The sequence below is a fragment of the Pseudomonas vlassakiae genome (assembly GCF_014269035.2).
Lineage (GTDB): Bacteria > Pseudomonadota > Gammaproteobacteria > Pseudomonadales > Pseudomonadaceae > Aquipseudomonas > Aquipseudomonas vlassakiae.
In genome coordinates, this window is record NZ_JABWRP020000030.1 from 1 (window position 1) to 49232 (window position 49232).

Annotated in this window: 46 protein-coding genes and 2 tRNA genes; 27 read left to right on the top strand and 21 right to left on the bottom strand. The window is 63.3% G+C overall.

The genetic code is table 11. The features are described 5' to 3' along the window. The first annotated feature begins 190 nt into the window (after positions 1–190). The 14 genes from HU738_RS24665 to HU738_RS24730 all read left to right on the top strand — a co-directional run bounded on the left by HU738_RS24665 (position 191) and on the right by HU738_RS24730 (position 14449). Complete coding sequence (locus HU738_RS24665; protein WP_186604737.1) at positions 191–628, top strand: NfeD family protein; 438 nt, start codon at positions 191–193, stop codon at positions 626–628. Positions 629–655: 27 nt separating this feature from the next. Next, on the top strand, positions 656–1510 hold the full coding sequence (locus HU738_RS24670; RefSeq protein WP_176509664.1) for an SPFH domain-containing protein: 855 nt from the start codon (positions 656–658) through the stop codon (positions 1508–1510). A gap of 117 nt (positions 1511–1627) precedes the next feature. Beyond that, the gene (locus HU738_RS24675) at positions 1628–2017 is read left to right on the top strand and encodes a DUF2946 domain-containing protein (protein WP_176509665.1); all 390 of its coding nucleotides are present in this window, start codon (positions 1628–1630) and stop codon (positions 2015–2017) included. Between the two features lie 45 nt (positions 2018–2062). After that, the gene (locus HU738_RS24680) at positions 2063–2548 is read left to right on the top strand and encodes a copper chaperone PCu(A)C (protein ID WP_186604735.1); all 486 of its coding nucleotides are present in this window, start codon (positions 2063–2065) and stop codon (positions 2546–2548) included. A gap of 25 nt (positions 2549–2573) precedes the next feature. Then, the gene (locus tag HU738_RS24685; protein WP_186604733.1) at positions 2574–3008 is read left to right on the top strand and encodes a DUF2946 domain-containing protein; all 435 of its coding nucleotides are present in this window, start codon (positions 2574–2576) and stop codon (positions 3006–3008) included. A gap of 65 nt (positions 3009–3073) precedes the next feature. Further along, the gene (locus HU738_RS24690) at positions 3074–5131 is read left to right on the top strand and encodes a TonB-dependent copper receptor (RefSeq protein WP_186604731.1); all 2058 of its coding nucleotides are present in this window, start codon (positions 3074–3076) and stop codon (positions 5129–5131) included. 58 nt (positions 5132–5189) lie between these two features. Continuing rightward, positions 5190–6557, top strand: a complete 1368-nt coding sequence (locus HU738_RS24695; protein ID WP_186604729.1) for a PepSY-associated TM helix domain-containing protein — start codon at positions 5190–5192, stop codon at positions 6555–6557. Between the two features lie 233 nt (positions 6558–6790). Further along, positions 6791–8197 (top strand): D-serine/D-alanine/glycine transporter, encoded by a 1407-nt coding sequence (gene cycA, locus HU738_RS24700; RefSeq protein ID WP_186604727.1) that lies wholly within the window; start codon positions 6791–6793, stop codon positions 8195–8197. A gap of 188 nt (positions 8198–8385) precedes the next feature. Further along, positions 8386–9651, top strand: a complete 1266-nt coding sequence (urtA, locus tag HU738_RS24705) for an urea ABC transporter substrate-binding protein (RefSeq protein WP_079229882.1) — start codon at positions 8386–8388, stop codon at positions 9649–9651. Between the two features lie 79 nt (positions 9652–9730). Next, positions 9731–11251 carry an urea ABC transporter permease subunit UrtB gene (urtB, locus tag HU738_RS24710; protein ID WP_437182041.1) on the top strand — a complete coding sequence of 507 codons (1521 nt, stop codon included), beginning with the start codon at positions 9731–9733 and terminating at the stop codon, positions 11249–11251. Continuing rightward, complete coding sequence (gene urtC, locus HU738_RS24715; protein ID WP_186604723.1) at positions 11251–12330, top strand: urea ABC transporter permease subunit UrtC; 1080 nt, start codon at positions 11251–11253, stop codon at positions 12328–12330. Before urtB ends, urtC begins: the two co-directional genes overlap by 1 nt. Continuing rightward, the gene (gene urtD, locus HU738_RS24720) at positions 12327–13184 is read left to right on the top strand and encodes an urea ABC transporter ATP-binding protein UrtD (protein WP_178075560.1); all 858 of its coding nucleotides are present in this window, start codon (positions 12327–12329) and stop codon (positions 13182–13184) included. Before urtC ends, urtD begins: the two co-directional genes overlap by 4 nt. A gap of 19 nt (positions 13185–13203) precedes the next feature. Next, entirely contained in the window at positions 13204–13902 is a 699-nt protein-coding gene (gene urtE, locus HU738_RS24725; protein WP_186604721.1) for an urea ABC transporter ATP-binding subunit UrtE, read from the top strand. A gap of 31 nt (positions 13903–13933) precedes the next feature. Further along, entirely contained in the window at positions 13934–14449 is a 516-nt protein-coding gene (locus tag HU738_RS24730; protein ID WP_186604719.1) for a GNAT family N-acetyltransferase, read from the top strand. 124 nt (positions 14450–14573) lie between these two features. Here HU738_RS24730 and HU738_RS24735 read toward each other — a convergent pair whose 3' ends face one another. Further along, positions 14574–14879 (bottom strand): chaperone modulator CbpM, encoded by a 306-nt coding sequence (locus HU738_RS24735; RefSeq protein WP_186604717.1) that lies wholly within the window; start codon positions 14877–14879, stop codon positions 14574–14576. A gap of 2 nt (positions 14880–14881) precedes the next feature. Further along, the gene (gene cbpA / locus HU738_RS24740; protein ID WP_176510251.1) at positions 14882–15850 is read right to left on the bottom strand and encodes a curved DNA-binding protein; all 969 of its coding nucleotides are present in this window, start codon (positions 15848–15850) and stop codon (positions 14882–14884) included. Positions 15851–16012: 162 nt separating this feature from the next. Between cbpA and HU738_RS24745 the strand changes: the two genes are divergently transcribed. Then, entirely contained in the window at positions 16013–17284 is a 1272-nt protein-coding gene (locus HU738_RS24745; protein WP_186604715.1) for an Hsp70 family protein, read from the top strand. Positions 17285–17422: 138 nt separating this feature from the next. On the opposite strand, the gene HU738_RS24750 is transcribed toward HU738_RS24745, so the two are convergent. From HU738_RS24750 to HU738_RS24760, 3 genes are all read right to left on the bottom strand, one after another. Then, entirely contained in the window at positions 17423–18430 is a 1008-nt protein-coding gene (locus tag HU738_RS24750) for an AI-2E family transporter (protein WP_186604713.1), read from the bottom strand. A gap of 70 nt (positions 18431–18500) precedes the next feature. Beyond that, entirely contained in the window at positions 18501–18788 is a 288-nt protein-coding gene (locus HU738_RS24755; protein ID WP_176510248.1) for a PsiF family protein, read from the bottom strand. Positions 18789–18927: 139 nt separating this feature from the next. Next, positions 18928–19818: an esterase/lipase family protein gene (locus tag HU738_RS24760; protein ID WP_186604711.1), complete on the bottom strand. Its 891-nt coding sequence runs from the start codon at positions 19816–19818 to the stop codon at positions 18928–18930. 123 nt (positions 19819–19941) lie between these two features. On the opposite strand from HU738_RS24760, the gene osmE reads away from it, so the two are divergent. Then, complete coding sequence (gene osmE, locus HU738_RS24765) at positions 19942–20283, top strand: osmotically-inducible lipoprotein OsmE (RefSeq protein ID WP_054887835.1); 342 nt, start codon at positions 19942–19944, stop codon at positions 20281–20283. Positions 20284–20331: 48 nt separating this feature from the next. Then, a complete protein-coding gene (locus tag HU738_RS24770) occupies positions 20332–20862 on the top strand; it encodes a ferritin-like domain-containing protein (RefSeq protein ID WP_060510601.1) in 531 nt (176 codons plus the stop codon). Between the two features lie 28 nt (positions 20863–20890). Here HU738_RS24770 and HU738_RS24775 read toward each other — a convergent pair whose 3' ends face one another. Continuing rightward, entirely contained in the window at positions 20891–22957 is a 2067-nt protein-coding gene (locus tag HU738_RS24775) for an AsmA family protein (RefSeq protein ID WP_186604709.1), read from the bottom strand. Positions 22958–23297: 340 nt separating this feature from the next. Here HU738_RS24775 and HU738_RS24780 point away from each other — a divergent pair, with 340 nt between their 5' ends. The 3 genes from HU738_RS24780 to HU738_RS24790 all read left to right on the top strand — a co-directional run bounded on the left by HU738_RS24780 (position 23298) and on the right by HU738_RS24790 (position 25649). After that, the gene (locus HU738_RS24780; RefSeq protein ID WP_217871510.1) at positions 23298–23750 is read left to right on the top strand and encodes a phage infection protein; all 453 of its coding nucleotides are present in this window, start codon (positions 23298–23300) and stop codon (positions 23748–23750) included. Positions 23751–23872: 122 nt separating this feature from the next. After that, positions 23873–24508, top strand: coding sequence for an HTH-type transcriptional repressor FabR (gene fabR, locus HU738_RS24785; RefSeq protein ID WP_176510373.1), 636 nt, complete (start codon positions 23873–23875; stop codon positions 24506–24508). 43 nt (positions 24509–24551) lie between these two features. Beyond that, the gene (locus HU738_RS24790) at positions 24552–25649 is read left to right on the top strand and encodes an AGE family epimerase/isomerase (RefSeq protein WP_186604705.1); all 1098 of its coding nucleotides are present in this window, start codon (positions 24552–24554) and stop codon (positions 25647–25649) included. Positions 25650–25798: 149 nt separating this feature from the next. On the opposite strand, the gene HU738_RS24795 is transcribed toward HU738_RS24790, so the two are convergent. From HU738_RS24795 to HU738_RS24820, 6 genes are all read right to left on the bottom strand, one after another. Beyond that, positions 25799–26566 carry an SDR family oxidoreductase gene (locus HU738_RS24795; protein WP_186604703.1) on the bottom strand — a complete coding sequence of 256 codons (768 nt, stop codon included), beginning with the start codon at positions 26564–26566 and terminating at the stop codon, positions 25799–25801. A 595-nt stretch (positions 26567–27161) separates the two neighbouring features. After that, positions 27162–27878, bottom strand: coding sequence for an ABC transporter ATP-binding protein (locus HU738_RS24800; RefSeq protein ID WP_186604701.1), 717 nt, complete (start codon positions 27876–27878; stop codon positions 27162–27164). After that, the gene (locus tag HU738_RS24805) at positions 27875–28750 is read right to left on the bottom strand and encodes an ATP-binding cassette domain-containing protein (protein ID WP_176510017.1); all 876 of its coding nucleotides are present in this window, start codon (positions 28748–28750) and stop codon (positions 27875–27877) included. The genes HU738_RS24800 and HU738_RS24805 overlap by 4 nt, the downstream gene beginning before the upstream one ends. After that, positions 28747–30048, bottom strand: coding sequence for a high-affinity branched-chain amino acid ABC transporter permease LivM (livM, locus tag HU738_RS24810; protein ID WP_176510016.1), 1302 nt, complete (start codon positions 30046–30048; stop codon positions 28747–28749). The genes HU738_RS24805 and livM overlap by 4 nt, the downstream gene beginning before the upstream one ends. A gap of 2 nt (positions 30049–30050) precedes the next feature. Then, the gene (locus tag HU738_RS24815; protein WP_054887845.1) at positions 30051–30965 is read right to left on the bottom strand and encodes an ABC transporter permease subunit; all 915 of its coding nucleotides are present in this window, start codon (positions 30963–30965) and stop codon (positions 30051–30053) included. Between the two features lie 154 nt (positions 30966–31119). After that, positions 31120–32256, bottom strand: coding sequence for a branched-chain amino acid ABC transporter substrate-binding protein (locus HU738_RS24820; protein ID WP_176510015.1), 1137 nt, complete (start codon positions 32254–32256; stop codon positions 31120–31122). A 469-nt stretch (positions 32257–32725) separates the two neighbouring features. Here HU738_RS24820 and pncB point away from each other — a divergent pair, with 469 nt between their 5' ends. Beyond that, positions 32726–33931 carry a nicotinate phosphoribosyltransferase gene (gene pncB, locus HU738_RS24825; RefSeq protein WP_176510014.1) on the top strand — a complete coding sequence of 402 codons (1206 nt, stop codon included), beginning with the start codon at positions 32726–32728 and terminating at the stop codon, positions 33929–33931. A gap of 3 nt (positions 33932–33934) precedes the next feature. Continuing rightward, the gene (gene nadE / locus HU738_RS24830) at positions 33935–34762 is read left to right on the top strand and encodes an NAD(+) synthase (protein ID WP_176510013.1); all 828 of its coding nucleotides are present in this window, start codon (positions 33935–33937) and stop codon (positions 34760–34762) included. Between the two features lie 43 nt (positions 34763–34805). Here the strand turns inward: nadE and azu are convergent, their stop codons facing one another. Continuing rightward, positions 34806–35252, bottom strand: coding sequence for an azurin (azu, locus tag HU738_RS24835; protein WP_186604700.1), 447 nt, complete (start codon positions 35250–35252; stop codon positions 34806–34808). Between the two features lie 348 nt (positions 35253–35600). On the opposite strand from azu, the gene HU738_RS24840 reads away from it, so the two are divergent. Then, the gene (locus HU738_RS24840; RefSeq protein WP_186604697.1) at positions 35601–36188 is read left to right on the top strand and encodes a cytokinin riboside 5'-monophosphate phosphoribohydrolase; all 588 of its coding nucleotides are present in this window, start codon (positions 35601–35603) and stop codon (positions 36186–36188) included. Positions 36189–36266: 78 nt separating this feature from the next. Here the strand turns inward: HU738_RS24840 and HU738_RS24845 are convergent, their stop codons facing one another. From HU738_RS24845 to rnr, 8 genes are all read right to left on the bottom strand, one after another. Then, positions 36267–38570, bottom strand: coding sequence for a YgiQ family radical SAM protein (locus tag HU738_RS24845; RefSeq protein WP_186604695.1), 2304 nt, complete (start codon positions 38568–38570; stop codon positions 36267–36269). Positions 38571–38671: 101 nt separating this feature from the next. Beyond that, entirely contained in the window at positions 38672–40069 is a 1398-nt protein-coding gene (gene dnaB, locus HU738_RS24850; protein ID WP_054887913.1) for a replicative DNA helicase, read from the bottom strand. 111 nt (positions 40070–40180) lie between these two features. Then, the gene (rplI, locus tag HU738_RS24855; RefSeq protein ID WP_054887852.1) at positions 40181–40627 is read right to left on the bottom strand and encodes a 50S ribosomal protein L9; all 447 of its coding nucleotides are present in this window, start codon (positions 40625–40627) and stop codon (positions 40181–40183) included. Positions 40628–40647: 20 nt separating this feature from the next. Continuing rightward, positions 40648–41511 (bottom strand): hypothetical protein, encoded by an 864-nt coding sequence (locus HU738_RS24860; RefSeq protein WP_054887853.1) that lies wholly within the window; start codon positions 41509–41511, stop codon positions 40648–40650. 33 nt (positions 41512–41544) lie between these two features. Then, positions 41545–41775, bottom strand: coding sequence for a 30S ribosomal protein S18 (gene rpsR / locus HU738_RS24865; RefSeq protein ID WP_003249563.1), 231 nt, complete (start codon positions 41773–41775; stop codon positions 41545–41547). 28 nt (positions 41776–41803) lie between these two features. Continuing rightward, entirely contained in the window at positions 41804–42229 is a 426-nt protein-coding gene (rpsF, locus tag HU738_RS24870; protein ID WP_013974420.1) for a 30S ribosomal protein S6, read from the bottom strand. 306 nt (positions 42230–42535) lie between these two features. Continuing rightward, positions 42536–43282: a 23S rRNA (guanosine(2251)-2'-O)-methyltransferase RlmB gene (rlmB, locus tag HU738_RS24875; RefSeq protein WP_027920757.1), complete on the bottom strand. Its 747-nt coding sequence runs from the start codon at positions 43280–43282 to the stop codon at positions 42536–42538. Continuing rightward, positions 43279–45855, bottom strand: a complete 2577-nt coding sequence (gene rnr, locus HU738_RS24880) for a ribonuclease R (protein ID WP_186604693.1) — start codon at positions 45853–45855, stop codon at positions 43279–43281. The genes rlmB and rnr overlap by 4 nt, the downstream gene beginning before the upstream one ends. A gap of 271 nt (positions 45856–46126) precedes the next feature. Between rnr and HU738_RS24885 the strand changes: the two genes are divergently transcribed. The 4 genes from HU738_RS24885 to HU738_RS24900 all read left to right on the top strand — a co-directional run bounded on the left by HU738_RS24885 (position 46127) and on the right by HU738_RS24900 (position 49210). Then, positions 46127–46213: transfer RNA gene (locus tag HU738_RS24885), tRNA-Leu, on the top strand. A gap of 88 nt (positions 46214–46301) precedes the next feature. Further along, positions 46302–46388, top strand: a tRNA-Leu gene (locus tag HU738_RS24890). Between the two features lie 243 nt (positions 46389–46631). Further along, complete coding sequence (locus HU738_RS24895; protein WP_186604691.1) at positions 46632–47645, top strand: extracellular solute-binding protein; 1014 nt, start codon at positions 46632–46634, stop codon at positions 47643–47645. Then, positions 47645–49210 (top strand): ABC transporter permease, encoded by a 1566-nt coding sequence (locus HU738_RS24900; protein ID WP_186604688.1) that lies wholly within the window; start codon positions 47645–47647, stop codon positions 49208–49210. The genes HU738_RS24895 and HU738_RS24900 overlap by 1 nt, the downstream gene beginning before the upstream one ends. Positions 49211–49232: the final 22 nt, after the last annotated feature.

The window sequence follows — 49232 nt, forward strand, 5'->3', positions numbered from 1 at the left end:
GCGCCGCGCGGGCGGCGCATCGCGGATAAATGCGCTCCTACCCGCCTTACCTCCCCAACCGCCACACCTTTACTCTTGCAAACCCAGCAAAAACCAGAATTTTCCCACCTCTCTATTCGAAGTCGTCTGAATAGCGTTCTGCCGCCCCTCGCCCTAAACTTGCCCCTCCCCTCCGGAAGGCGTCACCCATATGGAAATGCAATGGTGGATCTGGCTGGTCTTCGGTATCGGCCTGATCCTGCTCGAACTGGTCCTGCCCACGTTCTTCATCATCTGGTTCGGCATCGGTGCCGTGCTGGTCTCTCTCATCGCCCTGGCCGCCCCCGCCCTGCAACTGGATATGCAGGTGCTGCTGTGGGTGCTGTTCTCCTCGGTGACCACGTTCCTCTGGTTCAAGCTGTTCAAGCGCAAGCAACCGGACGTGCGCTGGACCGCCGACAGCGTGATCGGTGAGGTCGGGCTGCTGACCAGCAACGTCTCGCCCTTCCAGAAAGGCCGCGTGCGTTTCCAGAAGCCGCTGCTCGGCAACGAGGAATGGTCCTGCGTCGCCGACAGCGACATCCCGGCAGGCGAGCGTGTGCGGCTCGTCGCCATCGAAGGCAACACCGCCCGGGTCGTCCGGGCCTGAATTAGCATCTAAAAGGAAGTTTGCACCATGACCAGCCTCATCGTTGTCGGCGCCATCGCCCTGTTCGTCCTGATCACCGTGTTCAAGGGGGTGCGTATCGTGCCCCAGGGCGAGGAGTGGATCGTCGAGCGCCTGGGCCGCTACCACAGCACCCTCAAACCTGGCCTGAACATCGTCATCCCGTACATGGACGTAGTCGCTTACCGACTGCCGACCAAGGACATCATCCTCGACGTGCAGGAGCAGGAAATCATCACCAGGGACAACGCGGTGATCGTCGCCAACGCGCTGTGCTTCGCCAAGGTGGTCGACCCGCAGAAGGCCTCCTATGGCGTGCAGAACTTCTCGTTCGCCGTCACCAGCCTGACCATGACCTCGCTGCGCGCCATCGTCGGTGCCATGGACCTGGACGAAGCGCTGTCCAGCCGCGAACAGATCAAGGCGCGGCTACGTGAAGCGATGTCCGAGCAGACCGAAGACTGGGGCGTGACCGTGCGCTCGGTGGAGATCCAGGACATCAAGCCATCGCAGAACATGCAACTGGCCATGGAGCGCCAGGCGGCCGCCGAGCGTGAACGTAAAGCCGACGTGACCCGCGCCGAAGGGGCCAAGCAGGCGGCGATCCTCGAAGCCGAGGCGCGCCTGCAGGCCGCCAGGCTGGACGCCGAAGCACAGGTCAGCCTGGCCGAGGCTTCGGCGCAGGCGATCAGCCTGGTCAAGCAAGCGGTGGGCAACGAGACCGTGCCGGCCATGTACCTGCTGGGTGAGCGTTATGTCGGGGCCATGGAGAACCTGGCCAGCAGCGACAATGCCAAGGTCGTGGTATTGCCTGCGGATCTGCAGGAGACCGTACGTGGCCTGATGGGCCGCAACAAGGCTTGAACATTCCGGGGCTGCTTCGCAGCCCCAACCCCCGCCTGCGTCACTTCACCGCACCCTGCCATTTTTACCTATACTCCGCCGTACAATAGCGCCCACGATTCCTGACCGGATCTCTCCATGCCCCCACGTCGGCACATTGCCTGGATAGCCTGCCTTGCAGTGCTGTTCAACCTGCTGGCCATGCCGCTGTCTTCTGCTGCGCCCAAAAGCCCGGCCGAGCAGCTGCTGTGGGGGGCTTTCTGTTCCAGCATGGCCGGCAAGGCCAAGGCCGATGTCCAGGCCCTGGCCAAGATCGACCTCGGTACGCAAAGCGACCAGCACACCACCATGCAGCACTGCTGGTGCTGTTCGGGCGCTGCACCGCTGCTGGCCCTGCCGGGTTATCCGCCGCAGCTGCACAACCCGCCGACGCTGTTGGCCGGGCGCCAGCCACCACCCGCCAGTTACCAACCGACGCCGCGCCAGCTCTGGCCTGCGCTCAATCCCCGCGCCTCTCCGCTGGTCTGAGTTCTTCATGCTGTCAGCCTGAACCTCACTGATCGGAGACACACCATGCTCAAGCAAGCTCTTGTACTGGCTGCCCTGTTGCTGCCCGGCGCCTACGCCAACGCCCATGAATACAGCGTGGGCGACCTGCACATCGCTCACCCGTGGTCGCTGCAACTGCCGCCCAACGCTCCCAACGTCGCCGCCTATTTCGTCGTGCACAACAACGGCAAGGCCGATGACCGTCTGCTCAGTGTCGACAGCCCGATCAGCGATGACGCGCAACTGCATGAGCACGCCATGAGCGCCAGCGGCGCGATGAAGATGCAGCAGGTACAAAGCGTGGCAGTGCCCGCCGGCAAAGACCTGGTGTTCGCCCCCAGCGCATACCACGTGATGCTGATGCAGCCCAAGGACCGCAGCCTGCTTACCGACGGCAAGCGCTTCCCGCTGACCCTGCACTTCGAGAAAGCAGGTGACGTCACCGTGGAAGTGGCCGTACAGAAACAGGCACCGGCAGACCAGCCCCAGGCTCACGAACACGCGCACTGACCCTCGCTGACCGGCGCTCGCCAGCATGAGCCTGCCGCGCAACAGCTTCAGCAGTACCACCCGCCCTGAACGCAGGCGCGTCGGTGGCGGCTGGCTGAGCCTGTTCGCCATGTGGATGATCTTTATCGGCCCGCTGATTTCCCAGTCGATGCCGATGGACCACCACGCCGGCATGAGCATGCCGATGGACATGTCGATGTCCATGCCGGCCGAGCCTGCCGCAGGCGATAGCCATCACGGCCACGGCAACGACGGCCAGCTGCATGTGATGTGGGAGAAGTGCGGTTACTGCAGCCTGCTGTTCAACTGCCCCGCCCTGCCGCAAACCCTCAGCCCGCTCAGTGTCGCCAGCGCAGTTCCCCCCACCCTCCTCCCCGCGCCCACGCGCCAGGGCCATGCCCGGCAGGCCGTGTTCCCCGGTGCGCGCAGCCGCGCGCCGCCTCTTTCGATCAGCGTCTGACCCCCCGTTATCGCCCGGAGCCAGGAGGCTTCGCGCACACTCATGACTGATCGACTGGAATCATTATGTACGGCTGCACCCCTGTTTTAACGCCCTCCCTGCGAGGCACATTCGCCGCGCTGTGCGGCTCGCTGCTCGCGCCTGTGGCGCTGGCTGCCGCCCCTGGCCATGAAGGCCACGACGCCGAGCTGAGCCCGACGGTGATCACCGCGCTGGCACCCAGTTCGCCGCTGACCGTGGTCACCAACCCCAAGGACCCACGCCAACCCGTGCCGGCCAGCGATGGTGCCGACTACCTGAAGACCATTCCAGGTTTCTCGGCTATCCGCGCTGGCGGCACCAATGGCGACCCGGTGCTGCGCGGCATGTTCGGCTCGCGCCTGAACATCCTCACCAACGGCGGCGTGATGCTCGGCGCCTGCCCCAACCGCATGGACGCCCCGACCTCCTACATCGCCCCGGAAACCTACGACCGCCTGACCGTGATCAAAGGCCCGCAAAGCGTGATCTGGGGGCCAGGCGGCTCGGCGGGCACCATCCTCTTCGAACGCGAGCCGGAGCAGTTCGGCCCCCTCGGCAGCCGGGTCAACGCCAGCCTGCTGGCCGGCTCCAACGGCCGCTTCGACAAGGTGCTCGATGCGGCGGCCGGCAACCGCCAAGGCTATGCGCGCTTCGTCGGCAACCAGTCGCACTCGGACGACTACCACGATGGCAACGGCGACAGCGTGCCGTCGCGCTGGGAGAAATGGAACGGCGATGTGGCCCTGGGCTGGACCCCCGACCAGGACACATTGCTCGAACTCACTGCGGGCAAGGGTGACGGCGAGGCACGCTATGCCGGCCGCGGCATGGACGGCGCGCAGTTCAAGCGCGAAAGCCTGGGCCTGCGCTTTGAAAAGTCCAACCTCGGCGAGGTGCTCGACAAGGTCGAGGCGCAGGTCTACTACAACTACGCCGACCATGTGATGGACAACTACAGCCTGCGCACGCCCTCGGGCACCGGCATGATGGCCGGCCCCATGGCCGCCGCCGTCGACCGCCGCACCCTGGGTGCACGGGTCAAGGCCACTTGGCGCTGGGCGGACCTGCAACTGGTCAGCGGCATTGACGCGCAGACCAACGAGCACCGCGCACGCAGCGCCATGGGTATCGACACCTACAAGGACAAGCCCTGGGAGAAGGACGCCGATTTCCACAACTACGGCGCGTTCGGCGAACTGACCTGGTACGCCACCGCTGAAGATCGCCTGATCACCGGCGCCCGCCTGGACCGCGCCTCGGCCCGCGACTTCCGCGATGACAGCGTCACCAACGGCGACACCCGCGCCGACACGCTGCCCAGCGGTTTCATCCGCTACGAGCACGACCTGGCAGCGCTGCCGGCCACCACCTACATCGGCCTCGGCCACGCCCAGCGCTTCCCGGACTACTGGGAGCTGTTCTCCCCGGACCGTGGCCCTGCCGGCTCGGTGAACGCCTTCGACAGCATCAAGCCCGAGAAGACCACCCAGCTCGACTTTGGCATCCAGTACCGCGACGAGCGCCTGGACGCCTGGGCCTCGGGCTACGTCGGGCAGATTCGTGACTACATCCTGTTCGACTACCGCACCGGGATGATGGGCATGAGCAGCTCCCAGGCGCAGAACATCGACGCCCGCATCATGGGCGGCGAACTGGGCGCGGCCTACAAGCTCACCGAGCGCTGGAAGGCCGATGCCACCCTGGCCTACGCCTGGGGCAAGAACAGCAGCGACGGCAAGGCACTGCCGCAGATGCCGCCGCTGGAAAGCCGCCTGGGCCTGACCTACAGCCGCGACAGCTGGAGCGCCGGGGCCCTGTGGCGCCTGGTAGCAGCGCAGAACCGCATCGCCGAAAACCAGGGCAACGTGGTCGGCAAGGACTTCGACAAGAGCGCCGGCTTCGGCGTGTTCTCGCTTAACGGCGCCTACAAGGTGAACCGCAACCTCAAGCTCAGCGCAGGGGTCGACAACCTGTTCGACAAGACCTACGCCGAGCACCTGAACCTGGCCGGGAATGCCGGGTTCGGCTACCCGGCCAATGATCCACAGCCGGTGAACGAGCCAGGCAGGACCTTCTGGACCAAGGTCGATTTCAGCTTCTGACAACAACAACGGGCGCGGCTTCGGGCGCGCCCTTCAGCTGGTCAAACAGGAGGTTCCCATGAGCGGAACGCGCGTTTCCTTCTACAACCTGGCTTGGCGCTGGCACTTCTATGCCGGGCTGTTCGTCGCCCCTTTCATGATCCTGCTGGCGCTCACCGGGATCATCTACCTGTTCAAGCCGCAGCTCGACCCGCTGCTGTACCGTGACCTGATGGTGGTCGAAGCCGGTCACCACCGGCAGGGTGCCGACACGCTGCTGGCCGAAGTGCGGCAAGCCTACCCGAACGGCCATGTCGGCCAGTACCTGCCGCCGATCAATGCCGAGCGCAGCGCGCAGTTCGTCGTGCATGACGCTGGCCGCGAGCTGAACGTGTTCGTCGATCCGTACAGCGGCAAGATCCTCGGCGAGCAGGACGGCAAGCAGAACCTGCAGGCGATTGCCCGCGCGCTGCACGGCGAACTGATGGTCGGCACGGTCGGTGACCGTCTGGTGGAACTGGCCGCCGGCTGGGGCATCGTGCTGGTGGTATCTGGCCTGTACCTGTGGTGGCCACGCGGGCGCAACGGTGCCGGTGTACTGTGGCCACGCTTCGCGGCGAAAGGCCGAGTGTTCTGGCGCGACCTGCACGCAGTGACCGGGTTCTGGGGTTCTGCCCTGCTGTTGCTGATGCTGGTCAGCGGCATGACCTGGACCGGCCTGTGGGGCAAGCAGTACGCCAATCTGTGGAACCGCTTTCCGGCGGCCATGTGGAATGATGTGCCCAAGTCCGACCAACAAGCCCGTGAACTGAACAGCGCCCACCGCCAGACCGTGCCATGGGCGATGGAGAACACGCCGATGCCGCAATCCGGCGCCCATGCCGAGCATGCCGGGCACCCCATGATGGACAGTGCGCCGGCTGCGCCACAGGTGAGCCTGCAGCAGGTGCAAGACATCGCCACGGCGCGCCAGGTCGAGCCAGGCTACAGCATCACCGCACCGACCACTGCCGAAGGCGTTTATACCATCGCCGTGTTCGCCGATGACCCGCGCAACGACGCCACCCTGCATGTCGACCAATACACCGGCAAGGTGCTGGCCGATGTGCGCTGGCACGATTACAGCCCGGTGGCCCGGGCTACCGAGCTGGGCGTGATGCTGCATGAGGGCAAGATGTTCGGGGCGCTGAACCAGATCGTCATCCTGCTGGTGTGCCTGATGATCCTGCTGGGTTCGGTGAGCGGCCTGGTGATGTGGTGGAAGCGTCGGCCCGAGGGTGGCCTGGGTGTGCCGCCGCTGCGCCATGACCTGCCGCGCTGGAAGCCGGCGGTGGGGGTGATGCTGGTGCTGGGCCTGATGTTCCCGTTGGTGGGGGTGTCGATGGTGGTGATGTGGGTGGTGGATAGCCTGGTGGTGCGGCGCCGCCGCGTGCTGGCCAGCGCCTGAGTTTTCGCCTGCAGCGGCCTCTTCGCGGCTAAAGCCGTTCCTGCACGATCTGAACAGGTCTTGAATGCTGTGCAGTATCTGCAGGAGCGGCTTCAGCCGCGAAGAGGCCGGCACAGGTGAATGCTGCACCGCAAAAGTCGAGTCGATCTGTCGCGCCCCGATCTGGCACGAGCGTGTTAGCCTAGCCGGCTACCTCTGACAAGAAGACTGACCTTTCAAGGGAATGCCGCTTGATGACGCACACTTCTCCCAACGCGCCGGATGAGCCACATCTGCAGCGCAACCTGACCAACCGCCATATCCAGCTGATCGCCATTGGCGGGGCCATCGGCACAGGCCTGTTCATGGGCTCGGGCAAGACCATCAGCCTGGCCGGGCCGTCGATCATCTTCGTCTACATGATCATCGGCTTCATGCTGTTCTTCGTCATGCGCGCCATGGGCGAACTGCTGCTGTCGAACCTCAACTACAAGTCGTTCATCGACTTCTCCGCCGACCTGCTCGGCCCCTGGGCGGGCTACTTCACCGGCTGGACCTACTGGTTCTGCTGGGTAGTCACCGGCATCGCCGACGTGGTCGCGATCGCCGCCTACACGCAATTCTGGTTCCCTGACCTGCCCCAGTGGATACCGGCGCTGACCTGCGTGGCACTGCTGCTGTCGCTGAACCTGGTCACGGTGAAGATGTTCGGCGAGCTGGAGTTCTGGTTCGCCCTGGTCAAGATCGTCGCCATCCTCGGCCTGGTGGCCACCGGCCTGTACCTGGTGATCACCGGCTTCACTTCGCCGAGCGGGCGCACCGCGCAACTGGCCAACCTGTGGAACGACGGCGGCATGTTCCCCAATGGCCTGATGGGCTTCTTCGCCGGTTTCCAGATTGCCGTGTTCGCGTTTGTCGGCATCGAACTGGTGGGCACCACCGCAGCAGAAGCGAAGAACCCCGAGCGCACCTTGCCGCGGGCGATCAACTCGATCCCGGTGCGGATCATCGTGTTCTACGTACTGGCGCTGATCGCGATCATGGCAGTGACCCCATGGCGCGACGTGGTGCCGGGCAAGAGCCCGTTCGTGGAACTGTTCGTGCTGGCCGGCCTGCCGGCGGCGGCGAGCATCATCAACTTCGTGGTACTCACCTCGGCGGCCTCTTCGGCCAACAGCGGTGTATTCTCCACCAGCCGCATGCTCTACGGCCTGTCCCAGGAAGGCGATGCACCCAAGGCGTTCGAGAAACTGTCGAGCCGCTCGGTGCCGGCCAACGGCCTGTACTTCTCCTGCGTCTGCCTGCTGCTGGGTGCGGTACTGATCTACCTGGTGCCGAACGTGATCGAAGCCTTCACCCTGGTCACCACCGTGTCGGCGGTGCTGTTCATGTTCGTCTGGACGCTGATCCTGCTGTCGTACCTGAAATACCGCACGCACCGCGGTGCACTGCACCAGGCCTCGAAGTACAAGATGCCGGGCGGGCGGTTCATGTGCTACGTGTGCCTGGCGTTCTTCGCCTTCATCCTGGTGCTGCTGAGCCTGGAAGCCGATACCCGCTCGGCGCTGGTGGTGACGCCGATCTGGTTCCTGCTGCTGGCAGTGACCTATCAGGGCGTGCGTAGCCGTCGTCATCCGCGCTCGGCCGTGCGTAACGGCTGATGGTAAGGGGGCCGCTGTGCGGCCCCAATCCTGTGCACGCAAATCCACCAGGCACCACGCTGGACCTTGCAAACGCCCCAACACCTCGCACAACCCCTCTATTGCGCACCTTCCGCCGTTAGGCATACCCCTTGCAACGCCCTCCCCGCTTGGCCAACACCATAAAAAACTCAGCGGAGAGAGAGCACATGAAGCGTCGCAGTCTGATCAAGGCCTTTACCCTCAGCGCATCTATTGCCGCCATGGGCCTGAGCTGGAGCATCCAGGCCGCCGAGACCATCAAGGTCGGCATCCTGCATTCGCTGTCCGGGACCATGGCGATTTCCGAGACCTCGCTCAAGGACATGGCGCTGATGACCATCGACGAGATCAACGCCAAGGGCGGCGTGAATGGCAAGCTGCTCGAACCGGTGGTGGTCGACCCAGCCTCCAACTGGCCGCTGTTCGCTGAAAAGAGCCGCCAGCTGCTGACCCAGGACAAGGTCGCGGTGGTGTTCGGCTGCTGGACCTCGGTGTCGCGCAAGTCGGTGCTGCCGGTGTTCGAGGAGCTCAACGGCCTGCTGTTCTACCCGGTGCAGTATGAAGGTGAAGAAATGTCGCCCAACGTGTTCTACACCGGCGCCGCGCCCAACCAGCAGGCTATCCCGGCAGTGGAATACCTGATGAGCGAGGATGGCGGCAGCGCCAAGCGCTTCTTCCTGCTGGGCACCGACTACGTCTACCCGCGCACCACCAACAAGATCCTGCGCGCCTTCCTGCACAGCAAGGGCGTGGCCGACAAGGACATCGAAGAGGTCTACACCCCGTTCGGCCATGCCGATTACCAGACCATCGTCGCCAACATCAAGAAATTCTCCGCTGGCGGCAAGACCGCGGTCATCTCGACCGTCAACGGCGACTCCAACGTGCCGTTCTACAAGGAACTGGCCAACCAAGGCCTGAAGGCCACCGACGTGCCGGTGGTGGCCTTCTCGGTAGGCGAAGAAGAGCTGCGCGGCATCGACACCAAGCCGCTGGTAGGCCACCTGGCGGCATGGAACTACTTCGAGTCGGTGGATAACCCGGTCAACCAGAAGTTCGTCGCCGACTGGAAGGCCTATGCCAAGGCCAAGGGCCTGCCCGGCGCCGACAAGGCCGTGACCAACGACCCGATGGAAGCCACCTACGTGGGCATCCACATGTGGGCACAGGCCGCCGAGAAGGCCAAGTCCACCGATGTCGACAAGGTGCGCGAGGCGCTGGCCGGGCAGACCTTCAAGGCGCCGTCGGGCTTTACCCTGACCATGGACAAGACCAACCACCACCTGCACAAGCCGGTAATGATCGGCGAGATCCAGGATGACGGGCAGTTCAGCGTGGTCTGGGAGACCGAGCAGCCGCTGCGGGCGCAGCCTTGGAGCCCGTTCATTCCAGGGAACGACAAGCGGCCGGACTATGCGGTGAAAGGTAACTGAGTGCATTGGGGCTGCTTTGCAGCCCTTTCGCGGATGAATCCGCTCCTACGGGGTTCTTGTAGGAACGGATTCATCCGCGATGAATCCACCGCCGATTTCCAGGATTGCCCGCATGCTCAGACTGCTGCTCACCCTGCTCCTGCTGATCCCCCTGGCCACCCAGGCCGGCGAGGGCGAATTCTTCCTCACCGCCAAGCCCGCCGAGCAGGCCCGACTGCTCGAAAGCTGGGCGGCACAACCCGATGCCGCGCGCCTGCCGCTGCTGGACAACCTGCGCCAGGGCCGCATCGCCGCCGATGACACCCGCAAGGTGCGCCTGAACAACCGCCTGCGCAGCCTGATCGACAATGCCCTGGCCAGCCATCAGTTGCTCAGCGATGACAGCGCCACGCGCCTGGCCGCTGCCCAGCAACTGCAAAAGAGCGCGCAGCCAGCGCAGATGGCCTTCCTCGACCGGCGCTTCGCCAGTGAGCCGGACGCCGCCGTGCACGCTGCCCTCGGCCTGGCCCTGGCCAACCTGCAACTGGGCGCCAGCGAGCCAGCCGTGCGCCTGGCTGCGGTGCGCCTGCTCGGCGAAACCGGCGACCCGCTGGCCCGCACCCGCCTCGAAGCCTTGCTGCAGCCCGGCGCGGAAAGCGATCCGGGCGTACGCACTGCTGCTGAAACCAGCCTCGCCCAGGTCAAGCGCAAGCTGCTGGTCGGCGAGCTGCTCGGCCAGGCCTTCAGTGGCCTGTCGCTGGGCTCGATCCTGCTGCTGGCCGCACTGGGCCTGGCGATCACCTTCGGCCTGCTCGGGGTGATCAACATGGCCCATGGCGAGATGCTCATGCTCGGCGCCTACAGCACCTACATGGTCCAGGTGCTGCTGCAGCGTTACGCCCCCGGCGCCATCGAGTTCTACCCGCTGATCGCCCTGCCGGTGGCCTTTGCGGTCAGCGCCGGGGTCGGCATGGCCCTGGAGCGCACGGTGATCCGCCATCTCTACGGGCGCCCGCTGGAAACCCTGCTGGCGACCTGGGGCATCAGCCTGATCCTGATCCAGGCCATCCGCCTGCTGTTCGGCGCGCAGAACGTCGAAGTCAGCAACCCGGCCTGGCTGTCCGGCGGCATCCAGCTGCTGCCCAACCTGGTGCTGCCCTACAACCGCCTGGTGATCATTGGCTTCGCCCTCGCCGTGGTCCTGCTCACCTGGCTGCTGCTCAATCGCACACGCCTGGGCCTGAACGTGCGCGCCGTGACCCAGAACCGCAACATGGCAGCCTGCTGCGGCGTCTCCACCGGGCGCGTCGACATGCTTGCCTTCGGCCTCGGCTCGGGCATCGCCGGCCTGGGTGGCGTGGCCCTGAGCCAGGTCGGCAACGTCGGCCCGGACCTGGGCCAGAGCTACATCATCGACTCGTTCCTGGTGGTGGTGCTCGGCGGCGTCGGGCAACTGGCCGGCAGCCTCTGGGCAGCGTTCGGCTTAGGAATCGCCAACAAACTGCTGGAGCCGCAGATCGGTGCGGTGCTCGGCAAGATCCTCATCCTTGCGTTGATCATTCTGTTCATCCAGAAGCGCCCGCAAGGCCTGTTCGCCCTCAAGGGACGGGTAATCGACTGATGAACCAGCCACTGCTTGTCACCGCTACGCAAAAAGCCGGGCCACGGCTGTCGCTGGCCATCGGCGCGGTCGTCGTTCTGTTGCTGGTGGCCCTGCCGCTGCTGTCGCTGCTGCCGGCGGGCCACGCGCTGCAGGTCTCGGCCTACACCCTCACCCTGGTAGGCAAGATCCTGTGCTACGCCATCGTCGCCCTGGCCCTGGACCTGGTCTGGGGCTATGCCGGGCTGCTGTCGTTGGGCCACGGCCTGTTCTTCGCCCTCGGCGGCTACGCCATGGGCATGTACCTGATGCGCCAGGCGGCCGGCGACGGCCTGCCGGGGTTCATGACCTTCCTGTCGTGGACCGAACTGCCGTGGTACTGGGCCGGCACCCAGCACTTCGCCTGGGCCCTGTGCCTGGTGGTACTGGCGCCCGGTCTGCTGGCGCTGGTGTTTGGCTGGTTCGCCTTCCGCTCACGGATCAAGGGCGTGTACTTCTCGATCATGACCCAGGCGCTGACCTTCGCCGGTATGCTGCTGTTCTTCCGTAACGAAACAGGCTTCGGCGGCAACAACGGCTTCACCAGCTTCCGCACCATCCTCGGCTTCGACATCGCCGCGCAGGGCACCCGCGCGGTGCTGTTCCTGCTCACCGTCGGCCTGCTCCTGGCCAGCCTGTACCTGTGCTGGCGCCTGACCCAGAGCAAGTTCGGCCGCCTGCTCACCGCCGTGCGCGATGCCGAAAACCGCTTGATGTTCTGTGGCTACGACCCGCGCGGCTTCAAGCTGCTGGTATGGGTGCTCAGCGCCGTGCTGTGCGGCCTGGCCGGCGCACTGTATGTGCCACAGGTGGGCATCATCAACCCCAGCGAGATGTCGCCGACCAACTCCATCGAAGCCGCCGTGTGGGTCGCGCTGGGCGGGCGTGGCACGCTGATCGGCCCACTGCTCGGTGCCGGCCTGGTCAATGGCATGAAGAGCTGGTTCACCGTGGCGTTTCCCGAGTTCTGGCTGTTCTTCCTCGGTGCGCTGTTCATTCTCGTCACCCTGTACCTGCCCAAGGGCGTGGTCGGCCTGTTGAAGAAAAGGAGCCAGCCATGAGAGGCGTGCCCCCGGTCCACCCGGAATTCATGCTGGAACCTGTGTTCGACACCCTCGGCAGCGGCCGCGAGGCGATCGGCCTGGGCCAGAGCCGTAAGGCCGGCCTCGACACCCGCCACGGCACGGTACTGAGCCTGGAGGACATCAGCGTCAGCTTCGACGGCTTCAAGGCCCTCAATGCGCTGAACCTGTACATCGGCGTGGGCGAGTTGCGCTGCATCATCGGCCCCAACGGCGCCGGCAAGACCACGATGATGGACGTGATTACCGGCAAGACCCGCCCTGACACCGGCAGCGCCTTCTTCGGCGACACCCTCGACCTGACCCGCATGAGCGAATACCAGATCGCCCAGGCCGGCATCGGCCGCAAGTTTCAGAAGCCCACGGTGTTCGAAGCACTGACCGTGTTCGAGAACCTGGAGCTGGCGTTGAAGACCGACAAGTCGGTATGGGCCAGCCTGGCCGCGCGCCTGAGCGGCGATCAGCGCCAGCGCATCGAGGACGTGCTGACCACCTTGCGCCTGCTGCCCTTGGCCCAGCGCCAGGCGGGCCTGCTGTCGCACGGGCAGAAGCAGTTCCTCGAGATCGGCATGCTGCTGGTGCAGGAACCACAACTGCTGCTGCTCGACGAGCCGGTGGCGGGCATGACCGATGCCGAAACCGAATTCACCGCCGAGCTGTTCAAGGGCCTGGCCGGCAAGCACTCGCTGATGGTGGTGGAGCATGACATGGGCTTCGTCGGCAGCATTGCCGACCATGTCACCGTGCTGCACCAAGGCAGCGTGCTGGCGGAAGGGTCGCTGGAGCAGGTGCAGGCGGATGAGCGGGTGGTCGAGGTTTACCTGGGTCGCTGATCAATACCAAGGACAAGACATGCTGAAAATCGACACCCTGCATCAGTACTACGGCGGCAGCCACATCCTCCGCGGCCTGTCCTTCGAAGCCAAGGTCGGCGAAGTCACCTGCCTGTTGGGCCGCAATGGTGTGGGCAAGACCACCTTGCTGCGCTGCCTGATGGGCCTGGTGCCGGCCCGTGAAGGCAGCATCGAGTGGGAAGGCAAAACGATCACCACACTCAAGCCTCAGCAGCGGGTGCATGCCGGGATCGCCTACGTGCCCCAAGGCCGCGAGATCTTCCCGCGACTGACTGTCGAGGAAAACCTGCTGATGGGCCTGTCACGCTTCCCGGCCCGCGAGGCTCGGGAAGCACCTGCTTTCATCTACGAACTGTTCCCGGTGCTGGAGCAGATGAAGCAACGCCGCGGCGGCGACCTGTCCGGTGGCCAGCAGCAACAATTGGCCATTGGCCGGGCCCTGGCCAGCCGCCCGCGGTTGCTCATTCTCGACGAACCGACCGAAGGCATTCAGCCCTCGGTGATCAAGGAAATCGGCGCGGTGATCCGCCGTCTGGCCGAACGCGGCGACATGGCGATCCTGCTGGTCGAGCAGTTCTACGACTTCGCCGAAGAACTGGCCGACCAGTACCTGGTCATGGCCCGGGGCGAGATCATCCAGCGTGGCCGCGGTGAAAACATGCAAGCCGAAGGTGTGCGGGGGCTGGTAACCATTTAATCTGCATCCAACGACCCTGCGAGACGCTGTCATGAGTTACGAAATCCGCGATGCCCTGGCCACCGACGTGCCGGGCATCCTCGACATCTACAACGACGCCGTGCGTAACACCACGGCGATCTGGAACGAGAACCCGGTGGACCTGGCCAACCGCCAGGCCTGGTTCGAAGCACGGGCGCAGCAGGGTTACCCGATCCTGGTGGCCGTGGATGACACCGGCGTACTGGGTTATGCGTCGTTTGGCGACTGGCGGCCGTTCGAAGGTTTTCGCCTGACCGTGGAACACTCGGTGTATGTGCGCAGCGACCAGCGTGGCAAGGGCCTGGGCCCGGTGCTGATGGCGGCGCTGATCGAGCGCGCCCGTGGCTGCGGCAAGCATGTGATGGTCGCGGCCATCGAAAGCGGCAATGCCGCCTCGGTACGCCTGCATGAGCGGCTGGGCTTCGTGGTGAGCGGGCAGATGCCGCAGGTGGGGGTGAAGTTCGGCCGCTGGCTGGACTTGACCTTCATGCAGCTGGTGCTGAACCCGGGGGCGGAACCCCGCTGAGAGGGGTGTGGGCTGTGCTGGCCCCTTCGCGGGTAAACCCGCTCCTGCGGAATCGCACAAAGCCTGAGGGTTGTGCATTACCTGTGGGAGCGGGCATGCCGCGAAGAGGCCGGGCCTGCAAACCTTACATCTGGATGAATCTGCCCAGCCGCTGGCGCAGCATGCTGTTCTCGCTGCGCAGTTGCTGCACCTCCTGCAGCAGATCCAGCGCCAGCGCCACCCCTTCCCACTCCAGTTCCAGCTCCTTGTGCAGCTTCGCCGCGCGCTTGGCCAAAAGCGGCGCCTGATCGTCGAACAACCAGTCCTCCGGCGTACGCCCGGAAGGTTCGACAATGCCGTGCTCGACGATCTCGATCACGCAGTCAGCCGTGATATCGGCTTCCTGACACAGGGTACGCATGTCCAGTTGAACGATCAGGGTGCTGCTCATGATCATTTACTCCATTGTGTCCTCGGGTCGAACGCCGCTTTCTCGGAAAGCTGGGTCCACAGTTCACGGGTGGCAGCGTCGGATGCCGGCGGCATCACCACCTTCAGTTGCGCATAGAGGTTGCCGCGCTCGCCGTGCTTGTTCGCCAGGCCCATGCCCGGCACCCGCAGGCGCTGGCCGCTCTGGCTGTCGGGGCGGATGGTCAGGTTGATCTTGCCGGTCAGGGTCGGCACCGCCACCTTGGTGCCCAGGGCAGCCTCCCACGGCGCCAGCGGCACGGTGATGATCAGGTCATGGCCTTCGACATCGAACAGCGGATGCGGCGCCATGCGCACGGTCAGGAACAGGTCGCCGTTGGCACCACCGCCAACACCCGGGGCGCCCTGGCCCTTGAGGCGGATGCGCTCGCCGTCGGTGACCCCGGCGGGGATCTTCACGTTCAGGGTCTTGGTGGTGAACCCGGTGCGCTGGCCGGCCGCGTTGGTCTGCGGCACCTGGAAACTGATCTGCTTGGATTCCTTGCTGAGGGTTTCTTCCAGGAAGATAGCCAGTTCAAGTTCCACGTCCTGCCCCCGCCTGCCGGCACTGCGTTGTTGTTGCCGGCCGCCGCCACCGAACGGGTTACCGCCGCGAGCACCGAAGATCGAGCTGAAGAAGTCGGAGAAGTCGCCGCCTTCGAAGCCGCCGCCAGCGCCACCTGCGCCGCCACGGCTCTGCCAGCCCGGGGGCGCCTGGAACGGCCGGCCATGCTGGCCGCCGTACTTGCGGATTTCGTCGAACTCGGCGCGCTTCTGCGCGTCACCCAGCACCTCGTAGGCCTCGTTGGCCTCCTTGAATTTCTCCTCGGCGTCGCGTTCCTTGCTGACGTCAGGGTGATACTTGCGCGCCAGCTTGCGGTACGCGGCCTTGATCGCCTTCTCGTCCGCCGTGGGCTCTACGCCGAGTATCTTGTAGTAGTCTTTGAAGTCCATCTATGGATCACCAATGTGAATTTTCGTATTGCATCTGAAGATAGGGCTCAAGCATAGCCTTTCAAGTGCGCTTGGAGTTGCCTCAAGGCAGACGATCGGTCTTGATTCTGTAGCCAACTCGCATACACTGCGCGGCCGTTTTGCCTCCGGAAGCCTTTTCCCATGTCTGACGTATCGCCGGCCCGCGCCCTGGGCATCGACTTCGGCACCTCCAACTCCACGGTCGGCTGGCACCGCGAGGGCGCTTCGTCGCTGATCGCCCTGGAAGACGGCAAGATCACCCTGCCCTCTGTGGTGTTCTTCAACATCGAGGAGCGTCGCCCGGTGTACGGTCGCCTGGCGCTGCAGGAGTACCTGGAAGGCTACGAAGGCCGCCTCATGCGCTCGCTCAAGAGCTTGCTGGGCTCCAAGCTGATCAAGCACGACACCAGCGTGCTGGGCAGCGCCCTGCCGTTCAAGGACCTGCTCGGCATGTTCATCGGCGAGCTGAAAAAGCGTGCCGAGGCTGCCGCCGGTCGCGAATTCGAGCAGGTGGTACTGGGTCGCCCGGTATTCTTCGTCGATGAAGACCCGGCCGCCGACCAGGAGGCCGAGGACACCCTTGCCGAGGTGGCGCGCAAGATCGGCTTCAAGGACGTGTCGTTCCAGTATGAGCCGATTGCCGCAGCGTTCGACTACGAGTCGGGCATCAGCGCTGAAGAACTGGTGCTCATTGTCGATATCGGCGGTGGTACGTCGGACTTTACCCTGATCCGCCTGTCACCCGAGCGCCATCGGGTGGCCGAGCGCCAGAGCGACATCCTCGCCACTGGCGGTGTGCACATTGGCGGTACCGACTTCGACAAGCAGCTGAGCCTGCAGGGCGTGATGCCGCTGTTCGGCTACGGCAGCCGGATGAAGAGCGGCGCGCTGATGCCGACCAGCTACCACCTGAACCTGGCGACCTGGCATACCATCAACGCCTTGTACTCGCAGAAGTCGCAGCTGGCACTGGGCAGCATGCGCTATGACATCGAGGACACCCTGGGCATCGATCGCCTGTTCAAGCTGATCGAGGAGCGCGCCGGGCACTGGCTGGCGATGGAAGTGGAAGCCAGCAAGATCGAGCTGACCGAGCAGGACAGCCGCCGCGTCGACCTCAGCCGTATCGAGCGCGAGCTCGGTGTGGACCTGACCCGGGTGCTGTTCGAGGAGGCCATCGAAGGGCTGCTGGAACGCGTGCGCGGCAGTGTGACCGAGTTGCTGGCCAAGGCTGGTGTGAGCGCGGGCCAGGTGGATACGGTGTTCTTCACCGGTGGTTCGAGCGGTATTCCGGCATTGCGCAACAGTGTGTCGGCGATGCTGCCGAATGCGCAGCATGTGGAAGGCAACATCTTTGGCAGCATCGGTAGCGGGTTGGCCATTGAGGCCCGCAAGCGCTACGGCGCTGCCTGAGCCATTTTGGGGCTGCTTTGCAGCCCTTTCGCGACACAAGGCCGCTCCCACAGGATTACCTATAGCCCAGCAGCCATGGTGATCATGTGGGAGCGGCCTTGTGTCGCGAAAGGGCCGCAAAGCGGCCCCAGCGATCTGTCAGACCAGCTCGGCCCGCCGCAGCTCACTCTTCAGATAGGCGTAATAGACCGGCCCTGCCACCACCCCCGGCAAGCCGAACGCCGCCTCGAACACCAGCATCGCCAGCAACAGCTCCCAGGCCTTGGCACTGATCTGCCCGCCGACGATCTTAGCATTGAGGAAGTACTCGACCTTGTGGATCACGATCAGGTAGCCCAGCGCCGCCGCCGCCACCCAGATCGACAACGACATGCCGACGATGGTGATCAGGGTGTTGGACATCAGATTGCCAATGACTGGCAGTAGCCCGAGCAGGAAGGTCAGCACGATCAGTGTCTTGGTCAGCGGCAGGTGCACGCCGAACGACGGCATCACCACGGCGAGGAAGATGCCGGTGAACGCGGTGTTGAGCATCGAGATCTTGATCTGCGCGAAGACAATGTTGCGAAACGCCTGAACCAGCAGGTTCAGCCGCTCGAACAAGGCCGCCGCCAGGGGCTTGCGCCGGGAAATGTCGGGGATGCGCTGCAGGGCGATGATGGCGCCGAGGATCATGCCGATCAGCAGCGTCACGAACATGTGCGCCATGCCCTTGCCCACCAGCTGCAGGTCGCTCAGGTGGCTCTTGATCCAGTCACCGATGGCCACCTTGAACTCCGCCGCACTGGCCGGCAGGTAGGCTTCGATGAACGGAGGCAGCTGGCTGCGGGCGCGTTCGACCAAGGTCATGAACTTGTCGAGCGAGGCCCCGGGGTTCTCGGCTTCGTGCAGCAGGAAGCTGAAGGCACCGGCAATCAGCAGGGTCAGGACGCTGACCACCAGCACCCCCAACAGCGCCACCGCCAGCCAGCGCGCACGCTGCCCGGCGATCAGCGGTTGCAGGCGCGGGGTGAGCATGTTCACCAGCTCGAACACCAACAGGCCGGCCAGCAGGCTGGGCAGCAACTTCAGGGGTAGAGCTAGCAGCAGGCCGGCCATGACGATGATCAGGCTGGCCAGGGTAATCTGGCGGGGGGTGAAAGTCATACAGCCTCGACGGCAGACGGCGGGATTGCCCGCAGTCTGCCAGCCTTCAGCACACAGGCATAGGCGCAGGTCACTTCTTCTTCAGGCAGTCGCTCATGAACGCCTTGCGTTCGTCACCCTTGAGCGCCTTGGTGCTGGCGTCGGCGTTGCAGGTTTTCATCTTTTCCTGCTGCGACTGCGGCACATCCTTCTTCAGGCAGGTGCTCATGAACGCTTTGCGCTCATCGCCCTTGAGCGCCTTGGCCGTGGCGTCGGCGTTGCAGGTTTTCATCTTTTCCTGTTGCGCCGTGTTGGCGGCAAATCCTTGCGCACTGAACAACACAGCCAACACCAGCAAGGGCATGTGCAGCATTTTCATGGAGTGGTCTCCTTGACTCCGCGCCCGATGCACGGACATGTGCCTGAGTGTAGACAAGGTTTCTGACATTTTGCCTGGGCACCGATGGGCCTTCATGATGACCTTGGCCGGGCGCCATCCGGGCCACGCCAGTACGCGGCTAGAGCCCGGCTGCCTTGAGCCGCGCCGCATGTTCGGTGAACAGCCGCAGCGGCTCGGCCCCCTTGCCCACCGCGCCTAGCGACTGGTTGACGATGTCCAGGTGATCGAGCGGAAAGTCATCGCCGATCACCTGCCCCAGGTGCGAGCTGAAGCGCCCGACCATGCCGTCGCAATGGCCCTTTTCCCTGACGAAACTGCGCGCAAACAGCCGGCAGAAATAGCTGCTGCCGTCGAAGCGGTTGCGCCCCTGGTCGGTCAGCCCCGGTTGCAAGGTGCCGGACCAGGAGTAGTAGCGCACGCCATTCACTTCGTACGCGCCTTCCCCACCCCAGGTTTCCGGCAGCCCCTGTGGATAAGCCTGGTTGAACAGCGCCACGCCGGCACTGGTCAGGGCCTGATGCGAAGCATGCACGTCGACCGGCAGCGGGTCGCGCCGCCAGCCGGTTTCCAGCCATACCAGCAACACCGCCAGGCCATGCAGGACGGCCTTGAGCACGCGCCCCTGGGGTGAATCCCCAGGCGCCGAGCGCTCAAGGTGATCGGCCAGTTCCGAGCCATGGTTGGGCCCCGCCACCGAGGTGACCGAGGCGACCCGATCCGGCCGTTTGGCCGCCGCATAGCGTGCGTCAAGCGCCCCCTGGCTGTGGCCGATGAGGTTGACCTTGGCAGCACCGGTGCGCTGGCAGATGCCTTCGATGATCGCCAGCAACTGCTCACCGCGCACCTCATTGCAATGCACCGGCGAGACCTGCACCGGAAACACCTGGGCGCCGCCCTTGCGTAATGCCGGCACGATGCCGAACCAGTACGGATAGAGCAGCACCCGGACAAATCCGAGCATGCCCGGCACCAGCACCAACGGGTATCGCGTGGCCAACGCCTGCTGCATGGCTTGAACTCCTTTCCATGGACGACCAGCCAACACTAGCGCCGCTTCGATGACCACCGCAATCGAACTCCTGGCGCTTCGCAGGGTTCCAAGCCAAACAGACCCTTTGCAAGGAGCGGGACCATGTACAAGCAGACCCTGGCAATCCTTCTGGCAAGCGCGGCGCTGGCCGGCTGCAGCAACCGCCCGGAAAACCCGGTGGACTACGTCACCTTCCGCGACGAACCGCTGGTCAAGCAGGTGGAAAACGGCATGACCATGCAGAAGGTCATCGCCATTGGCGGCAGCCCGTCGAACGTGATCGACCTGCCGCACGGCGGGACCTGCAACGACTACATCCTCAACCGCGACGGCCACCAGCAGCCTTACTACGTGCGCTTCGACGCCACCGGCCATGTCGATGCCAAGGGCTTCAAGACTTGCAAGCAACGAGAAGAGGACAGCAAAGCCGCCCATGGCGCTTGAGCGTCCCGCCAACCGTGACCACCCGACCTGATCTGTTTGGAGATAACCATGAGCAACGTTGAACTGACCGATGTGCAAACCCTGCGCGAACGTGCCCGTCAGCATGTCGAGCAAGGCGCGGTGACCGAGGGCTACCACGCCGACCGCCAGGAAATCCTGCGCCTGCTCAACGAGTCGCTGGCCACCGAGCTGGTCTGCGTGCTGCGCTACAAGCGCCATTACTTCATGGCCAGCGGGATCAAGGCCAGCGTGGCGGCCAGCGAGTTCCTGGAGCATGCCAACCAGGAAGCCGAACATGCCGACAAACTGGCCGAACGCATCGTGCAGCTGGGCGGCGAGCCGGACTTCAACCCGGACAACCTCAGCAAGAACTCCCACGCCCAGTACGTGGCAGGCAATTCGTTGAAGGAGATGGTGCTGGAGGACTTGGTCGCAGAGCGGATTGCCATCGACAGCTATCGCGAGATCATTCAGTACATTGGCGATAAAGACCCCACTACCCGGCGGATCTTCGAAGACATCCTGGCCCAGGAAGAAGAGCACGCGGACGACATGTCCGACCTGCTTCAGGGGTTGTAATTACTGGGGGCCGCCATGCGGCCCCTTGCTATTTCTGCTTTTTCACCGCAGCCGGCGCCTTGCCGGCTTTCATCTGCTGCAGCAGCGGCGTGCACTGGTTGGGCTCGTCACCACTGCTGGGCGCTACCAGCGCCAGCAACCCGGCAGCCGGCCCGGCCACCACCCCCAACGCCACCATTCCTGCCCCGCGCAGCGCCAGCGGCACCGCCTGCACACCGGCATTCGGCTTGACGAACGGCCCGCGCACGTACAGCGGCGAGCGCAGCGAGAACAAGCGCAGCCCCTTGGACTCCGGGGTGACCTTCAAGTCGAGCTGCTCACTGGCAAAGTTGGCCGTGCCGTTGATGTAGATGATCGCGTTCTCGGTGTCGAAGATGAACAACCGCGTGGTCGCCAGCCCGTCCTTGATCCCGACATCGGCCGCCGCGCAGTTGATCTTCACGTCCTCGTCACCAAACAGTTTGCCGACCACGTAGTTGCCGACATTCAGCCCGGCGATCTCCATCAGGCTGCGGCTGATGGCGCCATCGTTGATCAACATGCGCAGGTTGCCATTGGCCGTGCCCAGCAATGCCGCCACCGAGTTGCCACGCCCACTGATGTCGGCATCGCCGTTCAACTCGCCGAAGCTGGTCTGCATCGGCGCAAAGGTGGGGAACAGCTCTTTGAGCTTGAAGCCACGCGCTGTCAGTTGGGCACGCCCCTGCAGCGGCACGTTGCGGCCGTCCAGGCGAATGTTGGAAGCCAGGCTGCCACCGGCTACGCCAAAGCGCAGCGGCTCCAGGCGCAGCAGGCCATCGTCGAGGATCACGTGGGCGGACAGGTCGTTGAATGGCAGCTTTTCGCTGTGCACGATGCGCTTGCCGGCAAAGGTGACGTCGGCGTCCATGGCCCGCCAGCGCTCGGTGCGGAACTCTTCAACCGGCAGCACCTTGTCGGCCGGCTGTTTGCTGGCACCGCCGCGAGCTTTCTGCTCGGTGTTGGAGTCGGCACCGATCAGCGGCGCCAGGTCGTTGAACAGCAACTGGTTGGACACCAGGTTGCCGGAGAGCCTGGGACGTGGCTGGCTGGCGACGAAGGCCAGGTCGCCATGGATGTCGCTGTCGCCGATCTTGCCGTTGAAGCCCTGGTAATTGAAGGTCGCGCCTTCGGCGGCATGCAGGTTGGCGCTGAGCCGGCCGTCGGTTGAATAGGCTGGGGTGTCGGGCAGCGTCACGCCGGTCAACGGGTAGAGGTTGCCCAGGCTGGCACCGGACAGGCGCAGGCGCAGGTCCAGCGCGCCGAGGTTGCGCGGGTCGGTCAGGGTACCGGCGAGCACGACATGGGTATCGGCAATGTGCACATCGGCCTGCAGCGGGAAAGGCTGGCTGGCGTCCTGCAGCGCCAGCAGGCCGCCGATCTTGCCGGTACCGGACACCGGTTGGCCTTTGTAGCGGCCTTGGGCCTTGAGCCCGAAAGCATAATCCTGCGCGCCGCCGGCCTTTTCGGCGCTGGCCTTGCCGACGATTTCACTGAACGGGATCGGTTTGCCCAGCGGGTCGATCTGCACCTTCATGCTGGTCTTCAGCGTCTGGTCATCGAAGCTGACATTGCCCTGGTCAAAGCCGATGGCACCGATGTCCAGCTGCCAGCTGGACGGTTCCTCGTTCTCGTCCCTGGGCCCGAAGTCGAACGTCCAGTTGGCGCGGCCATCCGCCAGGCGCGTAAGGCTGGCGGTGGGTTTGGTCAGGTCGATGCGCGGGATGCTGATGCGCTGGAATACCAGTGGCAACGGCGCCAGGCGGAACTCCACGCGCTCCAGGCCGACCATCTGCGGCTCCTTGAGCCAGTCAGGGTTGCCCAGGGTCAGGTCTTCGGCGATGAAGTGTGGCCACGGCACCCAGGCGCGCCAGCCGCCTTCTTCCGGCTCGGTACGCCAGTGCACGGCGAGGTTGCCATTGATCGCGAACGGCCTGTGCAAGGCCTCGGATACCTTGTCGTTGAGTAGCGGCTTGACGCGGTTCCAGTCGAAGGTGGCGATGATCACCACCAGGATCGCCAGCAGGGTGAACAAGGTGGCTAGGGTCCAGACGAAAATTCTGGCGGGACGCGTCATTGCGTGATTCTCCTGACGGCATGGCACAAAGCAGGCGTAACGGTGGCACTCAGTATCTGGGACTGATGAAAACCCGCTGGGTTTTATCGCAAACGGCCATCATAGCGAGTTTTGTCGGGTTTCTTGCTCGGCTCTTGCGCTCATCCCAGGCATTCCGGCGCCTCGATCCATTACCGGCAAATTGCCGCAACACACCCTCAAACACCTGAGATAGAGACCTCCGCCGAAGCTATCAATAGCGTCGATTGTTACCATTACCCGTATGAACTTCTCTCTGGCGTCACCGGGCGTAGCATTGGCCTCGTACCCACTTTCCAGCCCCCGAGAGGAGCACCGAATCATGAAACGCACCCTGCTGACCCTGACCCTGTCGATCCTTGCGGCCAACGCCTTCGCTGTGCCAGCTGCCGACCAGCACCTGACCGCCGAATCGCGTTCCAGCGCTGCTGAAATCGCCCAACCGCTTAAAACCGTCGCCGAAGGTGGCTCGGATCGTCTGATCGAACGCTCTGGCCGTGTAGCCGAAGGTGGCTCCGATCGCCTGATCGAACGCTCTGGCCGTGTAGCCGAAGGTGGCTCCGATCGCCTGATCGAACGCTCTGGCCGTGTAGCCGAAGGTGGCTCTGACCGCCTGATCGAACGCTCTGGCCGTGTAGCCGAAGGTGGCTCTGACCGTCTGATCGAACGCTCTGGCCGTGTAGCCGAAGGTGGCTCTGATCGTCTGATCGAACGCTCGGGCCGTGTGGCCGAAGGTGGCTCGGACCGTCTGGTTGAACTCAGCCATGTGAGCTGATCGCCATGGCCGAAAAGAACAATCTCTGTCACACCGCTTGCTCCCCTCCCAGCCCGGTCCATTGACCGGGCTTCGTTTTTTTATCTAGAGTGCCCAGCCTCACCGTCACAGAAGCCCGCCCCATGCTGCCGCGCGCCGAACAGAAGCTACAGACCCGCCAGGCCCTGCTGGACGCCGCCTGCCAGCTCATGGAGAGCGGCCGTGGCTTTGGCAGCGTGAGCCTGCGCGAAGTGGCCAAGGCGGCAGGCATCGTGCCTACCGGTTTCTATCGGCATTTTTCCGACATGGACGCCCTGGGCCTGGCGCTGGTCGCCGAGGTCGACGCCACATTCCGCCAGACCATCCGCCTGGTGCGGCAAAACGAATTCGAGCTTGGCGGCATCACCGATGCTTCCGTGCGCATCTTCCTCGACGTGGTCGCCGCCCACCGCGCCCAGTTCCTGTTTCTCGCCCGCGAGCAATACGGCGGCTCGCAAGCCGTGCGCCAGGCCATCGCCCGCCTGCGCCAGGACATCAGCGACGACCTGGCCACGGACCTGGCGCGGATGAAGCGCTGGCAACACCTGGACACCGCCGCGCTGGCGGTGATGGCCGACCTGGTGGTGAAGACCGTGTTCGCCACCCTGCCGGAGCTGATCGACAGCCCGGAGCCGGGTTATCCACAGGCGCTGAGCGCCCAGGAAAAGATCACCCAGCAACTGCGCTTCATCTTCGTCGGCGCGCGCCACTGGCAAGGGCTGGGCAACCCACAACCCTAGTTCTGCTACCATGGCGCCCTGCCCGAATGCGACGAGCGCCAACATGCCCAACCCCCACCCCAACCAGCCCGAACTGGCCCGCTTCAACCAGCACTTCGCCGAACGCATCGTGCCGCTGTGGCAAGGCCCGGGCTGGAACGCCGACATGGCCCTGCCCTACGAGGCCCTCGACGCCCAGCACCGTCCGTTGCCGGTGCAGCGCTACCGGGCCATGGCCTGTGCCCGTCAGCTGTACCTGTTCAGCAGCCGTATCGAGCAACCGGGGGCGGCCGAGCGGGCGGCGGCGCTGTTCCGTTCGTTGCAGAAGCACTTCCACGATGCCGAGCATGGCGGCTGGTTCTACAGCATCGACGCCGAGGGCAAGCCGCTGGACCGGCGCAAGGACCTGTACACCCACGCCTTCATCGTGTTTGCCTGCGCGCACTACTGGGGCAAGGTCGGCGAAGGGCTGGTGGAAGCCACCCTCAATGCCGCCCTGGAAGTGGTCGACGAGCAATTCGCCCGGGATGATGGCCTGTACGAAGCCAGCCTTGGCGAAGACTGGGCCGACCTCGGCAGCGGCCCGCTGCAGAACCCGCAGATGCACCTGGCCGAGGCCTTCCTGCAAGTGCTGGCGGTACGCGAGGACGAGCACGTGCAGCAGTCGCTGCTGCAACTGTGCACAGCCCTGCAGGAACACTTCATCGAGCCGCAACATGGGCTCATGCTGGAGAAGCCGCTCGGCGCCGTGGATAACTGGTTCGAGCCGGGGCATCAGTTCGAATGGTATTACCTGCTGGAAACCTCGCCACTGCTGCGAGGCACGCCGCTGCATGCGTCGCTCGAGCGGGCCTTCGGCTATGCCGAGTTGTGCGGGGTGAACAACGCGGCGGTGCTGGCCATGCTCGATGCAGACGGCAACGTGCTCGATGCGACCCAACGGATCTGGGCGCAGGCGGAATACCTGCGGGCCTTGGCATTGCGCTCGGGGAATGAGGCGAAGCTGCTGGTCCAGTTGAAGGCGATGGAACAGCAGTTTCTGCATACCGGTGGCTGGTATGAATGCCGGGATGGTGAAGGGGCGGTGAGCCGGCATGACATGCCGTCGACTACGCCTTATCACCTTGCTACCTGCCTGGAAGGTTTGCAGCGCCTGAGCTGACACCTCCCCTGTGGGAGCGGCCTTGCGTCGCGAAAGGGCTGCAAAGCAGCCCCAGCAATTTATGCATTTGCGCTGAAACCGCGGGGCTGCTGCGCAGCCCTTTCGCGACGCAAGGCCGCTCCCACAGGTCTGGTGGCAGGGCCCTCGGATCAGTCCCTGGTAGAGCGGTCGATCGACAGCCCCGCGAAGTCCTGGCGCACCGGCATCAGCTCAAGGCTGTTGATGTTGATGTGCGCCGGCTGGTTGAGGATCCAGAAGATGGTCTCGGCGATGTCCTGCGGCTGGATCGGCTCAGCCCCGGCATAGGTGGCGTCATACTTGGCCTGGTCACCGCCATGGCGCACCAGCGAAAACTCGCTTTCGCACAGGCCCGGCTCGAGGTTGCTCACCCGCACGCCAGTGCCGCGCAGGTCGCAGCGCAGGCTCAGCGAGAACTGGCCGACAAAGGCCTTGGTGCCGCCATACACGTTGCTGCCCGGGTACGGGTAGTTGCCCGCTACCGAACCCACGTTGAGGATCGACGCACCACGGCCGTAGGCGATCAGACGTGGCAGCAGCAGGCGGGTGGTGTACATCAGGCCTTTGATGTTGGTGTCGACCATGGTCTCCCAATCGTCCAGGCTGCAGTTCTGCGCTGCGTCCACACCCAGCGCCAGGCCGGCGTTGTTGACCAGGCCGCGAAGCTTCTCGAAGCCGGCCGGCAGGTTGGCCACGGCTTGCTCCATGGCTTTGCGGTCACGCACGTCGACAACCAGGCCGTGCACGTCGGTCTTGGCCGACAGTTCGGCACACAGGGCATCCAGGCGATCCTTGCGACGGCCGGTGAGTATCAGCTTCCAGCCGGCTTCGGCAAAGCGGCGAGCGGTGGCCTCGCCAAAACCGGAAGTCGCGCCGGTAATGAATACGGTGGATGTCATGCTCGATTCCTCACGGTAGGTTTTCCTAGACAGCTTTGCAGCATGCCCGCGACGCGCCTTTGCAGCAAGCCGTCGAGGTCGCTGTTCATTTTTTGATCATGTGCTTCAAACCCTTGTGGCAGAGGGCTCGACGCCAGCTATACGCATGTTATCCACAAGGCTTTCCCCACGGATTGGGGGCAACTTGTCGCCTGCGCGGAACCCTTTCAGCTTGCCAGGGTCGGTGGATAGCTTTCCGGTGATGGCGCAACGCTTTCAAGCATGCCGCCTACAGCGGTCTGTCCAATGCTTTTTCACAGAGTTATCCACAGGAAAACAAGCGCAATCCAAAGGCGTTCACCGGTGAATAAATGCCGCTGAGAACAGACACCGAGGGTAACTGATCAAATTATGACCAGAGCCTTGCAGGCCTTGTGAATAAAGGGATAGCGCGAGATGCCACCATGTTTTCCACAGGCGGCTCCACATTAATCGTGGACAAGATCTGCCCTGTGGAAACAAAGGCTTGCGGGGGGATCGTAGCGTGGCGCGAGAAACATATGCGACAAGTTGTCCACATTGAACAAAGGGGCTGCAGTGCAGCCCCGGCTATCGCTCAATGCCCGCCGAGATACGCGTTGCGGACCTCTTCGTTGACCAGCAGTTCCTGCCCCGTCCCGCTCATGCGGATTTGCCCGTTGACCATCACGTAAGCCCGGTCCGACAGCTTCAGCGCATGGTTGGCGTTCTGTTCCACCAGGAAGATCGTCATCCCGCTCCTGGCCAGCTCGCGCAGGGTCGCGAAGATCTGCTTGACCACGATCGGCGCCAGCCCCAGCGATGGCTCGTCCAGCAACAGCAGCTTCGGCCGGCTCATCAGTGCCCGGGCAATAGCCAGCATCTGCTGTTCGCCACCGGACATGGTCATGGCCCGCTGGTTACGCCGCTCCTTCAGGCGCGGGAACAGCTCGAACATGCGCTGCATGTCTTCAGCAGCGTACTTGTCGCCGATGGGGATGGTCCCCATCATCAGGTTCTCTTCAACCGTCATGTCGGGAAACACCCGGCGCCCTTCCGGCGATTGGGCAATGCCATTGGAGGCAATGTAGTGCGACGACTTGCGGGTGATGTCGGTGCCCCGGTAGACGATATGCCCCGCCGCCGCCCGCGGCTGGCCGAAGATCGACATCAGCAGGGTCGACTTGCCGGCGCCGTTGGCACCGATCAGGCTCACCGTCTCGCCTTCGTTGATGTGCATCGAGACCTTTTTCAGCGCCTGGATCGGCCCGTAGAAGACGTCCAGGTCCTTCAGTTCGAGAATGGGTGCACTCATACCAGTTCCTCTTCGTCTGCACCCAGATAGGCGGCGATCACCGTCGGGTTGTGGCGGATATCCTGCGGCGCGCCTTCGGCAATCACGTTGCCGTGATCGAGCACGACGATGTGGTCGGAAATGCTCATGACCATGCCCATGTCGTGTTCGATCAGCACCACGGTGATGTCATGCTCGTCACGCAGCACGCGGATCATCTGGCTCAGGGCTTCGGTCTCCTGCGGGTTGAGGCCGGCAGCCGGCTCGTCCAGGCAGATGATCTTCGGCCGTGTGCACATGGCCCGGGCGATTTCCAGGCGGCGCTGCTGGCCGTAGGACAGCTCGCCAGCCAGGCGGTTGGCGCAGTCGACCAGGTCGACCACTTCCAGCCAGTAGAACGCGTGGTCGAGGGCGTCGCTTTCGGCCTTGCGATAGGCCTTGGTGTTGAGCACCCCGGCCAGCAAGTTGCGGTTGACCCACATGTGCTGGGCCACCAGCAGGTTTTCCACCACCGACATTTCCTTGAACAGGCGAATGTTCTGGAAGGTTCGCGCCAGGCCGGCGCGGTTGACCAGGTGGGTACCGCCGAACATCTTGTAGTACAGGCGGCTGGCAAAGCGCGCAGGTGATACGAAATCCGCAGCCTGGAAGCGCTCGCCAAGCAGCTGGATGACGTTGGTGCGGCTGCCGCGCACGTTCAGCTCGATACGCCCGCCACTGGCCTTGTAGAAGCCGGTCAGGCAGTTGAACACGGTGGTCTTGCCGGCACCATTGGGGCCGATCAGGGCGAAGATCTGGTTGCGCTTGACCTTGAGGCTGACGTCGCTGAGCGCCTTGATGCCGCCGAACTGCATCATCAGGTTGTCGACCGAGAGAATGATTTCGTCGCTCATGGCGCCACTCCTTTACGCGGGGTCACACCGGTACGGCTGATGCGGATCAGCCCACGCGGTCGCCAGATCATCATCAGCACCATCAGCACGCCGAACAGCAGCACACGGTATTCCGAGAAGCTGCGCAGCAGCTCCGGCGCCACGGTCAGCACGAAGGCGGCGATCACCACACCGACGGTCGAGCCCATACCGCCGAGCACGACGATGGCCAGGATCAGTGCCGATTCGAAGAAGGTGAACGACGACGGGTTGACGAAGCCCTGGTAGGTGGCGAAGAACACCCCGGCAAGGCCCGCGGTGGAAGCACCGAGGGTGAACGCCGAGAGCTTGACCAGCACGTGATTCAGCCCCATCGAACGGCAGGCGATCTCGTCTTCGCGCAGTGCTTCCCAGGCACGGCCCACGGGCATGCGGGTCAATCGGTGCTTGATGTACAGCACCGCCAGCACGACGATGAACAGCACGACGTAGATGAACACGAACTTGAGGTTGGCGTTGTAGTCGATGCCGAGGAACTCATGGATCGGCACCCCGCCGTCCTTGGCCCTGCGGCCGAACTCCAGGCCGAAGAAGGTCGGCGATGGCGCCGGCATGCCGTTCGGGCCACCGGTGAACGACAGCCAGTTGTTCAGCACCAGGCGGATGATTTCGCCGAAGCCCAGGGTCACGATCGCCAGGTAGTCACCGTGCATTCGCAGCACCGGGAAGCCGAGGATGCACCCCGCCAGCGCTGCGGCGATGGCCGCCAGCGGCAGCACGCTCCAGAAGCCCAGGCCGAGGTACTGGTAACCCAGCGCCAGGCCGTAGGCACCGATGGCATAGAACGCCACATAGCCCAGGTCGAGCAAGCCGGCGAGGCCGACCACGATGTTCAGGCCCAGGCCCAGCAGCACGTAGATGAGGCCGAGGATGACCACGGTCAGCAGGTACTTGTTGGCGAACACCGGGAAGATGATGGCGATCACCACCAGCGCCGGGATGATGTAGCGCAACCGCGACTTGTAGTCCGGGGCGTTGACGTGCACGCCCGAGCCGCCGCTGTCGAAGCCTTCGAGCATGCGCCGGCCGGCGGCGGTCTGCACGAAGAGGCTGAGCAGGAAGCGCCCGAGCATCACCCCGCCGACCAGCCACGCCACCCGGCGTGGTTCGGCGTTGAAGGTGTAGCCGTCGAGCACCACGCCGACGATCGGGCCGAAAACGATGAGCGCCAGCAGGCCAGCGACGAGGGTCTCCAGCAAGCTGCGTTTGATATCGAAACCGTTGGTTTCGGAGGCAGAGGCAATCTTGGCAATCGACATGTTCACACCTTAGCCACGAGCGGGCGACCCAGCAGGCCTTGTGGGCGGAAGATAAGGATCATCACCAGCAGCGAGAAGCTGAACACGTCCTTGTAGTCGGAGTTGATCAGGCCAGAGAACAGCGACTCGGAAATCCCCAGGATGATCCCGCCGAGCATGGCGCCAGGCAGCGAACCGATGCCGCCCAGTACTGCGGCAGTGAACGCCTTGATACCGATGATGAAGCCAGCATAGAAGTCGAAGGTGCCGTAGTTGAGGGTGATCAGCACGCCGGCCAGGGCGGCCATCACCGCGCCGATGACGAACACATAGGAGATGACCCGGTCAGTGTTGATGCCGAGGATCGAGGCCATCTTGCGGTCTTGCTGGGTAGCGCGGCACATGCGGCCGAGCTTGGTGTACTTGATCACATAGGTCAGCAGGCCCATACCGACGAACGCCGCCACCAGGATGAAGATCTTGGTGTAGGTCAGTTGCACGAAGCCGGTGCCGACCTCGATGCGCATGGCGCCTTCGAGCAGGGTCGGCACGCCTTGCTGGCGGGCACCCTGGCTGATCTGTGCGTAGTTCTGCAGGATCAGCGAGATACCGATGGCACTGATCAGCGGTGCCAGGCGGGTGGAGTTGCGCAGGGGTTTGTAGGCGATGCGCTCGATGGTGAAGCCATACACGCCGGTGACGACGATGGTGAACAACAGCGTGCCCAGCATCAGCAGGGGGAACGACTCGATACCGAAGTAAGCCAGCAATGCCAGGCTGATCGCCGCGAGGTACGCGGAGATCATGTACACCTCGCCGTGCGCGAAGTTGATCATGCCGATGATGCCATAGACCATTGTGTAGCCGATGGCGATCAGGCCATAGACCGACCCGAGGGTCAGGCCGTTGACCAGTTGCTGCAGGAAAATACCATCCATAACGCAATCTCACCTGAGCGAGACTGCACGCGCAGCGACTACCAGATGCCACGGATGAAGCGGGACTGGCAGCGCAGAACCGTGCAGGTCTCCGAATAAGGACAGGTACCGCAGGGGCAATGGCCCGGACCGGCGTCCGGGCCAGCTGCCGTTATTATTTTTGTTTTTCCAGCTGGTGGTACTTGCCGTCCTTGTCCCACTGGTAGACCACGTAGTCGGATACGGTCAGGTCGCCCTTGCTGTCCCACTTCTTCTCGCCCATGACGGTCTTGACCGGGTTGGCCTTGAGCCACTTGGCGGCGTCTTCGCCCTTGTTCGACTTGGCGCCGTTGAACGCGGCGGCCAGCGCCTGCAGCGAAGCGTAGGCGTACAGGGTGTAACCTTCAGGCTCGGTACCGGCCTTGCGGAACTCTTCCACCACCGCCTTGCTGTCCGGCAGCAGGCGCGGGTCGGCGCCGAAGGTCATGTACACGCCATCGACGTACTGGGCGCCACCGGCGGTGGACACCAGTTCGTCGGTGACGATGCCGTCATCGGACATGAACTTGACATCCTTCAGGCCCTGCTCGCGCAGCTGGCGCACCAGCGGGCCGGCTTCCGGGTGCAGGCCACCGAAGTAGACCACGTCGGCGCCAGCCGCACGGATCTTGGTGACCACGGCGCTGAAGTCTTTCTCGCCACGGGTCAGGCCTTCATACAGCACCGGCTTGACGCCACGCTTCTCCAGCTGTGCCTTGGTGGCATCGGCCAGGCCCTGGCCATAGGTGTCCTTGTCGTGCAGCACCGCGACCTTCTTGCCCTTGAGCACGTCGACGATGTAGTCGCCGGCGACGATGCCCTGCTGGTCGTCACGGCCGCACATGCGGAACATGGCAGAAAGGCCGCGCTCGGTAACTTGCGGGTTGGTGGAGCCGGGGGTGATGGCGATCACGCCGGCTTCGTCATACACCTCGGAAGCCGGGATGGTGTTGGAGGAACAGAAGTGACCGACCACGCCGATCACCTTGTCCTGGTCGACCAAGCGGTTGGCCACGGCCACGGCCTGCTTTGGCTCGCAGGCGTCATCGCCCTTCACCAGGACGATCTTCTCGCCATTCACGCCACCGGCGGCGTTGATCTTGTCCGCCGCGGCCTGCGCACCTTTCATGTATTGCTCGCCAAACGCTGCGTTGGCCCCGGTCATCGGGCCCGCGACGCCGATCTTGACGTCGGCCTGAACATACGAAGAAACACCCAAGGCCGTGGCGATGGCCAGAGCCAGGAAACCCTTCTTGTAAAACGTCTGCGACATGAGGTGGTGCTCCTAGAGTTTTTTTTGGTTGGCACTACAACTTCTCAGCCCTGTGCTCAGAGCAAGGGCCGTGCCATCGGTTTTGTCTTCCGGGAAAACACACTGCAGAGGTCGCCCCAAGGCGACCGACGGCCTTTCCTTTATTGAGCGTGCAACCGTCTGCCACGCGGCAGGCGCCACCCTACGTACAGACAAGGCGCAACCAGCAAGTGCCATCATTGCAACCCCGGCAAGTGTTTACGTGCAACCACCCTGTAACAGTGGACGTCACCGAAGTGCACACCGCTGGTGCGCAACTGCTACAGGCAGCACTGTTTCAAGGCTAGCGGGTGCACGGAAAAAGCCACTAGTTTTGGCGGTTAAGCCCCTTTCGCAGGCTCGCCCGCTCCCAGAGAGGCCGGCCCAGACACAACAGGATCGAAAAGACTGGCACAATGTCCACCATTCGCCGTTTCCGGAGCCACCTTTGATGAGCGAGAGCGCATTCGCCGAGCGCATCGTGCACAACCTGCTCGACACCGACTTCTACAAGCTCACCATGATGCAGGGCGTGCTACACAACTACCCGGACGCCGACGTCGAATGGGAATTCCGCTGCCGCAACGGCGAGGACCTGCGCCCCTACCTAGGCGAGATTCGCCACCAGCTGGAACGTCTCAGTGACCTGACGCTGGATGATGGCCAGCCGGCCTTCCTCGAACGCATCAGCTTCCTCAAGCCCGACTTCCTGCGCTTTCTGCGCCTGTTCCGCTTCAACCTGCGCTATGTGCGCCTTGGCATCGACAACGAGCAGCTGTACCTGCGCCTGAAAGGCCCCTGGCTGCACGTGATCCTGTTCGAAGTGCCGCTACTGGCCATCATCAGCGAGGTGCGCAACCGCCATCTGCACCCGCGCATGCGCCTGGCCGAAGCCCGCGATCAGCTGTACCGCAAGTTCGACTGGCTGCGCGCCCACGCCAGCGACGACGAGCTGGCCGAGCTGCAGGTGGCCGACTTCGGTACCCGCCGGCGCTTTTCCAGCCGTGTGCAGGAGGACGTGGTGCGTGTGCTGCGCGACGACTTCCCGGGCCGCTTCGTCGGCACCAGCAATGTCGACCTGGCCTGGAAACTGGATATCAAGCCACTGGGCACCATGGCCCACGAGTGGATCATGGCCCACCAGCAACTCGGCCCACGGCTGATCGACAGCCAGATCGCCGCCCTGGACTGCTGGGTCCGCGAGTACCGAGGGCTGCTCGGCATCGCCCTGACCGACTGCATCACCATGGATGCCTTCCTCAACGATTTCGACTTGTACTTCGCCAAGCTGTTCGACGGCCTGCGGCATGACTCGGGCGAGCCGGTGGCCTGGGCGGAAAAGGCCATCGCCCATTACCAGAAGCTGGGTATCGACCCGATGACCAAGACCCTGGTGTTCTCCGATGGGCTCAACCTGACCCGCTCACTGGAAATCTTCCGTGCCCTGCGCGGTCGCATCAATGTCAGCTTCGGTATCGGCACCAACCTTACCTGTGACATCCCGGGTGTGGCGCCCATGAACATCGTGCTTAAAATGACCGACTGCAACGGCTCGCCGGTGGCGAAGATTTCGGACGAGGCCGCCAAGACCCAGTGCCGTGACCACAACTTCGTCGCCTACCTGCGTCACGTATTCAAAGTCCCCAGCAAGGAGTAACCCATGCAAGCGGTTCAGCAGGAAATTGCCCAGGCGCTGAAAGTACAGCCGCCGTTCGCCGACGCCGCTGCGCTCGAGGCCGAAGTCGCCCGGCGCGTGGCGTTCATCAAGGACTGCCTGGCCAATGCCCGGCTCAAGACCCTGGTGCTGGGCATCAGCGGCGGCGTCGATTCGCTGACTGCCGCCCTGCTCGCCCAGCGCGCCATCAACGAGCTGCGTGCCGAAACCGGCGACCAGGCCTACACCTTCATCGCCGTGCGCCTGCCGTACCAGGTACAGCATGACGAGCACGACGCCCAGGCCTGCCTCGAGGTGATCAAGGCCGATGAAGTGCACACCGTGGATATCGCCCCGGCCGTGCGTGCATTGGCAGCGGAAGTGGCGGAGTTGAAGAACGGCTCGCCAACCCTGGTGGACTTCGTGGTCGGCAACGTCAAGGCACGGACGCGCATGGTCGCCCAGTACACCATCGCCGGCGCTCGCGCAGGCCTGGTGATAGGCACCGACCACGCCGCCGAGGCGGTGATGGGCTTCTTTACCAAGTTCGGTGACGGCGCTTGCGACCTGGCGCCGCTGAGCGGGTTGGTGAAGAACCAGGTGCGGGCGATCGCACGCAGCTTCGGCGCGCCGGAGTCGCTGGTGGAGAAGGTGCCGACTGCCGACCTGGAAGACCTGGAACCGGGCAAGCCGGACGAAGCGTCCCATGGCGTGACCTACCAACAGATCGATGCCTTCCTCCATGGGCAGCCGGTGGATCAGGCAGCGTTCGACATCATCGTCGCCACCTACCGCAAGACCCAGCACAAGCGCGAACTGCCGTTCGCCCCGTGAAAACGACCGGGGCCGCTAAGCGGCCCCGGTTTTCACTGCATGCTTACTTGAGCGTGACAGTGCCTTTCATCATCGAGATGTGGCCTGGGAACGAGCAGAAGAAGCCGTACTCTGTGCCAGCAACCAGCTTGGACACATCAAAAGTCACCGAGTCTTTTTCGCCAGCACCAATGATCTTGGTATGGGCGATGATGCGCGCATCACCTTCCTTCAGGTAGTTCTTCTCGATCCCTGCGCTTAGGCCGTCGGTAGCGATCGGCTGCATGTCAGCTGCTTTGCTGATGACCACGTTGTGGCCCATGACGTTCTTCGGCAGGTTGCCGGAGTGGGTCAGTTCGACGGTGAAGTCCTTGCAGCTCTTGTCGATGACGATGTCCTTGGTGTTAAACGACATCTGGTCAGTCGAGTCGATAGTGACTTTGCACTCGGCTGCGAAGACAGAAGCGCTGGCGAGGGTCAGCAGGGATACCGCTACAGCTTTCGCAAACATCATGAATCTCCTTGGCAGGGTTTTATCAATTGCGAGACTGCCTGAAACCGTTCAGCCCCCTGCTGATATGGGTCAAGGGGGTGTCAAGTGGCCAGCCAGTAGAATTGTTCAATGGATTGTATACAACCAATCTAAGGGCACATCATGCCCTTTTAATGGACGATGGGACAACCACTGATTTAGGAGCAATCGCAATGTCCCTTTCAACTTTCATGAATAGCCTGCTTGCCGCCTACGCCCACGGTGCCACGGGCGCCAGCTGTGAATTCTCCCGTCCGGAGTGAAACCAGCCTTGGAACCGACGGGCATGCGCCGTACCCTGTCGCCCTGAGTGACTGGAGATGAGCAATGCCTGTACGTTCCGTATGTGTCTTCTGCGGCGCCAGCATCGGCGCCAACCCTGCCTACCGTGAAGCGGCCATCGCGCTGGGCCAGGCCATTGCCCGCCGCGGCCTGACCCTGGTCTACGGCGGAGGTGCGGTCGGCCTGATGGGTACCGTCGCCGACGCGGCCATGGCTGCGGGCGGCGAGGTGATCGGGGTCATTCCCGAAAGCCTGATGAACGCCGAGATCGGCCACAAGGGCTTGAGTCGCCTGGAAGTGGTAGACGGCATGCACGCGCGCAAGGCACGCATGGCCGAGCTGAGCGACGCCTTCATCGCCTTGCCGGGTGGCCTGGGTACGCTGGAGGAGCTGTTCGAGGTGTGGACCTGGGGGCAACTGGGTTATCACGCCAAGCCGCTGGGGCTGCTCGATGTGAATGGCTTCTATGAGAAGCTCGGTGGCTTCCTCGACCATATCGTCGAAGAAGGTTTCGTGCGGCCGCAGCATCGGGCCATGCTGTTGCTGGCGCAGCGGGCAGATGAGCTGCTGGACGGGATGGAGCGGTTCGAGTCGCCGGTGCTGCCCAAATGGGTCGACAAGAAGCCTGACTGATCCCGATCAGCAGGCCAACACCTAACCTGTGGGAGCGGGTTCATCCGCTCCCACAGGTTTCTCTACCGGCCTGCAAAATCAGCGCGGGATGACGGGCTGACGCGGCTTCTTGCCCTTGCCGCCACCACCCTTGGCGGCTTCCTTACGCTCCTTGGCAGCCTGCTGGCTGCGGGCGAATGCCTCGGCCTTGGCCTTCTCGCGCTTGTCCCACGGCTTGCTGCCATCACTGCCCCGCGGTGGCAGGCCGGTGTGCTGGGTGAGGATCTTCTGATCCTTGCCCACCTTGTGGCTGCCGGCCGGGGTCGAGTTCTTGCGGCGCGCGCTCTGGTACGTGTCGGTCTGCGGCTGGTGCAGCGGGATCAGCTGGTGCTTGCCCGGCCCGATCAGGTCGGCACGGCCCATGCGCTGCAGCGCTTCACGCAGCATCGGCCAGCCCTTCGGATCGTGATAGCGCAGGAACGCCTTGTGCAGGCGGCGCTGCTCGTCGCTCTTGACGATCTCCACCCCTTCGCTCTTGTACGTGACCTTGCGCAGCGGGTTCTTTCCCGAGTGGTACATGGCCGTGGCCGACGCCATCGGCGACGGGTAGAAGGCTTGCACCTGGTCGGCGCGGAAGCCGTTGCCCTTGAGCCACAGGGCCAGGTTCATCATGTCTTCGTCGGTGGTGCCTGGGTGCGCGGCGATGAAGTACGGGATCAGGTACTGTTCCTTGCCCGCCTCTTTGGAGAACTTCTCGAACATGCGCTTGAAGCGATCGTAGGTGCCGATGCCCGGCTTCATCATCTTGTCCAGCGGGCCACGCTCGGTATGCTCCGGAGCGATCTTCAGGTAGCCGCCAACGTGGTGGGTCACCAGCTCCTTGACGTACTCCGGCGATTCCACCGCCAGGTCGTAGCGCAGGCCCGAGGCGATCAGGATCTTCTTCACACCCGGCAAGGCGCGGGCCTTGCGGTACAGCTCGATCAACGAGCTGTGGTCGGTGTTGAGGTTCTCGCAGATGCCCGGGAACACGCAGGACGGCTTGCGGCAGTGCTTCTCGATGTCGTGGCTCTTGCAGGCGATGCGGTACATGTTGGCGGTCGGGCCGCCAAGGTCCGAAACCACGCCGGTGAAGCCGGGCACCTTGTCACGCATCTCCTCGATCTCGTTGAGGATTGATTCGTGGGAACGGTTCTGGATGATGCGGCCTTCGTGCTCGGTGATCGAGCAGAAGGTGCAGCCACCGAAGCAGCCACGCATGATGTTTACCGAGAAACGGATCATCTCGTAGGCCGGGATGCGCTCCTTGCCGTAGGCCGGGTGTGGCACACGGGCATAAGGCATGCCGAATACGTAGTCCATTTCCTCGGTGCTCATCGGAATGGGTGGCGGGTTGAACCACACATCCACCTCACCGTGCTTCTGCACCAGGGCGCGGGCATTGCCCGGGTTGGTTTCCAGATGCAGCACACGGTTGGCGTGCGCATAGAGCACCGGGTCGTTCCGCACCTTCTCGAACGACGGCAGGCGGATCACCGACTTTTCCCGGGTAACGCTCGGGCTGTCGAGGATCTGCACCACCTTGGCTTCGTTCGGGTCTTCCTGTTCGCCCTTGGCCTGCTCGATGGCGCAGGCCTGGGTGTCCTGGGTGTTCACGTACGGGTTGATGATCTTGTCGACACGGCCGGGGCGATCGATACGGGTCGAGTCGATCTCGTACCAGCCTTGCGGCGTGTCACGGCGCACGAAGGCGGTACCGCGTACGTCGGTGATGGTCTCGATCTTCTCGCCATTGGCCAGGCGCTGGGCCACTTCGACCACCGCACGTTCGGCGTTGCCGAACAGCAGGATGTCGGCGCTGGCGTCGATCAGGATCGAATGGCGGACTTTGTCCTGCCAGTAGTCGTAGTGGGCGATGCGGCGCAGCGAAGCCTCGATGCCGCCGAGCACGATCGGCACGTGCTTGTAGGCTTCCTTGCAGCGCTGGCTGTACACCAGGCTGGCGCGGTCCGGACGGCTGCCGGCCAACCCGCCGGGGGTGTAGGCGTCGTCGGAACGGATTTTCTTGTCCGCGGTGTAGCGGTTGATCATCGAGTCCATGTTGCCGGCGGCCACGCCGAAGAACAGGTTCGGCTCGCCAAGCTTCATGAAGTCGTCTTTCGACTGCCAGTTCGGCTGGGCGATGATGCCCACGCGGAAGCCCTGGGCTTCCAGCAGGCGGCCGATGATGGCCATGCCGAACGAAGGGTGATCGACGTAGGCATCACCGGTCACGATGATGATGTCGCAGGAATCCCAGCCGAGCAGATCCATCTCCTCCCTGCTCATCGGCAGGAAAGGTGCTGGCCCGAAGCATTCGGCCCAGTACTTGGGATAGTCGTAGAGTGGTTTGGCTGCTTGCATGTCAGTGACCGGTTCTGGTGTGCAGGGAAATCGCGGGCGCGGAATATAGCACAAATTTTGACCAAATCCGACGGTGGTTGTCGGATTCACGAAGCTGAGGCTTATTCGTCGTCGTCGAAGTTGTACATGCCCGGCGCGAGGTTCTCGAAGCGGGTGTACTTGCCGATGAACGCCAGGCGCACGAAGCCGATGGGGCCGTTACGCTGCTTGCCGATGATGATTTCCGCCACGCCCTTGTGCTCGGTCTCGGGGTGGTACACCTCGTCGCGGTACACGAACATGATCACGTCGGCGTCCTGCTCGATCGCACCGGATTCACGCAAGTCGGAGTTGACCGGGCGTTTGTTCGGGCGCTGTTCCAGGGAGCGGTTCAGCTGCGACAGGGCAATCACCGGGCAGTTGAATTCCTTGGCCAGGGCCTTTAGGGAGCGGGAGATTTCGGAAATCTCGTTGGTCCGGTTGTCACCGGCCGAACCCGGGATCTGCATCAGCTGCAGGTAGTCGACCATGATCATGGCGATCTCGCCGTGCTCACGGGCCAGGCGGCGGGTACGCGCACGCATTTCCGAGGGGCTGATACCGGCGGTATCGTCGATGAACAGCTTGCGATCGTTGAGCAGGTTGACTGCCGAGGTCAGGCGCGGCCAGTCGTCGTCATCCAGCTGGCCGGAACGCACCTTGGTCTGGTCGATGCGGCCCAGGGACGAGAGCATACGCATGATCAGCGATTCACCTGGCATCTCGAGGGAGAACACCAGCACCGCCTTGTCGGTACGCAGGACGGCGTTTTCCACCAGGTTCATGGCGAAGGTGGTCTTACCCATCGACGGTCGACCGGCGACGATGATCAGGTCGGCCGGCTGCAGGCCGCTGGTCTTCTCGTCGAGGTCGGTGAAGCCGGTGGACACGCCCGTGATGTCGCTGTCGGAGTTGAACAGCGTATCGATGCGGTCGATGGCCATGGTCAGCAGTTCGTTGACACCCACCGGGCCACCGGTTTTAGGCCGCGCCTCGGCGATCTGGAAGATCTGCCGCTCGGCATCGTCGAGGATTTCCTCGGCGTTGCGCCCTTGCGGGTTGAAGGCGTTGTCAGCGATGTCGGTACTGATGCTGATCAGCTGGCGCAGGGTCGCCCGCTCGCGAATGATCGCGGCGTAGGCCTTGATGTTGGCCACCGAGGGGGTGTTCTTGGCCAGTTCGGCCAGGTATGCCAGGCCGCCAACCTGTGACGAAAGGCCTTCCTTGTCCAGCTGCTCGTGCAGGGTCACCACGTCGAATGGCTGGTTGGCGTCGGCCAACTTGTGCACGGCACGGAAGATCAGGCGGTGGTCATGCCGATAGAAATCGCCATCCGAGACCTGGTCCAGTACCCGCTCCCAGGCGTTGTTGTCCAGCATGAGGCCACCGAGCACGGCCTGTTCGGCCTCGATGGAATGCGGCGGCACCTTCAGGGCAGCGGTTTGCAGGTCGAGCTGTTCGGAGTTGGTGATCTCGTTCATGGCCACGAAAGAATTCTGGAGGATGAAAAAGACAAAGGGCACGGCCTGAGTGAACAGGACCGTGCCCGATGTTAACCGGCTATCCCGTGAGGGACCACCAGTCAGCGCAGCTTAGGCAGCTACGACGACCACACGTACGGTGGCTTCAACGTCGCTGTGCAGGTGCACGGCTACGTCGTATTCGCCAACCTGACGGATGGTGCCGTTCGGCAGACGAACTTCAGCTTTAGCCACTTCAACGCCGGAGGCGGTCAGGGCGTCAGCGATGTCGTGGGTGCCGATCGAACCGAACAGCTTGCCTTCGTCGCCAGCGGTGGCAGTGATGGTCACTTCCAGCTCGGCCAGTTGGGCAGCACGGCTTTCAGCCGAAGCTTTACGCTCAGCAGCTGCTTTTTCCAGCTCGGCGCGACGCTCTTCGAACGCAGCCAGGTTGGCGGCGTTGGCAACGGTGGCCTTGCCGAATGGCAGCAGGAAGTTACGGCCGTAACCAGCCTTAACTTTAACTTTGTCGCCCAGGTTGCCCAGGTTAGCGACTTTTTCCAGCAGGATCAGTTCCATTTGGTAAAACCTCTTAACTTTTAACCTTCACCGTTCGCGGAGTCTTTCCCCGGAGGGGACTTGCGACCGCGAAAATCAATCAGGCTGTCGACAATGGCCAGGACCATCAGCAACGGGTAGATCAGCTGCATGATCAGCGGCAACGTCACGTACATGCCCACCAGCCAGAAACCGGCCAGTCGCCCCTGTGCCACGAGGCCGTGCATCAAGGCGATGCCAGCCAGCACCAGTACCAGGCTCGATGCCGATGCCAAGATGATGAACTGCGACCCGATAAACGGAGCCACCACCATCACTGCCACCAAGACCGCCATGGTCTGCTTCGGCAACCTCAGTTCGCGAAATTCGCGACCGAAGCCTCCAGGGTTGTACAACGCTGCTTGCCAATAACGCGCCAGCACCAGGGCCAACACGCTGAACAATTGCACCGTCACTGCTGTGGAAGCGACCAGCACAGGGCGGATCAGCTCACCGGAGAGCACCGGCTCCCCTTCGATTTTCGGCATGGCTTCGGCAAACGCCTTGGCCAGCACATCGAAGGTCTGTGCCAATGCCATGTCGAGCACGAGGCTGAAAACCACGGCAAACACGGCACTGGCGACCAGCACACGGCTCCAGGGATGCTCGGCGCGCAACAGCGCGGCCAGGCCCAGGGCACCGGCGATCACCAGGAAGGTGATCGGATCGCCCATCAACCACACGGCCAGCCCGGCCAGCAGGCCGCCGGCGATGACCGTTGAAGCATCCTTGAACCCACGCCGCAGCAGCACTAGGCTGCCGGCAGCGGCACTCAACCAGAACAGCAGCGGCAGTACCGCGCTGATGACCACCACCAGGGTGGCCTGCACACGACCGCGCATGATGAAACTTGCTAACGCTCGCATGCTAATCCCTTACTGCTTGTCGACGACCCGGTCTCAGCGGCCGTGGCTGTCGGTGTAGGGCAGCAGGGCCAGGAAGCGGGCGCGCTTGATAGCGGTAGCCAGCTGACGCTGATAACGAGCTTTGGTACCGGTGATACGGCTTGGAACGATCTTGCCGGTTTCGGATACGTAAGCTTTCAGGGTGTTGAGATCTTTGAAGTCGATCTCTTTCACGTCTTCAGCAGTGAAGCGGCAGAATTTACGACGACGGAAGAAACGTGCCATTTAATAGGCTCCTCTAAAGGTCCGTGGATTACTCGTCAGCGTTATCGCTGGAGTCGCTGTCATTGCTGTCGTCGCCGTCGGCGGATTCAGCATGCTCAGGACGCTCACGACGCTCACGGCGCTCGCTGCGGTTTTCTTCAGCCTTCAGCATCTCGGACTGGCCGGTTACGGCTTCGTCGCGACGGATGACGAGGTTACGGATAACGGCATCGTTGTAGCGGAAGTTGTCTTCCAGCTCGGCCAGGGCCTTGCCGGTGCACTCAACGTTCAGCATCACGTAGTGAGCCTTGTGAACATTGTTGATTGCGTAGGCCAGTTGACGACGGCCCCAGTCTTCCAGGCGGTGGATCTTGCCGCCATCTTCTTCGATCAGCTTGGTGTAACGCTCAACCATGCCGCCGACTTGCTCGCTCTGGTCCGGGTGAACCAGGAAGATGATTTCGTAATGACGCATGAATGCTCCTTACGGGTTAGTAGTCTGCCAGCGAATCTGGTCAGACAAGGAGTGAATGACACTGTATGTCTTGCACGGAGGGGAGGCACATGCGCGCCTGCCAGCTCGGCAAGGGGCGCAATTGTAGAGAAGGCAAGACGCACAAGCAAGGTGATTGGTGAATATTTGAACAGCCTGAAACATATTCACAGGCCATCGGCCCTTTCGCGGGTGAACCGCTGCCACAGGTACGGCACAGGATTCAGACCTTGCGCAAACCTGTGGCAGCGGGTTTACCCGCGAAAGGGCCAGAACAGGCTTCAGCGGTCAGCGCTTGGCCTGGCGCTGACGCACGGCCTCGAACAGGCAGACGCCCGTCGCCACCGACACGTTGAGGCTGCTGACACTACCGCTCATCGGCAACTTGACCAGGAAATCGCAATGTTCACGGGTCAGCCGGCGCATGCCCTTGCCTTCCGCGCCCATGATCATCACCAGCGGGCCGGTCAGGTCCTGCTGGTAGATCTCCTGCTCAGCTTCGCCAGCCGTGCCAACCACCCACAGGCCACGCTGTTGCAGTTTCTCCAGGGTGCGCGCCAGGTTGGTCACGGCCACCAGTGGAATCACTTCGGCCGCGCCGCAGGCCACCTTGCGCACGACCGGCGTCAGGGTCGCCGACTTGTCCTTGGGCACGATCACCGCCGTGGCACCGGCCGCATCGGCGGTGCGCAGGCAAGCGCCAAGGTTATGCGGGTCGGTCACGCCATCCAGCACCAGGATCAGTGGCGGCGTCTCGCTGCGCTCGAGCAGTTCCTCCAGCATCAACTCGCCCCACACCTGGCTCGGGCTGACCTCGGCAACCACGCCCTGGTGCACGCCTTCGACCCAGGCATCCAGCTCACGGCGCTCGGCCTGGCCGACCGGCACGCGGTTTTCCGCGGCCAGCTCCAGCAACGCCTGGATGCGCGGCTCGCTGCGCCCTTCCGACAGCCAGATCTGCTTGACCCGCTTCGGATGGTGTTGCAGCAATGCCTGCACGGCGTGCACGCCGTAGATCTTTTCCAGCTGACTCATGACTTGTTCTTGCTCTTGCGTGGCGCGCCGGACTTCGACGGGCCTTTACGGTGCTTGGTCGGCTTGCCGGACGACTTGCCGCCCTTGTCCGCCTTGCTGTTGGCGTGGCCGCTGGTGCGCGCCTCGCTCATCAGCGCCTTCTTCATTTCACGGCTCTTGCGCACTTCGGCGTTGCGCTGCACGGCGTCTTTCGGGAAGTACGCTTCGGCGGTTTCGCTCTTGCGGCTGCGCGGCTTTGGCGTGGCCTTGGCCTCGGCCACTGGCTCGGACTTGCCGGCTATTGGCGCCGCAGCACCACGCCCCTTGCGTCCGATCGGCGCACTGAGCTGCTGCTCGGAGACTTCGAAGTCGATCTTGCGTTCATCGAGGTCGACGCGCATGACCTTGACCTCGATGGTGTCGCCCAGGCGGAAGCTACGCCCGGTGCGCTCGCCCGACAGGCGATGGTGCACCGGGTCGAAGTGGTAGTAGTCGCCCGGCAACGCACTGACGTGCACCAGGCCTTCCACATAGATATCGGTCAGCTCGACGAACAGGCCAAAGCCGGTGACTGCCGTGATCACACCTGGGAAGGTCTCGCCCACGCGATCCTTCATGAACTCGCACTTGAGCCAGTTGACCACGTCACGGGTGGCTTCATCGGCACGGCGCTCGGTCATCGAGCACTGCTCACCGAGCTGGTCGAGCGCATTCACGTCATACGGGTAGATACGCGCCTTGGGAATACTCATGGCGCCGGCGCGCTTGACGTGCGGGGTATCGACCTTGGAGCGGATGATGCTGCGGATGGCGCGGTGCACCAGCAGGTCCGGGTAACGGCGGATCGGCGAGGTGAAGTGGGTGTACGCCTCGTAGTTCAAGCCGAAGTGGCCGTTGTTGTCGGTGCTGTACACCGCCTGGCTCAGCGAGCGCAGCATTACGGTCTGGATCAGGTGGAAGTCCGGGCGCCCGGCGATGCTCGCCAGCAGGGCCTGGTAGTCCTTCGGCGACGGGTCCTTGCCCTTGTGCAGGGTCAGGCCCAGCTCGCCGAGGAAGGCGCGCAGTTTTTCCAGGCGCTCGGGCGGCGGGCCGTCGTGCACACGGTAAAGGGCGGGCACTTCATGCTTCTGCAGGAACGCTGCGGTGGCGACGTTGGCCGCCAGCATGCACTCCTCGATCAGCTTGTGGGCATCGTTGCGCACGGTCGGGCGGATTTCCGCGATCTTGCGCTCGTCACCGAAGATGATGCGGGTTTCCTGGGTCTCGAAATCGATGGCACCCCGGGCGTGACGAGCATCCAGCAGCACCTTGTACAGGTTGTACAGGTTCTTGAGATGCGGCACGACTTCCTTGTATTCCTCGCGCAGCGCCTTGCCCTCACGGGTACGGGCATGCTCGAGCATGCTGCTGACCTTGTTGTAGGTCAGGCGGGCATGGGAATGGATCACCCCTTCATAGAACTGGTAGTCGACCATCTGGCCGGCTTTGTTCATGGTCATTTCGCAGACCATGGCCAGGCGGTCGACATGCGGATTCAGCGAGCACAGGCCGTTGGACAGCTCTTCGGGGAGCATCGGCACCACGCGCTCGGGGAAATACACCGAGTTGCCGCGCTGCTGGGCTTCGTTGTCCAGGGCCGAGCCCAGGCGCACGTAGCTGGAGACGTCGGCGATCGCCACGTAGAGGCGCCAGCCGCCAGAGAACATGCGCAGCTTGCCCAAAGGTTCGCAATAGACGGCGTCATCGAAGTCGCGGGCATCCTCGCCGTCGATGGTGACGAACGGCAGGTGGCGCAGGTCGATGCGCTTTTCCTTGTCCTTCTCTTCGACTTCGGAGCGGAACTTGCGCGCTTCCTTGACCACATCGTTGGGCCAGACATGGGGAATGTCATAGCTGCGCAGGGCAACGTCGATTTCCATGCCCGGGGCCATGTAGTTGCCGATCACCTCGACCACATCACCCTGAGGCTGGAAGCGCGGCGTAGGCCAGTGGGTGATCTTGATCTCGACGAACTGGCCAATCTTGGCGCCACCGTTACGCCCGGCCGTCACCAGCACTTCCTGCTGGATCTTCGGGTTGTCCGGGGTCACGTAGCCGATGCCGCCTTCTTCGAAGTAGCGGCCGACCACGCTTTCATGCGCACGGGAGATGACCTCGACCAGCACGCCTTCGCGACGACCACGGCGGTCGACGCCCGAGACGCGGGCCAGGCCGCGGTCGCCGTCGAACACCAGGCGCATCTGCGAAGGGCTGAGGAACAGGTCTTCGCTGCCGTCATCGGGGATCAGGAAGCCAAAGCCGTCACGGTGACCGGAGACACGGCCGCAGATCAGGTCCAGCTTGTCTACCGGGGCATAAGTGCCGCGCCGGGTATAGATAAGCTGGCCGTCACGCTCCATGGCACGCAGGCGGCGGCGCAGGGCTTCGATCTGGTCTTCTTCATAAAGACCGAACTCTGCCGCCAGCTCCTCGCGCGCGGCCGGTTCGCCACGGTCGGCGAGGCGCTGCAGGATCAGCTCACGGCTGGGAATGGGGTTGTCGTATTTTTCCGCTTCGCGAGCGGCCTCGGGATCGAGGGATTGCCAATCGGCCATCAGAAGGGGTTCACCTTGGGGTATATAGATAGGAATTCTGGCATGTGTGTATTGAAACCGGAAATGTCAGCCTTGGACAGCCCCCGCTGCAGTGTGTAGAGAGGAGCAATAGGCCTTCGGAATCAACAAGTTGAATTTTTTGAAATTTTTTTCGCTTGGGGGGTTTACAGCCCCCAGGACCGTCCGTATAGTGCGCACCACAACGACGGACAAGCCCGAAGTTGTAGTAGAGATGAACGGCGCTGTAAAGCATCTTTTATCTCGAATGTGTGCCCAGGTGGCGGAATTGGTAGACGCGCTGGTTTCAGGTATCAGTGACCGCAAGGTCGTGGAAGTTCGAGTCTTCTCCTGGGCACCAAATATTTTCAGGTAACAGATGACCAAGGATCTGTTACTGCTGTGTGAAAGCGAACGATAGTCGCCTTCTCCAGACGATGTAAAGCTTTGCCCAGGTGGCGGAATTGGTAGACGCGCTGGTTTCAGGTATCAGTGACTTAACGGTCGTGGAAGTTCGAGTCTTCTCCTGGGCACCATACAAAAACCCACTAGCTTGCTAGTGGGTTTTTTCTTGCCTGCGATTTTCAAATCCCCTGCCCCAACAGCCACCACAGCCCCCTGTGGGAGCGGGCTTGCCCGCGAAGGGGCCAGCACTGCAGGCACACCCTCATGAGTTGTACCTTCGTCTGCCGATGAATTTCTCGTCACCCGGCCACTTGAGAAACGATTTCGTTTACCATTGTTTCCGAATATGTAGCCGTAAGCGAGGAAGTACCCGCATGACGATCCGCCCGCAACCGCTGATGCGTACACTGGCTGCCGCAGTTCTGAGCCTGGTGATCGGCGCTCCGGCCGCCCTGGCAGATGAACCGGTCACGCTGACCCTGTACAACGGCCAGCACAAGGAAATCGGCGAAGCCATCGCCAAGGCCTACGAGGCCAAGACCGGTATCCATATCAATATCCGCAAGGGCAGCAGCAACCAGCTGGCCAGCCAGATCATCGAGGAAGGCGACCGCTCGCCGGCCGACATCATCTATACCGAAGAATCTCCGCCACTGAACAACCTGGGCGAACTGGGCCTGCTGGCGAAGATCGACGACGCCACGCTGAACATGCTGCCCAAGGAATATGTTGGCGCCAACGGCACCTGGATGGGCGTGACCGCCCGCACCCGCGTGGTGGTGTACAACCCGAAGAAAGTCGACGAAAAAGATCTGCCGACCACCGTGATGGACTTCGCCGGCCCTGAGTGGGAAGGCCGCGTCGGCTACGTGCCAACCAGTGGCGCATTTCAGGAGCAAGCTGTAGCCATCCTGAAGATGCACGGGCGTGAAGCCACCGAAGAATGGCTGACCGGCCTGAAAGCGTTCGGCAAGACCTACACCAACAACATGGTCGCCCTCAAGGCCGTGGAAAAAGGCGAAGTCGCCGCCGTACTGGTCAACAACTACTACTGGTATGCGCTGGAGCGCGAGCGCGGCAAGCTCGACTCCAAGCTCTACTATCTGGCCGACGGCGACGCCGGCAACCTGGTGACCATCTCCGGCGCAGCTGCGGTCAAGGCCAGCAAGCACCCGAAGGAAGCCCAGGCCCTGCTCAACTGGATGGCCAGTGAAGAAGGCCAGCGCGTGATCACCCAGACCACCGCCGAGTACCCGCTGCACAAGGGCATGGTCTCCGACCGCGGCCTGAAGCCGTTCGAAGAGCTGCGCCCGCCAAAGATCTCGCCAGCCGACCTGGGCAACGCCGAGGAAGCGATCGAGCTTGAACGCGAGGTCGGCCTGCTCTGATGACTGCCGCCCTGTCCGAGCCGGTGCCGGTACGTTACGTGCCGCGCCGCAAGCGCCCCTCGATCTGGGTGCTGCTGCCTGTGCTGTTCCTGGTGGCGATGAGCGTGCTGCCGCTGCTGTACGTCGCCATGAAAGCCTGGGAGGCCGGCTGGCGCGAAGCCCTGCACCTGCTCTGGCGCCCCTTCGTCTGGGGGCTGATGCGCAACACCCTGATGCTGATGGCCGGGGTCACGCTGGCGTGCATGGTGGCTGGCCTGGCCCTGGCTTGGCTACTGGAGCGCAGCAACCTGCCCGGCCGCCGGCTGTGGGGCGTGGTGCTGTGCCTGCCGTTCGCGGTGCCGTCGTTCGTCAGCAGCTTCACCTGGGTATCGCTGAGCTCGGACTTCGAAGGCCTGGGCGGTGCGATCCTCGTCATGGCACTGTCCAAGTACCCGCTGGTGTTCCTGCCGGTGGCGGCGACCCTGCGCAACCTCGACACGTCGCTTGAAGAGTCGGCACGCACCCTGGGTTACAGCCGCTGGGGCGTGTTCCGCAAGATCACCCTGCCACTGCTGTGGCCGTCGATGCTGGGCGGTGCACTGCTGATTGCGCTGCACATGCTGGTCGAGTTCGGCGCCTTGTCGATCCTCGGCCTGCAGACCTTCACCACGGCGATCTACCAGCAGTTCGAACTGGAATTCAGCAACGCCAACGCGGCCATGCTTTCGGCCGTACTGCTCGCGCTGTGCCTGCTGATGCTGTGGCTGGAACTGCGCGTGCGCGGCAAAGCCCGTCATGTGCGTATCGGCCAGGGCGTGGCGCGTCGCGGGCAACCGGTGCGGCTGCGCGGCTGGATGCCGTTGGCGCAGCTGTTCTGCCTGGGCCTGGCGATTCTTGGCAGCGGCATTCCGCTGGCCATGCTGGGTTACTGGCTGAGTGTGGGGTCGTCGGCCGCCTTCCCGGTGGCGGCGATCAGCAAAGCGCTGCTGACTTCGCTGTCGGTCTCGCTGGGTGGCGCAGGCTTCTGTGTGCTGCTGGCGCTGCCGGTCAGCTTCCTGGTGGTGCGCTACAAAGGGCGCCTGGCATTGTGGGCCGAACGCTTGCCGTACCTGCTGCATGCCCTGCCCGGCCTGGTGATCGCGCTGACCCTGGTGGTGTTCTCGCTGCACTACGTGCCGGCGCTGTACCAGACCACCGCGCTGTTGCTGCTGGCCTACGCGCTGCTGTTCCTGCCTCTGGCCCAGGCGCCAGTGCGCACGGCACTGAACAAGGCGTCGCCAACCCTAGAAGAAGCAGCCCGCACCTTGGGCGCCAGCAGCTTTGCGGCGTTCTGCCGGGTGACCCTGCCGATCATCTTCCCGGCGCTGGCGGCAGCGTTTGCGCTGGTGTTTCTTGATGCCATGAAGGAACTGACCGCCACCCTGCTGCTCAGCCCGACGGGCATGACCACACTGGCCACAGAGGTCTGGGCACATACCGCCAACGTCGAGTTTGCGGCGGCGGCGCCTTATGCGGCGTTGCTGATTGTGGTTTCGGGGTTGCCGGTGTATTTGCTGACTACCCGGATGTACTTGAACAAGGCTTGAGAACGAATCCAGGCTGGCAAGC

Excerpts from the sequence above, each read along its gene's own strand:
- HU738_RS24665 (WP_186604737.1), top strand. The coding sequence starts at position 191 with ATGGAAATGCAATGGTGGATCTGGCTGGTCTTCGGTATCGGCCTGATC.
- HU738_RS24670 (WP_176509664.1), top strand. The coding sequence starts at position 656 with ATGACCAGCCTCATCGTTGTCGGCGCCATCGCCCTGTTCGTCCTGATC.
- HU738_RS24675 (WP_176509665.1), top strand. The coding sequence starts at position 1,628 with ATGCCCCCACGTCGGCACATTGCCTGGATAGCCTGCCTTGCAGTGCTG.
- HU738_RS24680 (WP_186604735.1), top strand. The coding sequence starts at position 2,063 with ATGCTCAAGCAAGCTCTTGTACTGGCTGCCCTGTTGCTGCCCGGCGCC.
- HU738_RS24685 (WP_186604733.1), top strand. The coding sequence starts at position 2,574 with ATGAGCCTGCCGCGCAACAGCTTCAGCAGTACCACCCGCCCTGAACGC.
- HU738_RS24690 (WP_186604731.1), top strand. The coding sequence starts at position 3,074 with ATGTACGGCTGCACCCCTGTTTTAACGCCCTCCCTGCGAGGCACATTC.
- HU738_RS24695 (WP_186604729.1), top strand. The coding sequence starts at position 5,190 with ATGAGCGGAACGCGCGTTTCCTTCTACAACCTGGCTTGGCGCTGGCAC.
- cycA (WP_186604727.1), top strand. The coding sequence starts at position 6,791 with ATGACGCACACTTCTCCCAACGCGCCGGATGAGCCACATCTGCAGCGC.
- urtA (WP_079229882.1), top strand. The coding sequence starts at position 8,386 with ATGAAGCGTCGCAGTCTGATCAAGGCCTTTACCCTCAGCGCATCTATT.
- urtB (WP_437182041.1), top strand. The coding sequence starts at position 9,731 with ATGAATCCACCGCCGATTTCCAGGATTGCCCGCATGCTCAGACTGCTG.
- urtC (WP_186604723.1), top strand. The coding sequence starts at position 11,251 with ATGAACCAGCCACTGCTTGTCACCGCTACGCAAAAAGCCGGGCCACGG.
- urtD (WP_178075560.1), top strand. The coding sequence starts at position 12,327 with ATGAGAGGCGTGCCCCCGGTCCACCCGGAATTCATGCTGGAACCTGTG.
- urtE (WP_186604721.1), top strand. The coding sequence starts at position 13,204 with ATGCTGAAAATCGACACCCTGCATCAGTACTACGGCGGCAGCCACATC.
- HU738_RS24730 (WP_186604719.1), top strand. The coding sequence starts at position 13,934 with ATGAGTTACGAAATCCGCGATGCCCTGGCCACCGACGTGCCGGGCATC.
- HU738_RS24735 (WP_186604717.1), bottom strand. The coding sequence starts at position 14,879 with ATGAGCAGCACCCTGATCGTTCAACTGGACATGCGTACCCTGTGTCAG.
- cbpA (WP_176510251.1), bottom strand. The coding sequence starts at position 15,850 with ATGGACTTCAAAGACTACTACAAGATACTCGGCGTAGAGCCCACGGCG.
- HU738_RS24745 (WP_186604715.1), top strand. The coding sequence starts at position 16,013 with ATGTCTGACGTATCGCCGGCCCGCGCCCTGGGCATCGACTTCGGCACC.
- HU738_RS24750 (WP_186604713.1), bottom strand. The coding sequence starts at position 18,430 with ATGACTTTCACCCCCCGCCAGATTACCCTGGCCAGCCTGATCATCGTC.
- HU738_RS24755 (WP_176510248.1), bottom strand. The coding sequence starts at position 18,788 with ATGAAAATGCTGCACATGCCCTTGCTGGTGTTGGCTGTGTTGTTCAGT.
- HU738_RS24760 (WP_186604711.1), bottom strand. The coding sequence starts at position 19,818 with ATGCAGCAGGCGTTGGCCACGCGATACCCGTTGGTGCTGGTGCCGGGC.
- osmE (WP_054887835.1), top strand. The coding sequence starts at position 19,942 with ATGTACAAGCAGACCCTGGCAATCCTTCTGGCAAGCGCGGCGCTGGCC.
- HU738_RS24770 (WP_060510601.1), top strand. The coding sequence starts at position 20,332 with ATGAGCAACGTTGAACTGACCGATGTGCAAACCCTGCGCGAACGTGCC.
- HU738_RS24775 (WP_186604709.1), bottom strand. The coding sequence starts at position 22,957 with ATGACGCGTCCCGCCAGAATTTTCGTCTGGACCCTAGCCACCTTGTTC.
- HU738_RS24780 (WP_217871510.1), top strand. The coding sequence starts at position 23,298 with ATGAAACGCACCCTGCTGACCCTGACCCTGTCGATCCTTGCGGCCAAC.
- fabR (WP_176510373.1), top strand. The coding sequence starts at position 23,873 with ATGCTGCCGCGCGCCGAACAGAAGCTACAGACCCGCCAGGCCCTGCTG.
- HU738_RS24790 (WP_186604705.1), top strand. The coding sequence starts at position 24,552 with ATGCCCAACCCCCACCCCAACCAGCCCGAACTGGCCCGCTTCAACCAG.
- HU738_RS24795 (WP_186604703.1), bottom strand. The coding sequence starts at position 26,566 with ATGACATCCACCGTATTCATTACCGGCGCGACTTCCGGTTTTGGCGAG.
- HU738_RS24800 (WP_186604701.1), bottom strand. The coding sequence starts at position 27,878 with ATGAGTGCACCCATTCTCGAACTGAAGGACCTGGACGTCTTCTACGGG.
- HU738_RS24805 (WP_176510017.1), bottom strand. The coding sequence starts at position 28,750 with ATGAGCGACGAAATCATTCTCTCGGTCGACAACCTGATGATGCAGTTC.
- livM (WP_176510016.1), bottom strand. The coding sequence starts at position 30,048 with ATGTCGATTGCCAAGATTGCCTCTGCCTCCGAAACCAACGGTTTCGAT.
- HU738_RS24815 (WP_054887845.1), bottom strand. The coding sequence starts at position 30,965 with ATGGATGGTATTTTCCTGCAGCAACTGGTCAACGGCCTGACCCTCGGG.
- HU738_RS24820 (WP_176510015.1), bottom strand. The coding sequence starts at position 32,256 with ATGTCGCAGACGTTTTACAAGAAGGGTTTCCTGGCTCTGGCCATCGCC.
- pncB (WP_176510014.1), top strand. The coding sequence starts at position 32,726 with ATGAGCGAGAGCGCATTCGCCGAGCGCATCGTGCACAACCTGCTCGAC.
- nadE (WP_176510013.1), top strand. The coding sequence starts at position 33,935 with ATGCAAGCGGTTCAGCAGGAAATTGCCCAGGCGCTGAAAGTACAGCCG.
- azu (WP_186604700.1), bottom strand. The coding sequence starts at position 35,252 with ATGTTTGCGAAAGCTGTAGCGGTATCCCTGCTGACCCTCGCCAGCGCT.
- HU738_RS24840 (WP_186604697.1), top strand. The coding sequence starts at position 35,601 with ATGCCTGTACGTTCCGTATGTGTCTTCTGCGGCGCCAGCATCGGCGCC.
- HU738_RS24845 (WP_186604695.1), bottom strand. The coding sequence starts at position 38,570 with ATGCAAGCAGCCAAACCACTCTACGACTATCCCAAGTACTGGGCCGAA.
- dnaB (WP_054887913.1), bottom strand. The coding sequence starts at position 40,069 with ATGAACGAGATCACCAACTCCGAACAGCTCGACCTGCAAACCGCTGCC.
- rplI (WP_054887852.1), bottom strand. The coding sequence starts at position 40,627 with ATGGAACTGATCCTGCTGGAAAAAGTCGCTAACCTGGGCAACCTGGGC.
- HU738_RS24860 (WP_054887853.1), bottom strand. The coding sequence starts at position 41,511 with ATGCGAGCGTTAGCAAGTTTCATCATGCGCGGTCGTGTGCAGGCCACC.
- rpsR (WP_003249563.1), bottom strand. The coding sequence starts at position 41,775 with ATGGCACGTTTCTTCCGTCGTCGTAAATTCTGCCGCTTCACTGCTGAA.
- rpsF (WP_013974420.1), bottom strand. The coding sequence starts at position 42,229 with ATGCGTCATTACGAAATCATCTTCCTGGTTCACCCGGACCAGAGCGAG.
- rlmB (WP_027920757.1), bottom strand. The coding sequence starts at position 43,282 with ATGAGTCAGCTGGAAAAGATCTACGGCGTGCACGCCGTGCAGGCATTG.
- rnr (WP_186604693.1), bottom strand. The coding sequence starts at position 45,855 with ATGGCCGATTGGCAATCCCTCGATCCCGAGGCCGCTCGCGAAGCGGAA.
- HU738_RS24895 (WP_186604691.1), top strand. The coding sequence starts at position 46,632 with ATGACGATCCGCCCGCAACCGCTGATGCGTACACTGGCTGCCGCAGTT.
- HU738_RS24900 (WP_186604688.1), top strand. The coding sequence starts at position 47,645 with ATGACTGCCGCCCTGTCCGAGCCGGTGCCGGTACGTTACGTGCCGCGC.